Origin of the sequence: Janthinobacterium agaricidamnosum NBRC 102515 = DSM 9628 (assembly GCF_000723165.1) — a bacterium.
Taxonomy (GTDB): domain Bacteria; phylum Pseudomonadota; class Gammaproteobacteria; order Burkholderiales; family Burkholderiaceae_D; genus Janthinobacterium; species Janthinobacterium agaricidamnosum.
In genome coordinates, this window is record NZ_HG322949.1 from 4,458,472 (window position 1) to 4,515,635 (window position 57,164).

Consider the following 57,164-nt stretch of genomic DNA (forward strand, 5'->3'; position numbering starts at 1 on the left):
TTCGGCCTGGTTCAACAAGCCCTTGGCTTGCTGTTCCTTGCTGCCGACCAGTTTACCGGCTTCTTCCTGGATTTTGCCGCCGATGTCCTTGACTGCCCCTTTGACTTGATCTTGGTTCATTTTGCATTCCTCGCTTAATCGGTTAATACATCTGATACCGAACCAGTTTCGGCTCGCCTTGCGGACCACACGATGTTGTTCGTGTCGATGTAGTGAGATTAAAGGATCATGCTGGCAAGCTCTGTACGGTTCCTCACATAAACAAAAATCACGTCAATTCAATTACTTATGCTGGCCGGCCATGGCGGCGGCGCCCTGCCGCGCCGCCGCAACCGCTGGTCAATCCGTCAACACCTTACCAGACCCGCACGCGCTGTTCCGGCGCCAGGTACAACTGCTGCCCCGGCTGGACGCCGAAGGCCTGGTACCAGGCGTCGAGGTTGCGCACGGTGGCGCTGCGGTACGCCGCCGGCGCGTGACCGTCGGTCAGAATTTGCTGGCGCACAGCCGCCTCGCGCGCCTTGTTACGCCAGGTGTGCGCAAACCCGAGGAAAAATTGCCGGTCGGCGTCAGCCTGCACCGGCTTGCCTTGCTGCGACGCCTTGAACGCATCGTAGGACACCGCCAGCCCGGCCAGGTCGGCCAGGTTTTCGCTCAGCGTCAACTGGCCGTTGACAGCCAGGTCGGGGAACGGTTGGTAGGTCGAATACTGCGCCGCCAGCGTACCGGCGGCAGCCTTGAAATGCGCCAGGTCGGCTTCGCTCCACCAGTCGCGCCAGCGGCCCTGGGCGTCGAATTGCGCGCCCTGGTCGTCGAAGCTGTGGCTGATTTCATGGCCGATGGTGGCGCCGATGCCGCCATAGTTGGCCGCGTCCGATGCATTCGGATCGAAGAATGGCGCTTGCAAGATCGCCGCCGGGAAGTTCAGCGCATTTTGCAGCGGCAGGTTGACCGCGTTGACCAGTTGCGCCGGCATCGCCCATTCGCTGCGGTCGACCGGCTTGCCCAGCTTCGCCAATTCCTGGCGGTAGTGGAATTGCTCGGCGCGCAGCGCATTACCCAAGGCGTCGTGACGGCCGATCTTCAAGCCGTCATAACTTTTCCAGTGGTCCGGATACGCCACGCCGACGTACAGGGTTTTCAATTTTTCCTGCGCCTGCGCCTTGGTGGCAGGCGCCATCCAGTCGAGCCGGTCGATGCGGCGCGAGAACGCGGCGACGATATTGCTGACCATGTGCTGCACGCGCACTTTCGATTCAGGCGGAAAATACTGTTCGACGTACAGCTTGCCGACCGCGTCGCTCAGCGCCGCATTGGTCGAGGCCAGGCCGCGTTTCCAGCGCGCCGACTGTTGCGGCGTGCCGCTCAGCGCGCGGCCGTAAAAGGCGAAACGCTGCTCGGACACAGCTTTCGGCAAGGTCGTCGCAAAATGGTTGATCGTATGAAAGCTGAGGAAATCCTTCCAGGTCGACAGCGGCGTGGCCGCCACCAGCGCCGCGGTACCGGTGAAGGCGCCCGGATGCCAGACGATGAAATCGCGCTGGCCGGCCAGGCCGGCGCTGGCGAAAAAAGCGTTCCAGTCCAGGCCGGGCGCCTTGCTGGCGAAATCGCTGCTGCGCCACTGGTTGTTGCCCTTGGCGACATCGGCCGAATCTTCGCGGCTGGCGTGGACTTCGGCGATGTTGCGCTCCAGTTCGAACACGCGCGCGGCGCGGGCTTCGGCATCGGCATCACCGCCGGCCAGCTTCAGCATGCTGGCGATATAAGCTTGGTATTGCGTGCGCAGCCCGGCCATGCGCGGGCTGTCGGTCAGGTAATACGCGCGGTCCGGCATGCCCAGACCGCCTTGCAGCAGGTACGGCACATTGTGCGAGGTCTCGTTCAGGTTTTGGGCGATCCACAGGCCGAACAGGTTTTCAGTGAAAAATCTGGTATCGTTAAGCGGATCGACGTCGGCCCGCAAACTGGTGCCCAGCGCGTGCGCCAGGGCGGTCTTGTCGCGCAAGCCATCGATGCTCTTGAGCAACGGCTTTAATGGCGCCAAACCTTTGGCTTCGATCCCCGCCTCATCCATATAGGCTTGATAATAAGCGCTGACCTGCTTCGCCTCGGCCGAGGCGGTCCGGTTGGCCGGAATGGCGGCGATCAATTTGAGGAGGCGCTGGTTGCCGCTCTCGGACAGACTGGCGAACGAACCCCAGCTGCTGCGGTCGGCCGGAATCTCGGTCTCTTGCATCCAGCTACCGTTGGCGTAGTCATAAAAGTTATCGCCAGGCAAAACTACAGCGCTGGCCGCTTGCCCAGCCGCAGGGCTGGACTGGTCCGCCGCGAAGGTTGGCGCCAGGGTCAGCGAGGCGCCCCAGAATGCCATGGCGATGGCGATTTTCAGGGGAGTCCGGTGCAATGACGGGTTGCTAGATGGCATGGTGATCCTTTCCGCTTCATGTATGAAAATAATATCCCGCCAGAGCTTATCAGGGCTGCTTTAAGAGAACCTGAAATTTTTTGCGCGGCCTTGAAAATGAGCATATAGTTAATCGGCGGTAAAAACAGCCCACCATCTGGAGACCCCCATGAAACTTGAGGCGCTATTTCAACATTCGCAAGCTTTGCCGGCAGCACCCAAAGTGGTCGCCGAGTTGATCAATAGTTTCAACGATGCCGGGGTCTCGACGGAGGAAATCGCCGCCAAGGTGGCCGCCGATCCGGTGTTGAGCGCCAAATTGCTGCGCCTGGCCAATTCCGCCTACTACCACGTGTCGCGCAGCATCGGCACGGTCGACGATGCGGTGCTGATGCTGGGTTTCGTGACGGTACGCACGCTGGTCATCAGTTCCGGCCTGGTCAGCGGCTTTAAAAGCGTACCCGGCCTCGACTTGAAGCAATTCTGGCGCTACAGCCTGCACACCGCCGTCTCGGCCAAGTGGATCGCCAGGGAAGCCGGCGAAAATACCGATTTGGCGTTTACCATCGGCATGATGCACGCCATCGGCCAATTGGTGATCCATGCGGCGATGCCGGAACAAGCCATGCAACTGGACAAGATCGCCGGACCGCTCGATTCGCGCCGGCTGGATGCCGAACAAGTTTCGCTGGGTTACTGTTTTGCCGATGTCGGCGCCGAACTGGCCAGTCGCTGGAAATTCCCGGCCCCGTTCGGCGCGGCCATCGCCGCCTTCCCGGCCCCGCTGGCGGCCGCGCCGCTGAACCGGATGGCAGCCGTGGTGCATCTGGCGGCGTGGCGCGCGCGCATCGATGAAAGCCAGCTGACATCGGATGAAGCGAGCGCCTGCTATCCGACCGAAGTTGCCGCCGCGCTCGGCCTGAAAAGGGGCGTCTTGACCGACAATATGCCGTCGCCGGATGAATTAAGTGCCGGACTGGAAGAACTGGTCGCATGAAGCCGAGCGGCCAGACCCTGTAAACATGCGGCTTTCGGGCCGCTTTTACCCTCTTTAAAAATATTTTCAATTATTTTTCAAAAAACCCTAAAGTTCCCCCTGAGCCCGCCGTTAATCTAGACAAGCGGTAATCCATTACCATTCTAGACATAGGTGTGCTCATGACTTCCAACGATGTTCTCGCTGTATATGAAAATATTGCCGGACTGACCAATCAAATGGTCGTGGCGGCGCGCGGCAGCGACTGGGATGGCTTGAGCAAACTGGAAGGTCAGTGCGCTACCGAAGCCAGTGCGGTTGCCGGCGGCGCCGTACCGGCCCTGAGCGGCGCGCCGCGCATGCGCAAAATCGACTTGCTGCGCCAGATCCTGGCCAACGACCGCGAAATCCGCAACGTCACCGAACCGTGGATGGCGCAATTGGCCAAGGTAATGCCGGAAGCACGGCTGTAATAGCAACAGTCATCATCGAAAGCGCCCGCGGGCGCTTTTTTTACGCCTGGTCTGAGGGTGGTACGCCGGCGTGTTCGGTTTCCTACTCGACATAATCGAGATACATCCGGCGACTACAGTGCGGCATGGGCTCAAGGCTTGCTGTTGGATACCAACGGCAAGCATACGGCCCCCAGTTTGCCCACCCTTCTTTATTAGCCAGGAAATATCCATGATGAAATCGCTTCAGCTCGGCTTGCTCGCCGTCGCATTGGCGTCGTCCGCGTTCGCCGCCGCCCCGGCTACCGGGCCGGCCACTGTCCCCGCCGCGAATACCGCAAGCGCTTCGCCCATCTATGGCGTGACCATCCCCGATGGATACCGCAAGTGGGAAATGATCGCGCCAGCCCATGAGACCGATCCGCTCAACGAGTTGCGCGTAGTGCTAGGCAATCCGATCGCGATGAAGGCGATCGAGGCCAACTCGCTGCCCTTCCCGGACGGCACCATCCTCGCCAAGCTGGCCTGGAAGCATGTGCAATCGACCGAATCGCCACCCGCCTACGTTCCCGGTGCGGCCACCACCGTGCAATTCATGGTCAAGGACTCGAAAAAATACGCCAGCACCGGCGGCTGGGGATTTGGCCGCTTCATCAACGGCAAGGCCACCGATGAAGCGCAGCACCAGACCTGCTTCGCTTGCCATCAAGCATTGGTGAAGAATCACGATTTTGTGTTTACCCGCCTGGCGCCGTAATAAGCGGGAGCGGCACGAGAATTCTGGAGAGCGAGCACCAGGTATCTCCTGGTGTCGCCTCTTCGCCGGTTGCATCCGGCGTCCGCGAGCGCATTGCCGGCATCGCGGACCGCTTCCGGATCAGGACGTTTATGCAACGTGAACACCTGTGATCCGCGCCACGCCATCGGTGGTGACTGCGGCAGGTCCTGACCCGTTTTTTTGTAGTGCATGACCGTAGCCCATCACTACTGAATTAAGTATAAGCCAATATTTTAAATTTAGGCAACTGAATTGAAATACAGGAATATTTTTCTTTAAGTAATTTTCTGATTACTCCGGCCGCGGCGCTTCTTCCGTCAATTCTGGCGGCTCAGGCAATTCCGCAGGCGGCGGCGCCAGTTTTTTGCGTTGGAACGGCTTGCGCAGCAAGACCCAGTATCGATTGTCTTTCTTCCGGTTGCGGAACAAATGCACGCCCAGGCCGATCAATAGCAACAGCAAGACCGCGCCCAGCGCCAGCCAGGCCATCGGGCTGAACCAGCCGGCGGACGCCTTCTTTTCCACATGCGGCGGCTTTTTCAACGCTGGCGGCTTCAACGGCGCCGGCGGTTCGACCATGGCCACTGGCGGCGCCGCCAACGCATGCTGCAATACCTTGACCTTGCCTTCCAGCTCCGCCAGCTTGCTGGCCAGCGCGGCATTCCCGGCATCCAGCGCGGCGCATTGCGGGCCGCTATCGGCAGCCGCCTGCGGACCGCAAGTGGCCGGGGCGGGCTGGCGCGGAGGCGGCGCCGGCCTGGCCACCGGCGGCTTCGGTGCGGCAGCTTCAGCAGTCGGAGCAACAGCGGCAGCAGGCACGGTCCTGGCGGGCAAAGCAACGCGCGCCTTGGCGGCCGGCACGGCGGGATCGCGCGCCGGTGCCGCTGCGGCCACAGCAGGCGGCACGGGTAATGGCTGCGGTAGCGGCGGCGCTGGCGGCGCGGGATTGGCGCTCAAGCCGAGCGTGGCGATGCGCACCTTGCTGCGCCCGCCCGCGCTCAACTCCAGGAACACATGCAGATAGGTGGCATCGATGCGCTTGCGCGACGTCAGATGCAGAAATTGTTTTGCTCCGCGCTGGACGATGCTGATATCGACGCCGTCGAGCGCCGGATTCCTCGCGATATTGGCGCCGCGATACACATCCGGCGACGCCACGCGCACCCGCAAGCCATTGATGTCATCGGCGGCCAGCGCAGTCAGTTCGATGTCGGCGGTCAGCGGCTGGCCGATGTACGACAACACCGTGATATCGCCCAGCTCGGCCGCCTCGACCGCGCCGCCGGCCACGGCGCACAGCGACGCGGCCAACAGGATGGCGCCGGTGCGGCGTGTCAAACCGAAAAATATGCTGCGATGCATGGAGTAGCCGCTTATTGCAATAAGGAAAGTGTATCAGCTATAACGGCAGAAAATCGCTGAAGTATAGCCTTGAGGCATCTTCCGGCGCGTTTTTCCAGGGCGGAGTACACTCGTGAGTCTGATTCAAGACGAAAGGAACACTATGAGCAGCAGAATGGAGCGCGATAGTTTCGGCCCGATTGAAGTACCCGCGGATAAATTATGGGGGGCGCAAACCCAGCGCTCGCTGGAACATTTTCACATTTCCACCGAACGCATGCCGCCCGAACTGATCGCGGCGCTGGCCACCGTCAAGCGCGCGGCCGCCCACGTCAACCTGGGCCTGGGCTTGCTGGAAGGATCGAAGGCCGTCGGCATCACCCTGGCCGCCGATGAGGTACTGGCCGGCAAGCACGCCGGCGAATTCCCGCTGGCCGTGTGGCAAACCGGTTCCGGCACGCAGAGCAATATGAACATGAATGAAGTGCTGGCCAACCGCGGTTCCGAATTGATGGGCGGCGTGCGCGGCGGCGAACGCTTGCTGCACCCGAATGACGACGTCAACCTGGGCCAGTCGTCGAACGACATTTTCCCGACCGCAATCCACGTCGCCGCCGCGCTGGCGGTGGCCAATAGCGTGCTGCCGGCGCTGCGCCAGTTGCGCGCCACGCTGGACGCCAAGGCGACCGCCTTCGCCGGCATCGTCAAGATCGGCCGCACCCATTTGCAAGACGCCACGCCGCTGACGCTGGGCCAGGAATTTTCCGGCTATGTGGCGCAGCTCGATTTTGCCGAACACATCATCAATGCCGCCTTGCCGCCGCTGCTGCAACTGGCGGCCGGCGGCACCGCCGTCGGCACCGGCTTGAATGCGCACGTCGAATTCGCCGACAAGATCGCCGCCGAACTGGCGGCCCGCACGGCGTTGCCATTCGCCAGCGCCAGCAACAAATTCGCCGCCTTGGCCGCGCACGATGCGCTGGTCGCGGCGCACGGCGCGCTGAAAACGCTGGCCACCGCGCTGATGAAAATCGCCAACGACGTGCGCTGGATGGCGTCCGGCCCGCGCTCCGGTCTCGGCGAAATCACCATCCCGGAAAACGAACCGGGCAGCTCCATCATGCCGGGCAAGGTCAATCCAACCCAGTGCGAGGCGCTGACCATGCTGTGCTGCCAGGTGTTCGGCAACGATGTCGCCGTCACGCTCGGCGGCGCATCGGGCAACTTTGAATTGAATGTGTTCAAGCCACTGATCGCGCATAACTTCCTGCAAAGCGCGCGCCTGCTGGCTGACGGCATGCTCAGCTTCGACGAACATTGCGCGCACGGCATCGAGGCGAACCGCGAACGCATCGGCGAATTGATGGAGCGTTCCTTGATGCTAGTCACTGCGCTGGCGCCGCACATCGGCTACGACCGCGCCGCGCAAATCGCCAAGAAGGCGCAGCACGAAGGCACGACCTTGAAGGAAGCGGCGCTGGAACTGGGCTTTGTGACTGCGCAGCAGTTTGAACAGTGGATCGTACCGCTGGACATGACCCGGCCTGACGCTAAATAAATACGGCAGATTGAAGACCTGGCGACAGGTCTTCCAGTAGACTGTTGGCCCCGGCAATTTTTACCGCTTCGACAGCGCCTGCCAAAAGACCAGCGACATGTCGTCCAGGTGCTTAAAACACATTATTAGAATTGAGGATAGAATGCAAAAAGTAAGCTTTGACCTGACATCGGATTACGTCGAATTGAATCAGCTGTTGAAATTGAGCGGCCTGTGCGACAGCGGCGGCGCCGGCAAGGTACTGGTGGCCAGCGGTGTCGTATCGGTCGACGGCAAGAAGGAATTGCGTAAAACTTGCAAGATCCGCGCCGGCCAGACCGTCGGCATCGGCGATATCCGCATCAGCGTGGTAGCCGCCTGAGCCGGCTAACAACGCAGGCAATTTTGTATTTCAGATACCCTAGCTGTTCAAACCGGGCTGAGCGCGATCAAATCGACATTGATGAAGTTGTTTATATTGTAATGCAGGGTACCTGACAAAACGTTCAGGGCAAGGCGGTGCAACGCCGCCATGGGCGTTTTGTCAGGTGCTCTGGGTATATCAACCAGAACAGCTTGAAGAGGGGCGCCATGGACAACTCCGCGCAAAATATCGAAACCCAGCACCGCCTGATCGGCGACTTGCGCATGGTGATAGAAAACGCTGAAGCATTGCTGCGCAATACCGACAAATACAGCAGCGCAATACATCAAAACGCCCGCGCCAGGCTGGAACAGGCCTTGCTGTCAGCCACCGAAGAATTGGCCCGCTTTGAAGACGCCCAGCTCGACCGCATGATCGCCACCACCGCAGCGGCCAGCGAACGCTGCGACGACCGCAGCGGCGAAGCGCGTGTACTGCGCGCATTCGAGCGCTAGCCCCACGCTTTTACCGCAGAGCTTTCTTCCCCAGCAAGGCATCCAGCGACAAGCGTCCCGGACCGAAGGCAAACAAGGCCAGCAATAAAGCGCCCCAGTAAAAATGGTCGTTGATCGCCGCCGGACATTCGAATGAAAACAATTGTGGGTAAGAAATCACCGCCATCGCGTTGACGAAGAACAAGGCCAGTGCTGCCGGACGCGACAGCAAGCCGGCGAACAGCAATATCGGCAGGCACAGTTCACCCGTTGCGCCCAGCACCGCGGCCAGATCCGGCGGCAGTAGCGGTACCTGGTATTCATCGCGGAACAGCGCCAGTGTCGCGCCCCAGTCGCTGACCTTGATCATGCCGGCTTTAAAGAACTGCCAGCCGACATACCAGCGGATGAACAAGCTCATCAATGAGCCAGCCCAATCGCCGATGACGGCATCAAAACGGGTAGTGCCACGGTACAAGTCCAGTATGGTTTTCATGATTTTCTCGATAGGGTGGTAAACAGCCGGCCCAGGAACCGGATGGGGATAGAGTTAAGACAATTGTTCGAGCAGCTACGTTGCGTGGAGCATTCCGCAAATCAAACCATGTTCGACCCATGACTGCATATTCGCCGCGACGTCGAAGTTGTCATCGAGATCGAACGCGGCATCGAGCGCGGCGCCCATATTGCCGCCCTGCGCCAACACCGCCAGGGCCGCATGCGTCGCCCGGTCCAGCAGCAGTACTTGCGGCTTCCAGCACGGCCGGCCGACGATGGCGTAGCTGGCCGCATGCAACTCGGCCGGGAATGGCGCCGCCGCTGGCTGATGCGCTTGCCATAAAGGTGCGATGGCCCATGCCGATACCAGCAGCCAGGCCGCCGGATGCAAGACCAGCCGGACACTTTCCAGCTGATCGGGCGTCAGCGCGCCCAGTTCGGCAGCCGTGGTCGGCACGGCGTCGGGCGCATAATGGGCCCGGTGCAAAGCCCATTCCAGGCGCGCCATGTCCGCCAGGTAAGGCAGCTCGGCAACATGCGGAAAGTCCGCCAGGAATGCGGCAAACGATGCGCCGTAGCGGTTCAGGTCGGGATTATCGGATGGGTGCTCCATGCCGTAAGCCCGCGTCAAGCCGCCAAAAAACTCTGCGCCGACCAGCAAGCGCACTACCGGATAAGCGTTCGCCAGGGTTTTCTCCCACGTCACGGTCAAATTGCCGCGATACAAGGCCAGGCGGTGCGCCACATGCGGGTCGTCCTTGCAATGTTCCAGTATCAACGCCGTAGCGGCCGGCTCGAATAGCGCATCGGCAAAGTCTTGCTGCAGACTTGCCATGCCAGCGGCGACCAGCGCCGTGCCGCGGCCAGTGGCGGCATGCGTCGCGGCTGGCGCGGCGGCATAGGCAGCAGCAATCGCGTCCGCCTTGGCGGCCTCGCCCAGCAACACGTCGAGTGCAGGAATATCGCTATCCCATTCGATCAGCGTCGGCACCTTGCCAAAACGCTGCAAGGCAGCCTGGTACAAGGCCCATACCGGTTCAGCGACGGCCGCGCCATGATTGTCGATCAGCGCTTGCGGCGTCGCCAGGTGGCCGGCAAGGTGGATCTCGCCGACGCTGCCGACAGCAATCGCAGCGATCGCTTGCAGCGCATCCTCTTGATGGTTGCACTGGTTCACGTACAGGTTATTGATGTCCAGCAGCAAGCCGCAACCCGTGCGCGCGGCCAGCGCCGCCATGAATTGCGCCTCGCTCATGCTATCGTCGCGGAAACGCACATAGGTGGACACATTTTCCAGCAAGATCGACCGCTTCAATACCTCTTGCACCCGCTCGACCCGCTGGCACAGCAAATCCAGCATCGATACGTTCAAGACCAGCGGTAATAAATCGTTCAGTTGCCGGTCGAATACCGCGCCCCAGCATAAATGCTCGGATACCAGCGCCGGTTCGACTTGCTCGACCAGCGCACGCACCCGCTGCAGATGTTGTTCAGAAAATCCGCGCGCCGACCCCAGGCCCAGGCCGACGCCATGCAGGCTGAAGCGGTAATCGCGCCGCAATTGTTGCAGCACATGCCAGTCCCAGCCAGCCTGGTCCAGATAATTCTCGGTATGGACTTCCAGCCAGGCCGCTGGCGGCCGCTGTTCGACGAACTGGCGGTAATGCGGGGCCCGCAATCCCACTCCCGTGCCGCTGAAAACCAGAGTGTGCGACATGATAGCCGGGCCCCGTTATGCTAAAAAATGAAATTACTTCGCTGGCGTCAGGGAACCGCCGACTTTTTCGCAGGTGCCTTTGGCGACATATTTCCACTCTTTCGGCGACATGTCGACTTTCGACTGGCCGGCGCAGGAATGGCTGCCGTTGGCGGTGGCGCAATCGTTTTGGCCGGCCTTGGCCACACCGAAGCATTTGTCTTTGGCGCCAGTATCGGCGGCGCTGGCGGTACCTGCTGCGCACAGACCAGCAAGGGCGGCGGCGATCAAGGCTTGACGTTTGTTCATGGTATTTCTCCTGGATAAAATGGGGTAAAAAACGTACAACGGATTGAGCAGCTTAAAAACTTGAAACCGATGCTACATCGCTGCAACTGAACGGTAGTCGCGGCGGCATGCCGATTCCTTACACACTTTTTTTAAAAATTTCGACATGATCAATTTCCCTTAGGAAATGACAACTTGGATTCTACTGAATTCAACGGGAACATCAGTGGAATTTATTGAGGCACAGCGGCAAAGCAACAGCGTATGCCGGAATAAAAAAGCCCCGCGAGTGCTGCATCGGTGCACGCGGGGCTTTCCAGGCAAAAAAGTCTAAAAAAACAATAAAATCCTGCCCACGCCATCTGCATGGCGCTTTATTTCACTACCCGTCCGATAGGCAATTAACCGCAACAATCAGGCAGTGGTATTGATACGGCTACCGAGATGCGGGGGCAGGTTCGGTGTCGATTGCACTGGCGGCAAGGATTCGATCAGCGCGGTCGCGGTCGAACTCTGGATATCCTGTGCTTTTTTCAAAACGGCAATACCGACTGCTTGCTGTGTCCCGGTTTGGGCCATAGTTATTGATAATTGCGCAATTCCGCCGACGTCCATATCGTTCTCCATTAAGGGTCTAACAGTATTAACGGGTAGCCAGGGTAATACTTTAGCTTTATTTTGAGCATGGCGGCGCATGCCCGATACGCGCGAGCAGCCATGCCAGCACGTCTTGCTGCGCATTCAAGTCCAGCCAGCGCACGCCGGGACGCAGATTAGCGGGCGCGGCAGTATCGGACGCGACCGCGATGACATGCGGGTCTGAGGGGTACAGCGGCGACTGGCCCAGGTCGGGGCGGAAGATTTCCAGCTTGGCTATGGGATCGTTTTTAAACCCTTCCACCAGCGTCAGGTCGGCCGCTCCCATGCGCGCCAGTTGCTGGCTCAAGGTCGGTTCCGGCGCACCGCGCAATTCATGCACGATGGCAAAGCGGTACGGCGACGCGACCAATACCTCGGCAGCCCCGGCCAGGCGCAGCCGCGCACTATCCTTGCGCGGCGGCTCCAGTTCCAGGTCGTGATGGCTATGCTTGATCAAATTCACCCGCAAACCACGCGCAGATAGTTGCGCGACAAGGAATTCCAGCAAAGTCGTCTTGCCGCTGCCTGAACGGCCAATCACGCCCAGCACATTGCGCGCGGCGGCGTCCGCCGCCACGCCAGGGGGAATGGTAGTTTCTTGATGCATGAGCCAGCCTTCTGCCGTCGGTAAGAATGGCGCCCATTATACGCAGCCATGGGGAATGGGAAAAACAGTCCGCTCCTCCTGGGTGCGCCGGCGGCACAAGACTATGCCACGCCGCCATCGGCATCGGCATCGGCATCGGCATCGGCATTTTGCCAGCCGCCGTCATCCCCGTGGCGCAGGAGCATCCAGTTTGCCGCGCTTCCTGCGTCGCTTTCCAATCGCCAGCGGGATGGTGGCAGGCTTGTCGCCCGGCGGCTTTGTATGCCTGGCGACTTTGGCGATTTGTTTTTCGGCGGCGATCGCCCCCGCTTCCTCGGCCGACAACATCATCGTCATCGATTGCGCCGTCACGGCATGCATGCCGCTCTCCCACGCCGCCGAGGCAAGCAGCGCGGCTTCCGGCAGCGCCGGCAAGCTGCGCGGCTGCGCTTCCGACAGCAGCGGCCCCAGGTGCGCGGCCGCGCCCACTCTCGGCCCCATGTCCGGGATAGTCCCCTCCATCGAGCGGCAAAAGCGCAGCAGGATGGTTTTGATGATGGCACTGTGGTCCAGCACGCCATGGTGGACACTGCTTGCGGCCACCCATGGCGAAATGGCGAAGGCCGGCACGCGCACGCCGTATTGGCGGAAAGCCGGGTCGGCGTCGATCGCCGCGCCCGGCGCGACATGGTCGTAAAAGCCGCCATGTTCGTCGTAGCACAGGATCAGCAGGGTGTCGTTCCAGCCGGGTCCGTTCGACAGCGCTTGATACACTTGTGCGGCCAATGCCTGGCCGGCACGCACGTCGGCCGGCGGATGGTCGTCGTTTTCAAAGAAATGCGGATCGATCCATGATACGGCCGGCAAAGTGCCGGCCAGCGCGTCGCCGATAAAGCCGTAGCGGCGCTGGCTGGAACCGAAGGGCTCGTAATGTTCCGAAGTCCGGTAATGATCGTCGGTCAGCGCCAGGCTCCATGGCTTCCAGAAGGAATAAAATTTCCAGCTGACGCAGGCGCTGTCCAGGTGCCGCACAAAGGACTTGTTGGCGTACAAGGGAACCCGCTTGCTATCCTTGCTGCCGGCCGCCTTGCCGCTGATGGCGTACAGCCGGTTCGGCCAGGTTGCGCCGGGTACCGAACTGTACCAGCGGTCGCACACGCAAAATTGTTGCGCAAGAAAATCATAAACCGGCAAGTCGGCGGCATTGTAATACCCCATCACCAGCGGGAAATCGGCATCGCCCGGGTGCGTCAGCAGGTAGTCGTCGATAAAACCGCCATTACCATTAGACAATTGCCGCGCCACCGATGCGCCGCCATGGCCCGGATCCTGGTCCGGCCTGAACGCCGTCCGCGCCAGGTGATGTACCGGATAGTCGCGGCCCGCGTGGCTATTCATAAACCCCGCCTGCAAGCCATCGATATCGCCGCGCCCGCCCTCCAGGCTCAGATAACCGAGCATATGGTCGAAGGAACGGTTTTCCATCATCAGCACGACGATATGCTTGATCTTGTCGAGATTGGCGATAGCGGCAGCCAGCCCGATGGCGGCGCGCTGCGACAACTCGCCCGCGCCATCGGACGACTCTGAGGATACGGCGGTTCCGATATTCATACGCACTCCCTGGGCCGGCGTGGATCTGATGGCGACCTAGGTTCGACTCACTGTGCGTCTTATTGTTCAGCAGATTGCTGCTGGGTTTGATCTGTCACAAACAAGCACGGCATCAATACGGCACGCGGTAGCGGTAGCCTTTGAAACTGAAGATGGCCGACTTCGGTTGCAGCTTCTCCAGCACCAGGCCGGGCGCCACTTCCTCAGCTTCGTGGCGCAGCACCTTGTCGATCAACAACAGGCGCTCGGCCGGGTCTTTCGAATAGATATAACCGCCCAGCGCTACTGGCGGAATCTGGCGCTGTATCGGTTCCGGCAAGTCGCGCAACCCCGGCACCGCTTCATCGGCGGCCGCCACCGGCTGCGCCACGGCAGCCGCCGGGACCGGGACCGCAGCAGGCTTGGCAACGGCAGCCGGCGCTACCGTTGCCACTGGCGCCACAGGCTCCGGTTTGGGCGCCGGCGCCGCCATCGGGGCGGGAACGATCAGCAGCGGCGCGGCAGGCGGCGCGGCCGTTGGCGTGACCGCGGCGACAAGCGGCGCAAGTGGCGCCGTGCCGCTGTCCGCCTGCCATGGCTGGCGCCAGGCCAGCAATCCGCCGCCGGCCAGCAGCACGCCGGCGCCGAGGACCAGCCACAGCGGTTTGCGGCTGGCGGTCGCGGCACGTGCGGCGTCATGCAATTGCGGCGCGTGTATGGTTGGCAACTCGCCCAACTGGCGTTCTGCCTGGGCTTTCTTTAATGCTTCTAAAATATAGGACATATTATTTCCCGGCCACGGCAACGGTGAGCGGCGCCGCGCCGGACAGGCGCGGCTCCTTGCCGCCGCCCAACTGGATCAAGCGGATGAATGTTTTTGGTCCAGCCACGCCATCGGCCTTCAATTTTTGGCTCTGCTGGAATTCGCGCAGCAAATCTTGCATATGGGCGTCCAGCGGCTGCTTGCCGGCAGGCTTGGGCAAGCCGTGCAATTGCGCCAGCTGGCGCGCCAGCCAATCGACGTCCGGGCCTTTGTCGCCAGCCGTCACCTCATCGCGCCAGCTGCGCGGCGCGCGCCAGAAGGTCACGAAGGCGCCGTCGAAACGCGCCGCCAATTGGTCCGGGCTGACGGTTTGCGGCTTGCCGCCGATATTGAGCGTGGCGCTGCTGTCGCTGAGGCTGGTCAGCAACACGTAGGCCGGGGTGCCGGCGGCGTCGGACAAGGCCAGCATCGCCGGCCGGTCCAGCAGCCGTAATTCATCCAGGCCGCCCTTGCTGGCATGGCAGCGCAAATTCATTTTCAATGCGACCTGGCAAGGCTCGCCTTCCGGCAAGGCGTCGCCCCATAACGCGGCCAGCTGGCGCAAGGTATCCGCGCTGCTGCTGGCCGGCAAAATGATCGGCGCGACGATGGCAGCCGAAGCCGGCGCCGGAACCGCTGCGGCGGCCTTGGCCAGCGGCCGTGGCGGCGTGGCGGCGTGATGCGCAGACACTTGCCATGCGACCAGCGCGCTGATGGCGGCGCCGGCCACCACGCCCAGCGCCACTTGCTGCCAGCGTCCGTTCCGGACCACGGGCGCATCGCCTTGCCCGCCAAAGATTTCAGCGGCGGCGCGGGTCAAGATGGTGCGGTTGACCTGCTGCTGGTTTTCAACATACGCGCCCAATAGCGCCCGGTCGCACAAGGAATTGATACGGCGCGGCACGCCCCGGCTCAATTGATGCACTTGCGCCATCAGCCGCGCCGGGAATGGCACGGCCGACACCAGGCCCGCCACCGCCAGCCGGTGGCTGACGTAACTGGCGGTTTCATCGGCGGACAGCGAGCCCAGGTGGTAGCGCGCGATGACGCGCTGCGCCAGTTGCTCCAGTTCCGGCCGGGCCAGCATGGCGCGCAATTCCGGCTGGCCGATCAAGATGATTTGCAACAGCTTGCGTTCGCTGGTTTCCAGGTTGGTCAGCAAGCGCAGCTGTTCCAGCACGTCGGCCGACAGGTTTTGCGCCTCGTCAATGATCAACACATTGTTACGGCCTTGCGCATGGCTTTCCAGCAAATACAGATTGATCGCGTCGACATACGCCTTGACGCCCTCGGCCGTGGTGGCCGGCGTGATGCGGAATTCCTCGCAAATCGATTGCAGCAATTCCGTCACAGACAGTTTCGGATTAAAAATATAAGCGAGCGTGCAATTTTCCGGAATTTGTTCGATGAAACAACGCGCCACGGTGGTCTTGCCGGCGCCGATCTCGCCGGTCAGCAAGACAAAGCCGCCGCCGCCCTTGACGCCATACAGCAAGTGCGCCAGCGCCTCGCGGTGGCGTTCGCTCATGAACAGATAGCGAGGATCGGGGGCGATGGAAAACGGCGATTGTTTCAGGTTGAAAAATTGCGTGTACATGAAAACCCTGCAGATGGGGAAATACTCAGGCCGAAAGACGCACCAGGCGGGCGCTCACCGCGCACCCGGCGGCGGCAATGGTTTGTACCTGGCGCAAAAGACTTTCGCTTTATCGCGGAAATAAACGATTTTACTGCCCGGCAGCGATTCGCGGAGGGGAAAAGCGCTCGCATCCTGCTTAACGTAGTGCATGCCGGACACCGCGACAATCGCGTTGTCCAGTTTTTCCGGCGTGGTGTCGGCCACCAGCCCGACAAAGGTCAGCGGACTGCTGTCATCGCTGACGATCACGTCGTCGATAGTGGCGCCCCACAAGGTGGTGTCCGCCTTGAACCAGTAAGCGCCGCCTTCATGCTTGTAGGCCGGGCCGAACGAAGTCGTCAGGTAGGAATAAAAATACTTGTTATCGATCTGATCGATGCACAGCACCGCATTGCCGACCACGCTGCCAAAGGTCGACGGCGCAACCGCCCCGGCCATGCCGCTGGCCAGCAGCATGGCGGCCGCCAGTCCGGCGGCACGGATCGGATGGCGCCGCGGCGACATGATTAATGCTTGCGCTCTTCTTTCTTGGCCTTCTTGGCTTCTTTCTTCTCTTTCATGGTTTTGGCCGGTTCCTTCTTGCTTTCCTTTTTACTGTCTTGTGCCTTGCTCATACGAACTCCGTGACTGATTAAAAGAAGGGATATTGCACACCATGGCCGGATGCTGAGGCCGCCCAAGGCTCCAAGCCATTATGACATTGCCGGCTGAAATTGCCACATAATTCCCGGATACCTGCCCGGAGGCGGTCTTTTATTACCGGTATTTATTCAGTTGAAGAAATCTTTTACTGAACAGGAAACGGCCGCTGCGCGCCAGCAAGTCGGCCTTGCCGAACGACCAGAAGCCGGCCGGCCGCACTTCCAGCGACCAGCGCTCCGTGCTGTCGTAAAAACCGAAATCGAGACGGCATGACGTCACCGCCTGCGCCGGCAGCATGAAACCGAAGTGGTCGGGCGTGGTGACCACATCCTTCAGCCGTCCATGCTGGTCCAGCAAGTGAAACCAGCAATTGACGCCGTCAAAATAATCGTAGTGCGTGACCAGCAGGAAGAAGTTATCGCAGGCATATTGCGCGGCCAGCGTATCGCCCCACACCACGCAGGAGCTCGGCTGGCCGTCGAGCAGCAGCCGGCGCCGCGCGTGCGCGCCGGCTGGCGTGGGCGGTAATTCAAGCAGCGAAAACCTGTCAACGGATTTCATCAAGCGGCGTTTCCCCTATGCGCGGACCGGCCAAGGCCGACACCTGGCCGGCCGGCGAAGATTTACGCCAGCTTCAAACGCAGACGCGTCGCTTCGATCAGGGCGGTATCGTAGGGATACAGGTTTTCGATGAAAAACAATTCCGTTTCAGCCGGTTCTTCCAGGCACATGGTCAGCATGTGCGGGCCGTCGTCTTCGCGCCCCAGGAATTCTTTCGGCCAGCGGTTCTTGCGATGGGCGCGCAATACTTCCATGCCCAATGTCGCCAGCGGAGCGGCTACGCCGGCTTCCAGCGCCTCGCGCTGCCAGTCATCCCAATATGCGCTGTTTGCTGCCTTGTCATTCATTGTGTACTTCCAACTGATATGTAAAGGGCGGACTGTACTCTGGATGGCGCGCCATATCAAGCGCGGCCGGCCGGCGCCTCTTGCCCGATCGCGCCACAACTGGCATGCAACAAGGCCAATTTCAATACCATTGTCATTTTAAAAAAATACGATGCTAAACAAGTACTTGCAAGTTTTTATTAAGCAAAATAAAACAGACGGCCGGGCAATTTATTAATACCACTTAAATACCTGTTGACAAGGCGGTTGCCCGCCAATATAGTGCGCTCAGCCTTCCGGCCTTCGAAATCAAGCATTCCCAACCGGCGGGTGACACCAAACCAGTATCAAACCAGTTAGCGGACTTGATAAACACATGATCGAATATTTAATCGGGGTCGACGGAGGCGGAAGCGGAACCAGGGTGCGTCTTGCGCGCATCGACGGCACTGAACTGGCCCACGGCCAAAGCGGACCGTCCGGCTTGATGCACGGCATCGAGCGGGCCTGGATATCGGTAAATAACGCCGTCGCACTAGCCTTCGAGGCGGCCGGCCTGAACCAGCCGCCGCTGGAGCGCATCGCCATCGGCCTCGGCCTGGCCGGCGTGCACAACAAACAATGGGCGGCCGCCTTCACCGGCCACAATCCCGGCTATGCGGTGGTGGCGCTGGAATCGGATGCGCTGACCACGCTGCTCGGCGCGCACCAGGGCCAGCCCGGCGCGATCGTCGCGATCGGCACCGGCAGCGTCGGCGAAGTACTCGATGCGCAGGGCCGGCGGCGCGAGGTCGGCGGCTGGGGCTTCCCGGCCGGCGACGAAGCCGGCGGCGCCTGGATCGGCTTGCGCGCGATGGGCCATGTCCAGCAAGTGCTGGACGGCCGCGCCGAGGCCAACCCATTCGCCTCCGCCGTCATCGAAGCATGCGGCGGCAGCCGCGATGCGATCCAGGTGTGGCTGGCCGGCGCCAGCCAGACCACGTTTGCGCAACTGGCGCGGCTGGTACTGGAACACGCCACCAGCAACCCGGCCGCCCACGCGATCCTGTATGAAGCAGGCCAGCAAGTGGCGCTGATCGCCGAAGCGCTGGACGATACCCGGCTGCTGCCGATCGCCCTGTGCGGCGGCCTGGCCGGCCCGCTGTCGCCCTACCTGCCGCCAAGCCTGCTGAGCCGGGTGGTGCCGGCCCACGGCGATTCCGCCATGGGCGGGCTGCGCCTGATCCAGAACCGCCTGAAGGAGACCGAGACATGCTAGCCAAATTGTCCGCGTTCAAGCCGGATCCCGGCAGCGACACCCCTTTATATATGCAACTGGCGAACATGCTGTCGGACGGCATCGCCAGCGGCGACTGGCGCGCCAACCAGGCGTTGCCGTCGGAACGGGTGTTGTCCGACTTGCTTGAAATTTCGCGCGTCACGGCGCGCAAGGCGATCGACATGCTGTGCGAGCGCGGCATGCTGACCAGGAAGCGCGGTTCCGGCACCTACATCACGCCGAAACTGGAACAGCCGCTGTCGCGCCTGACCAGCTTTTCGGAAGAGCTGCGCCAGCGCGGCTTTACCGCCGGCTCGCGCTGGCTGCAGCGCGACATCGGCATCGCCGCGCCGCTGGAACTGCTGTCGCTGGGCCTGTCGCCGCACATGCCGGTGGCGCGCCTGAAACGGCTGCGCACCGCCGACGAAGTCGTGATGGCGATCGAAACCACCACCATCCCGGCGCTGTACATGCCGGACCCGCAGAAAGTCACGGATTCGCTGTACGGCTATCTGGAATCATGCGGCACCATTCCGATGCGCGCGCTACAGCATATACGCGCCGTCAACGCCAGCCCGGAACAAGCGCGGCTGGCCAATATCAAGGCGGGCGAAGCGATGCTGCACATCACCCGCGTCAGCTATCTCGACAACGGCGCAGCGGTGGAACTGACCCACTCGTATTGCCGCAGTGATTATTATGAATTTGTAGCGGAGTCGCGCAGATGAGCGATGTGACCAACATTAAAGGCAATATCCTGACACCGGGCGGCTGGATCCACGGCGCCATCGAATTCGATGAGCGCATCGCGGCGATCCACGGCAGCTCGGTCCACCCGTCGCTGAACGGCGACGATTACATCCTGCCCGGCTTCATCGACCTGCACGTGCATGGCGGCGCCGGCAAGGACATCATGGAAGGCGGCGACGCGGTCTACAGCATCGCCGCGATCCATGCGCGGCACGGCACCACCAGCCTGCTGGCCACCACCATGACGGCGCCGCCGGAAGACATCGACCTGGCGCTGCAAGCGATCGGCCGCGCCGCCAAACAGCGCAAGCCGGGCACCGCGCGGGTGCTGGGCGCGCACCTGGAAGGGCCGTACATCAATTCCGGCAAGCTGGGCGCGCAACCGAACTATGCGCGCGCCGCCAGCATGGCCGAGATCGAACGCCTGCAAACCTTCGCCGACCTGCGCGTGATCACGGTGGCGCCGGAAATCGCCGGCCACCTGGAACTGGTGCGCGCGCTGTCGAACGCCGGCATGCGGGTGCAGATCGGCCACACGCTCGGCTCGTACGAGGACGGCGTGGCGGCGATGGAGCACGGCGCCTCCGGTTTTACCCATCTGTTCAACGCCATGAGCGGCTTGCATCACCGCGAGCCGGGCATGGTCGGCGCCGCGCTGGCGCACGCCCAGTACGCCGAACTGATCCCGGATTTGCTGCACGTGCATCCGGGCGCGATCAAGACCGCGCTGCGCGCCATTCCGCAACTGTACTGCGTGACCGATTCGACCGCCGCCACCGGCATGCCGGACGGCGAATACATGCTGGGCCGCCACGCGGTGCAAAAATGCATGGGCGGCGTGCGCCTGCCCGACGGCACGCTGGCCGGCAGCACGCTGACGCTGGACCAGGCGCTGCGCAACCTGGTCGGCCTGGGCCTGGAACTGGCCGACGCCTCGCGCCGCGTGTCGACCAACGCCGCCGATTATCTGGGCCTGCAAGAACGCGGCCGGCTGGCCCCCGGCGCTTATGCTGATCTGGTAGTACTCGATCGTGACCTGAAACTCAAAGCTGTATATATCGAAGGAGAATTTTGTGACCTCAATGATGCTTAAAGAAGCCGTTTCCGCCGCCGAATGCGTCGCCCTGCAACTGGCCAGCGATACTGAACGCTACGCGGAACTGGGCCGTAAATTGAGGAGCACCTCGTTCTCCACCGCGCTGACCATCGCGCGCGGCAGTTCGGACCACGCCTCCAGCTACGTCGCCTACCTGATCATGGCGCGCCTGGGCCGCGTGGTGGCGTCGCTGCCGATGTCGCTGGTGACGCTGAACAAGTCGCCGCTGCAAACCCGCGACACGCTGGCGATCTCGATTTCGCAATCCGGCCAGAGCCCGGACGTGGTCGAACCGATCCGCTACTTCCGCGACGGCGGCGCGACCACCATCGCGCTGGTCAACGATATCGAATCGCCGCTGGCGCAAGCGGCCGAGTGGGCCATGCCGCTGCGCGCCGGCAAGGAGCAAAGCGTGGCCGCGACCAAGAGCTTCATCACCAGCCTGGTGGCCGGCGCGCGCCTGGTCGCGCAATGGCAAAACGATCCTGAATTGCAAGCCGGCCTGGAAGCCCTGCCGGCCGCGCTGCTGGAAGCCACCAAGGCCGACTGGTCGCTGGCGGTCGAAGTGCTGGCGCCAGCCAAGAAACTGATGGTGGTCGGACGCGGCATCAGCTTCCCGATCGCACTGGAAGCGGCGCTGAAATTCAAGGAAACCTCGGCGCTGCAAGCCGAAGCGTTCAGCGGCGCCGAAATCAAGCACGGCCCGATGGCGCTGATCGAAGAAGGCTATCCGCTGCTGATTTTCGCCACCCGCGGCCCGACCCAGGCCAGCCTGCTGCAACTGGCTGCCGAAATGCGCGACCGCGGCGCGCGCGTGCTGCTGGCGGCGCCGGCCGACGTCGCCGAACGCGACTTGACGCTGCCGGTGGCGGCCACGCCGGACCTCGACCCGATCGTGGCGATCCAGGCGTTTTACGTGATGGCGGCGCAATTGTCGGCCGCGCGCGGTCTCGATCCGGACACCCCGCGCCACCTCAGCAAGGTCACCAAAACGAACTAAGCACGACCTCAGCCTTAGCAGTAGTGGCATTGAAATACCGGCCAGGCCGGGCGCAAGCCCGGCCTGGGCATTGCATTCCCCGGTTCCAGGATAAAAATGATCATCAAGAGACTGTTGGCTGTCGGATTGACTGCATTTTCGGTGGCAAGCCTGACCGCCCCGGTGGCGCTGGCGGCGGAAAAAATCGAATTCTGGACCTTCAGCATGAAGCCCAAGTTCACGCCGTATTTCAACGCGGTGGTACAGCGCTACGAAGCGCAAAACCCTGGCATCAAGATCGAATGGATCGACTTCCCGTGGGACGTGATCCAGACCAAGCTGGTGACCCGCATCGTGGCCGGCACGCCGCCGGCGCTGGTCAACCTGAACGTGCCGTGGGCCGACGAATTCGCCCGCGACGGCCTGCTGACGCCGGTCGACGGCTTGCTGGCCGACGCCAAACAGAACTACATCCCCAGCGCACTGCAAGACTTGACGTTCAAGGGCCGCACCTACGGCTTCCCGATGTACAGCAATGTCGCGGTGATCGCCTATAACACCCGGATTTTCAGGCAGGCCGGCCTGACGCGCGGCCCGGCCAGCCTCGACGAACAACTGGCGTTTGCGCGCCAGATCGCGCAGCGCACCGGCAAGGCCGGCATCGCGCCGGCGCTGTCCAAGATCGACGGCCTGTTCATGCAGCAGGGCCTGGCCGTCATCGCCGATAACAAGGCGGTGTTCAATTCGCCGCAACACGTGGCGCTGGTGCAAAAGCTGGCTGATACCTATAAAGCCGGAGGCTTGCTCAAGGAAAGCCTGTTCGCCGAAGATAACTTCCCGGCCGTGATCGACGCTTACAAGGGCGGCCGGCTCGGCATGCTGCTGGCGCCGCCGACCGCGATGAAACGGATCCAGGGCGACGCGCAAGATATCTACGCCATCACCGACGTCGCGCCGGCGCCGCTGGGGCCGACCGGCATCGCCGACGGCGGCTGGCTGGTGCATTTCGCGGTGCCGAAAGGCGTGCCGGCCAAGCTGCTGCCGGCGGTCGGCAAGTTCGCCCGCTTCCTGACCAATGACGACAACCAGCTGGCGTTCGCCCGCCAGGCCAGCGTATTCCCGACCACCGTCAAGGCGGCGGCCGATCCGTTCTTCCTATCGCTGCCGAATAACGCCGGCGCGGCGGAAAAGGCGGTCGCCGCCGGCGCGCTGTCGATGGGCCACTCGCGCACGCTGTACGTGGCCGGCATCGACGACTACGATGAATTGCGACGCTCGCTGGTCAAGGCGGTCGAAGCGGGCGTCACCGGCAAGCAGGACGTCAAGCACGCGCTGGACCAGGCGGTGCTGATCTGGAACAAGAAGCTCGCCACGCTGCACAAGGCCGCCTCATGAAACACCATTGGCAAGCGTGGCTGTTCCTGGCGCCGGCGCTGGTGCTGCTGGCGGTGTTTTCGTTCTGGCCGGTCGGCTACGGCTCGGTGCTGGCGTTCACCGACTACAGCCTGATCCGCGAAACCAGCTTCGTCGGCCTCGACAATTTCCGCTACATTTTCAATAACGAGATGTTCGTCTCGGGCCTGAAGAATTCGCTGCTGTTCCTGCTGATGGTGCCGTTCGTGCAAATCGGCGCGATCGCGCTGGCGGTGCTGGTGAATAACCGCCTGCCCGGCATCCGCCTGTTCCGCGCCGCCTTTTATGTGCCGGTGGTGACCACCGTGTCGGTGGTCGGCATCATGTGGGGTTTCATGTTCCACGAACAGGGCGCGCTGAACTACCTGATGATGACGCTGAAGCTGGTCAACGCGCCGGTCGGCTGGCTGACCGACGACACGCTGGCGCTATTCGCCATCATGTTCGTCACGCTGTGGCGCGGCCTGGGCTGGTATATGGTGATGTACCTGGCCGCCTTGCAGGCTATCCCGTCGGACATGCAGGAAGCGGCGATGCTGGACGGCGCCAGCCGCTGGCAGCGTTTCTGGAAAATCACCGTGCCGATGCTGCGCCCGACCATCATGCTGTGCTCGATCCTGTCGGTGCTGGCGGCGTTGAAGGCGTACCAGGAAGTCGACGTGCTGACCCAGGGCGGGCCGATGAATTCGACCTTCACGGCGCTGTATTACGCCTACGACCAGGGCTTGAAGCACTTGAAGCTGCCGCGCGCGCTGGCCGCCAGCTTTGTCGTGTCGCTGTTCTGCATCGCCATCGCGCTGCTGTGCCTGCGCTATTTGAAACCGAAGCACCGATAAGGCACGGACCACATGAAAAAACCTGCGTTCAAACTCTGGCTCCCGCTCGCCGGACATTACCTGATCCTGTGCGTAATCGCGGTGATTTGCGTATTCCCGTTCTGGTGGACGCTGGTCACGGCGATTTCCACCGAGGGCAATATCTTCGCCTTCCCGCCGACCTTCTGGCCGCAAGCGCCGTCGCTGGACAATTTCATCGAAGTGTTCCGCGCGATCCCGATCCTGGCGTTCTTCAAGAACTCGGTGCTGATCGCGCTGTGCACGGTGTTCTGGAAATTGCTGCTGTGTTCGATGGCCGCCTACCCGCTGGCGCGGCTGCGATTTCGCGGCCGCAAACTGGTGTTCGGCCTGATCCTGGCGACGCTGGTGCTGCCGTCGGAAGTGAACTTCCTGGTCAACTTCATCACCGTCACCCAACTGAGCCTGGTCGACACCTACACCGGCGTGATCTTGCCGAACGTGGTGACGGCGGTCGCCATCCTGCTGCTGAAACAGGCGTTCGAGGAAGTGCCGCAAGACTTGATCGACGCGGCGCGGGTCGATGGCGCCTCCGAGTGGACCATCTTCAGCAAGATCATGCTGCCGCTGATCACGCCATGGCTGGCCACGGTCGGCATCCTGACGGCGGTGGAATCGTGGAATGAATACATCTGGCCGTCGATCGTGATGAGCAAGCCGGATGAATTCCCGCTGTCGGTCGGCGTGCTGTACTTGCGCGGCACCTTCGGCAGCAGCACCCGCGTGATCGCGGCCGGCACCCTGATCACCATCGTGCCGACGCTGCTCGCCTTCCTGTTCACGCAGCGCTTCTTCATGCGCGGCATGGATGGCGCCGTCAAATAATGCCGTCAAATAGCGCAGTCTATGAACCACTCTTACCAATAACACCCACTGCATGCACGGAGACCTTGAATGACTGATATGACTAAAAACGGCAACCGCGTCCGCAGCCCGATCGCCTGGGTGCCGACGCTGTACTTCGCGCAGGGCTTGCCGTTTTACGCGGTGGCGCTGGTGGCCGGCCTGATGTTCAAGAGCATGGGCGTGCCGAACGCCGACATCGCCCGCTGGACCGGCCTGATCGGTTTCGCCTGGGTCTTCAAGCCGCTGTGGAGCCCGTTCCTGGAACTGGCCGGCAGCAAGAAAACCATGATCGTGATTTTCCAGGTACTGGGCGGCCTGAGCCTGGGCGGCATCGCGCTGGCGCTGCATACGCCATTCTGGTTCGCCGCCTGCGTGGCGGCGCTGGCGATGGCCGCGCTGGCCTCGTCGACCCACGATATCGTCTGCGACGGCTTGTACATCGCCAGCCTGTCCGACAAGCAGCAAGCCGCGTACGCCGGCTGGCAAGGCGCGTTCTTCAACGCCGGCAAATTCATTTCGCTGGGCGGCCTGGTGATCCTGGCCGGCTACCTGGAAAAAAACATCGGCGTGGCCAGCGCCTGGTCGGTGATCTTCATGATCATCGGCGCGATGATGCTGTCGCTGGCGGCCTACCATACCTGGTCGCTGCCGCAAGTGCGCAACCGGCCGGTGGCCGACAAGAGCGTGGCCGGCATCAGCGGCACGCTGTGGGACGTGCTGGTCGACTTTTTCAGGAAGCCGGGCATCTGGATGTCGATCGCCTTCATCATCCTGTTCCGCGCCGGCGAGGCGCAGGTGCAAACCATCGGCCCGCTGTTCCTGCGCGAAGCGCGCGAACTGGGCGGCCTGGGCCTGAGCACCACCGAAGTGGGCGCGGTCTACGGCACCGCCGGCACCGTCGCGTTCTTGCTGGGCAGCATAGGCGGCGGTTATTTCACGTCGTGGCTGGGCTTGAAGCGCGCGATGTTTTTCCTGATCCTGGCGATGAACTTGCCGAACCTGGTGTTTTATTACCTGAGCCACAGCCTGCCGACCGACTTGAGCCTGATCACGATGGCGCTCAGCGCCGAAATGTTCGGCTACGGGTTCGGCTTCGTCGGCCTGATCCTGTTCATGATGCAGGTGGTCGCGGTCGGCAAATACCAGACCGCCCACTACGCGTTCGCCACCGGCGTGATGCAGCTCGGCTTCGTGCTGTTCAAGATGGTCAGCGGCGACATCCAGACCGCGCTCGGTTATAAAACGTTTTTCCTGTGGGTGCTGGTGTCGGCCCTGCCGGTATTGATCTTGTCGCGCTTCATGCCGATCCGTCCCCAGGAAAAAACCGATCCTGAAGACGCTCCGGCCGTTGCCACCGCTAGCTGAGGATACGCATGGCACAAATCGTCTTGAAAGATATCGTCAAGCTGTACGACGACAAGCACCCGGTGATCCACGGCATCGACCTGGACATCCGCGACGGCGAATTCGTCGTCTTCGTCGGCCCGTCCGGCTGCGGCAAGTCGACCTTGCTGCGCATGATCGCCGGCCTGGAAAGCATCACCGGCGGTCAGCTGTTCATCGGCGGCAAGCTGGCCAACGACATCGCCCCGGCCAGGCGCGGGCTGGCGATGGTGTTCCAGTCGTACGCGCTGTATCCGCACATGACGGTGTTCGACAATATGGCGTTCGCGCTGAAGCTGGCCGGACAAAAGACCGCCGAGGTCAGCGCGGCGGTCGAGCGCGCCGCCGATATCCTGCAAATCAAGCCGCTGCTGAAACGCAAACCAAAGGACTTGTCCGGCGGCCAGCGCCAGCGCGTCGCGATCGGCCGCGCCATCGTGCGCAAGCCGGAAGTGTTCTTGTTCGACGAACCGCTGTCGAACCTGGACGCCAGTCTGCGGGTGCAGATGCGGGTTGAGATCTCGCGTCTGCACCAGGAGCTGAAAACCACGATGATCTACGTGACCCACGACCAGGTCGAGGCGATGACGCTGGGCGAACGCATCGTCGTGTTCAACGGCGGCCGCATCGAACAGGTCGGCACTCCTTACGAGTTGTACAACAATCCGGGCAATCTGTTCGTGGCCGGTTTCCTCGGTTCGCCGAAGATGAATTTCATTCCATGCGTGGTCACCGCGGCCGGCGCGCAGCAGGTGAGCGTGCGGCTGCCGGGCGGCTGCCAGATCGACGTCGCCGCGTCCGGCGCCGCCACGCAAGTGGGGACCAGCCTGACGCTGGGCATCCGCGCCGAGCACATGAGCGTGCGCGAGAACGGCGACAGCCAGGCCAACCTGGTCGAAGCGGGCGTCGGCCATGTCGAATACCTGGGCGACTTGTCGATTGTGTACGCCAAGATGGAGGGCGCGCCGGACATGATCGCCCTGAAACAGCCGGTCGAGTCGGCGCCGCCGCCGGCCGGCGGCAAGGTGCGGATTCATTTGCCGCCGCAGCGCTGCCTGCTGTTCGACGCGGCGGGACAGGCATTGCCGCGCGATCGCGCGTAATGAAGAGCGAAGCCGGGGCACGTTTGCACTGCCGCAGCCGGCGGTTTATGTGACAATAGGCGTTTTGCCGGCTATTTTCGCCCTTTGCGGCCATCGCGATGAGTGGCAAAATGCCGGTTTTACCTAGTGCTTTATTGCAGCCAATACAGCCATGTCGATGCAAGCCTCTTAGCTCATATGCATCTTTTCGTCATTGATTGAAGGATTTACCATGTCCCAATTCCGTCTCGCTCGTCTCAGCCTGATCCTGGCCGCCCTCGGCCTGAACCTCGCCCCTGCCATGGTTGGCATGGTGTCCCACGCCCAGGCCGCTGAAGCAGCGCCGGCGGCGGCCGACGCGGCCAAGCAAGAAGCGGTGCGTCCTGAAGTGTTCAAATTGCTCGACCCGACCGCCGTCAAGGCGTTGATGGATGCCAAGAACTACCCGGAAGTGCAAAGCCGCATCGACCAGGCCGCCGCCGTGCCTAACCTGACCCCATACGAAACCTTCGTGCTGAACCGCCTGCGCGTGGCGCTCGGTTCGGTCACCGGCAACAGCGCGATGGCGATGGCCGCGCTGGAAGCGGTGATCGAATCGGGCCGCCTGGAAAAGGCCAGCCAGGGCGATTTCATCCAGGCACTGGCAAACTATTACTACAACGCCAAAGACTATCCAAAGGCGATCACCTGGTTCGAGCGTTATGGCAAGGACACCGGCGATACCGTCAAGATGCGTCCGTACATCCTGCGATCTTACTATTTCAGCAATGACTTCACCAAGGCCCGCGACGAACTGCTGGTCGATTTGCAGGCGTATCAAAAAGCCGGCAAGACGCCGGCCATCGAAGAATTGCAATTGCTGGCCAATACCGGCGCCAAGACCAAGGACAAGGGCACTTACCTGATCGCGCTGGAAAACCTGGTCAAGTACTACCCGACCGACGATTACTGGACCGACCTGCTGAGCCGCACCCAGGGTAAAGAGGGGTATTCGAACCGCTTCCAGCTGGATGTCTACCGCTTGCAAAACGCCGCCGTCAAAGCGATGGCGCCGGAAGAGTACACCGAGATGGCGGAACTGGCGCTGCTGGCCGGCTTCCCGACCGAAGCGAAAAAAGTCATGGACGCCGGTTTTGCCGCAGGCATCCTGGGCAGCGGCGCGAACGCCCCTAAACAAAAGAAAATCCGCGAGCAAGCCAGCAAGGGCGCCGCCGACGACCAGAAAAACATCGCCAGCGGCGAAGCATCGGCCGCCAAGTCGAAGGACGGCACCGGCCTGATCAACCTCGGCTACGCCTACGTGACGATGGACCAGTTCGACAAGGGCATCGACCTGATTCAAAAAGGGATCGCCAAGGGCGGCTTGAAGCGTCCGGAAGACGCCAAGCTGCGCCTCGGTTATTCCTACGCGATGGCCGGCCGCAAGGATGACGCGATCAAGACGCTGGAAACCATCCAGGGCAACGACGGCCTGGGCGACCTGGCGCGTTACTGGACGCTGTGGCTGAACCGTCCGGCAACGGCGGCCGCCGGCGGCGCCGCGCCGGCCGCGGCCAAGTAAGCATAGATAGCAAGCGCAAGGCGGGCCGCGATGCGGTTTGCCGCGCTTGTTGCAGTTGTGCTTGTTGTACCTTCTCTGCGCCATCAAGGGCGGTTCCGGCTTCGGCCAGGGCCGCCTTTTTTTGAGCCTTCACCGTCACTCTTACAGAACAGAAAGCCAGACCGATGCCCGTCCCCGCCGCTGCCCCCGTGACCACCGCCGCCACTCTTTCAGAACGCCTGATCAGCCTCGACGCCTTCCGCGGCTTCGTGATCCTGGCCATGATCTGGGTTAACTACATCGGCGAAATGCCCGGCATTCCGTACTGGCTGAAACACGCGGGCCACGGCGCCGACGGCATCACCCTGCCCGACCTGGTATTCCCCGGCTTCCTGTTCATCGTCGGCATCGCGATTCCGCTGGCGCTGCATAAGCAGCGCGGCCAGTTCAGCGCCGCGCTGCTGGGCAAGCTGTGCTGGCGCGCGGGCAGCCTGATGGTGGCCGGCCTGGTGCTGGTCAACGCCTACCGCTACGACGCCGACGCGGCGCTGCTGCCGCGTCCGTTGTACTTCTTGCTGTTCTACGTGGCGATGATACTGTTGTGGCGCCAAAGCGATCACAAGACGCCGTGGTTTTACCTCGGCGCGGCGCTGATGCTGTTCTTGCTGGCCACGTTCCGGGGCAAGCTGAACGAGGAATTCGACGCCGTCTGGCTGCAGCACAGCTGGTGGGGCATCCTCGGCATGATAGGCTGGACCTATCTGCTGTGCAGCCTGATCTACCTGGCCACCAAGGGCGACAATACCGCGCTGATGGCGGCGTTCGGCGGCTTGATCGTGCTGTACATGGGCGGCGAGGCGGGCCGGCTCGACTTCTTGCCTGAGCAACTGCGCAACTTCGTCAACCTGCCGCAATTGCTCGGTTCAACCGGCGCCAATGTACTGGCCGGCACGCTGGTCGGCAACCTGTTCCTGCGCGGCGCGGCCGGCGATACGGCCAGCCCGCACCGCCGCCGCATCAAGTTCATGGCATGGTACGCGCTCGGCCTGTTTTGCGCCGGCATGCTGCTGCGGCCCTACCATCACATCAACAAGATCATGGCCACCGAATCCTACACGCTGGTGTGCGCCGGCCTGATGCTGGCGCTGTTCCTGCTGTTTTACATCGTCATCGACGTCTTGAAATGGCGCGCCTGGACCGTGTGCCTGCTGCCGGCCGGCACCAATGCCTTGTTCGCTTATATCGCGCCGGACTTGTGGGAGCAATTGGCGGCGGTGCTGCATCTGCCGCGCTTCTGGTGGCCTTATCTGGAATCGGGCGGCGGCGCCGGCTTGATCAACGCCGCCGTCGTCACCGTCCTGATGATGCTGCTGACCGCGCTGGCCAGCAGGGCTGGCTTGCGCCTGAAGTTTTAAAGCTTGATATAGATCTTGCGGCGGTCCATCCAGTAGCCGATCAGCCAGCACAGCAGCGTGAAGCACAGCGCGAACAGCAGCGAAGCAAGGTACGGCTGGCCCAGGCCCTGGAAGCAGGTGCGGTACAGCCAGCCGTAGCCGTTTTCGGCCCCGATGCGGATGTTGAAGCTGATGATCACCAAGAGTTCCGACAGCAGGAAAATGAACAGCGTGTTCTTGCCGAAGACTTCAAAGAAATACGTCCAGCGCACGATTTTCTTGAACTCGATGAGGTAGATCAGCAGCGGCAAGATCAGCAAGTCGAGGCCGATGCTCAGCAAAACGTAAGGGCTGGTCCACAGCTTTTTATTGATCGGGAATACCGTGTTCCAGCACAGCGCGACCACGATGCAGATCAGGCCCGCCGCCACCAGCCGTATCAGCGTGGTCCGGGTATTGCCCGACTGGCGCAGGAAATTGCCGGCCAGATAACCGGCGATGACGTTGACGATGGCCGGCAAGGTGCCCAGCAACCCTTCCGGATCGAAGGGAATGCCTTCGCCGTGGTATAGATGGTTTTCGCCGAGCAGCAGCAAGTCGAATTTGACGGCCGCATTGCCGGCCAGCGTATAGTCGCCGAACTGGGCCAGGATCGCCCAGTAGCCCAGCAAGGCGACCCCGCTGAAAATCAGCGCGCCACGGGTTTTCCAGTAATGCAGCACCAGCGACGCCAGCAGATAACACAGCGCGATGCGCTGCAAGACGCCGGGTATGCGCGTGTGCGACAACGGCGCGAACGCGAAATTGCCGGCCGCATCCGCCTTGAAGAAGGGAAACCAGTACAGCAGGAAGCCCAGCAGGAACATCAGCAGGCTGCGCGTCAGCAGCTTGTGCAGCACCGCCCGGTCGCCCATGGTTTCATACTTGCCCAGCGCAAAACTCATCGCATTGCCGACCACGAACAGGAAGCTCGGAAACACCAGGTCGGTCAGCGTAAAACCATGCCATTCGGCGTGCAGCAAGGGCGCGTACACGGTGCCCCAGTCGCCCGGGGTATTGACCACGATCATCAACGCGAGTATCAGGCCGCGCAACACATCGAGCGCAAGATAACGCTGGCTCATCGGCGTTCCTCCGGCGCGAGCAAGTCGGCGGCCAGGGCCTGGCCCAGCCGGTGGCCGGCATCGTCGCCACTCAACTCCCAGAACATGCCGCCGCGTAGCCCCTTGGCCTTGATGTAGCGGTTTTTCTCGCGCAGCGATTGCGTATCGTCGTAGCTGATGAACACCTGGCTGGCCGGGTTGTACAGGTAGGGCACTTTGGCGGCGCTGTTCCAGTGGCGCGTAAAGCCGTTGCCGCCACGCTCGGGCTGGCCGTCCACGCCCGGCACCAGGTAACCTTGTTCGACCAGGTGGGCGTAGCTGAAGGTCGGCGTGTCGGCGTTGCCGGCAGCCGCACCGCCGCAGGCCTGGTACAGTCCGTCGCCGCGCGGACCGGCGGCGCAAGCGCTCCAGCCGTAGCCGTAAAACGGCATGCCCAGCACCAGCTTGGCGGGCGCCACGCCGGCAGCCAGGAAGCGCGACACGGTAGTGTCGGCATCAAAACCGGTGGCGGCCGCAGGGTCGGCCGGGTCGGCGTACAGCGGCGCGACGGCGCCATTGTTTTTATCCCACACGCCGTGGTAATCGTAGGTCATCAAGTTGATCCAGTCCAGGCTGCGCGCCAGTTCGACGATCCATTTTGTGCTGTCGGCGCCATCGCGGTCCTTGACAAAACCGCTATGCGCGCCGGCCGCGATGGTGATCAGGTAATGCTTGCCGTCGGCCTTGCCGGCCAGGTCGAACGCGCTGCGCAATTCGCGCGCCAGCGCGATGTAATTCTGCTTGTCGGCCGGCCGGTTGCAAACATGGCCGGCGCTGCACGGCACGCCGACCGCGGTCGGATGCTCCCAGTCGATATCCAGGCCGTCCAGTTGAAAACGACGCAGCATGGCCAGCGACGATGCGATGAACGCGCGGCGCGTGGCCGGCGTGTGCGCCATGTCGGAAAAACGGTTGGACCAGTCCCAGCCGCCGGCCGAGAGCAGCACCCGCAAGGCCGGGTTTTCCTTTTTCAGCGCGGCCAGCGCTTGCAGGTTGGCGGCGTCGGCTTGCGGCGCGGCCAGCAGCAGCGTGCCGTTGGCGGGGCTGGCCGGCCGGCCCTTTTCATCCAGGCAGGGCTTGACGCCGCCGGCGGCCGGATCGGGATTGCCATGCCGGCCATCCCAGCATATATCGGCAAACGCATACTGGATCACGCTGACATGATGCGGATTGATATTCTGCCGGGTGACCGGGAATGCCGCCGATTTCCAGCCCGGATAATAGGCCACGATTTCATGGGCCGGCGCGGCGCCGGACGACAGCAGCGGCAATAGCAGCGGTGCGCAGGCCAGCATCCGCAAACAGGAGTGTAAAAGGGTCATCTGCACCATCTCGTTCATCAAAAAAAACAGGAAAACCCCGGCCGGTGTGTCACCGGCCGGGTTCACGCTAAAAACGCCTTAGATCTTGGCGCGCAATCCGAAATAATACTGGCGGCCATTCGAATACAAGGCGGTCGGCTGGTCCTTGTTGGCGCCGTAATACTTCAGCACGGCGTTGTTCAGGTTCAGCACGTCGAAGGTCAGCGAATAGGTCTCGTTGATCTTGTAGTTCAGCGACGCCGCCAGGTTGCCGGTGCCGGCCACATACTGCGGCGAGCTGCTGAACAGGCCGGCCAGGAAACTCGAACGGTAGGTGTAGGCCAGGCGCGCGCTGAGATGCGCGTCCTCATAATACCCTTCCACATTGTAAGTGCCCTTGGAGCTGCCGACCACCGCCGCGCCGTCGGCCGCCTTGCCGTCGGTGTAGGTGTAATTGCCGACCACGCCGAAGCCGCCCCACAGTCCTTGCTGGTAGCTCAGTTCGACGCCCTTGTTCTTGGCGCCGATATTGGTCGGCGACTGGATCACATAGGTATTGAGCTTTTTAAAGGTGTTGTTGTAGTACGTGACCGGCGCGGTGCCGAAGGTCACGTAGGACGACATGTCCATGTAAAAAGCGCCGACCGACAGCATCGCCTTCGGCGCGAAATACCATTCCAGCGTGGCGTCGTAATTGGTCGAGCGGATCGGTTTCAAGTCCGGATTGCCGCCGGTGCCGGTCAACAATTGATCGTTCAGGTTGACCGCGCCGACCAGCGCGCTGTAATCGGCGCGCGCCATGGTCTTGGCCACGGCCGCGCGCGCCACCAGCTGCGGCGACAGGTCGAACTTGAAGTTCGCGCTCGGCAGCACGTCGGTATAGGTATGCTCGACCAGCGTCGGCGTGTACAGGCCGAACACATTGTTTTGGCCGATCGGGTTTTCGCCGCCCGGCACATTGGTGATCGTCGCCTGCTGGGTGCGCACCACGCGCACGCCGACATTGCCGCGCCATTTGTCGCCGGCCAGGTTGGCCATCGCATAGATCGCGCTGTTCTTTTCGCGGACATCCAGCTCGGCCGGCCAGTTTTGCGAATTCGGCCCGCCCGAGGTGTCGTATTTGTCGGCCCATGCCTGCAGCGCGGCCGGGTCGAGTTGCCAGTAGCGCCCTTTCGGACCGCCGCCGAGGCCGGAGCCGTAATTGCCCGGGTAGGTGCCGCCATTCCAGACCGGCAAAGGCGCGTTGGTGGTGCCGTCGCACAGCGCGCAGCTGCGGTTTTCCGGCCACGCCACATTGCGGTGATGTTCGTTGTAGCGCACGCCGAACTTGGCCGATTCGAAGATGCCGTTGCCGATGCTCAGTTCGCCATCGGCCTGCGCATATTTTTCAGTATCGAGGGTCTTCACCTGCGAACCCCAGGCCGACGCCGTCACGACGTTGCCGAACTTCGATATATCGAGGCCGGGGAAAGACATTTGCGCGGCCGACAAGCCATTCAATTTGTACGATACGCCGATGCCGGTGATGCCCGCCTCATAGCCCAGGTCGACCGGGGTTTCGCCGATGCCGCGCGTGTAGCCGGCGCTGCCGGACAGGCGCAAGCGATCGCTGGCGCGGTAGCTGGCATTGAAGTCCAGGTAGCCGGTCGACGAATTCGAGCCGGGCCGGTAAATCTGGTCCACCAGCGCCGGATACAGCTGGCCGTTGTAGCCGGTGGTCCCGTTCGCGGCCGGATATTGCGAGGCCGGGATATCGGCCGCCACCAGCGTATTGTTCTTGATGGTGTAGCTGCTCGGGATCACGCCGACATGGTTGCCGTTATTATCGACCGCGTTCAGGTTGGCGCCCGGCTGGTTGTAAAAACTGCGGTTGTAATTGGCCGCGTCGAGCTTGGAGGTAAAGCCGTTCAAGTCCAGCATCCAGTCGGCATTCGGTTTCAGCTGGATGTCGATGCTGCCGCCGGTGCGCTTGCGGACTTGCTCGAACAGCGCGGAATTGATGCCCAGCGGCGCCAGCACGCCGGCCAGTTCCGGATGGGCCTTGGCGGCCGGGCTGTTGGCGTCGATTTCACCGTAGCCGAAAAATTCCTGGCCATCGCGCCGCTCATGGCGTTTTTGCGAAAACACTTGCAGCATCACGCCGAGGTTTTTTTGCTCGTTGCGCCAGTTGAACAAGGCGCTGATTTGCGGGTCGGTCTTGTCCGGCAAGTCGGCGTGGATCGCTTGCAGCGACAGCTCGGCCGTGAACGGATTCTTGAACGACAGCGGCTTGCGGGTTTCGATATTGATCGAGCCGGCCACGCCGCCTTCGACCAGGTCGGCCTGGGCGCTTTTTTGCACCGTCACGCGGCTGACGATCTCGGCCGGCAGCAAGGCGAAGCTGACGCTGCGTCCGACAGTGCCGACCTGGTCGGTGACGAACCAGTCGCCGGTGCCGACCGCGTGGCCGTTGATCAGGGTCTGGGTCAGGCTCGGGCTGGTGCCGCGGATGCTGACCCGGTCATTCTCCGAAAAACCGCCCTCGCCGCCGGCCGACGATGAAATATTCACGCCCGGCACGCGCTGCACCGCGTCGGCCACATTCTTGTCGGGCAGCTTGCCGATGTCTTCGGCGGTGATCACATCGATCACCGAATCGCTGTTGCGCTTCTGGTTCAGCGATTGCTGCAGCGAGGCGCGGATGCCGGTGACGACGATTTCCTGCATATCCGGCGCAACCGGCGCGGTTTGCTGGGCTTGCGCCGCGATGCTGACGGCCAGCAGGGCCACCGCCGCCGCAACGGGTGTCAATACAGGTGCCAAACGACTGTTCATAAACTCTCCTCGATAGTGGTGATGCCCGCCGGCCGGGCCGGGCTGTTTTTTTATGGGGTACGGCTAGAACAACGACAAGCCAAACGAACGACAGCACTGTGCCGGCTGGCGCCGAAAAAAAAAGGCAAGCCTCTGAAAACGGAGACTTGCCTTGAGAGATACCGAGGACCGCCGCTGCCCACACCCCCGTGTGAACAGCGGCCGCTTTGATTACATCTTGCCTTGCAGCGCCAGGTAGATCTGGCGGCCGTTCTTGTAGAACGAGCCCGGGACATCGTCGATGCCTGGAGTCTTGATGACCGAACGTACCATCGGATTGTTCAAGTCCTTGCCATCGAGCGTGATCGCCAGGTTTTCCGTCAGCTGGTACGCGATCGACGCCGACAGCGTGCCGATCGAACCTTGATACGCGGCGCTGTTACGGCTGGTGCCGTTCAGGAAGCCGGAGCGGAAGTTATAGGTCAGGCGCGCGCTGAACTTGTCGTTTTCAAAGAAGCCGCCAACGTTATACGCATTACGCGAAGTACCGATCAGCGTGCAATCCGGGCTGATCGGATCGGCGCAAGGCGAGCCGAAGACATTGCCGGTTTCCTTGCCATTGGTATAGGTGTAATTGGCATTGACGCCAAAACCGGCCGGCAAGGCTTGCACATAAGCCAGTTCCAGGCCCTTGACTTCAGCCGTGGTATTGAATGGCGTGCCGATCTGATACACGGTGTTTTTCTTCTGCAACTGATTGTAGAAGGTGCCGGTGGTTTTGCCGTAAGTCACATAACCGTCGAGCGCCGAGAAAAACGCATTAGCCGATACCATCGATTTTGGCTCGAAGTACCATTCCACGCCGATATCAGCATTGTTGGCGCGGATAGGACGCAGGTTAGGATTGCCGACCACGCCGAACAGCTGCTGGTCGCGCAGGTCCAGGCCGGCCATCATGCCCAGCTCAGGACGCGCCATGGTGCGGCTGGCGCCAAAACGGACCACCACGTCTTTCGCGACATCCAGGCGGAAGTTAGCGCTAGGCAAGAAGTCGTTATACGTGTTGGTGTAGTTCAGCAGCTTGTACTCGCCAGCGGCATTGAGTTCGTAGCGGTTGACGTCTTCCTTGGTATGCACGATGCGCACGCCGAAGTTACCCGAGAAGCCTTCGGCGCCGAAATTTGCCATACCGTAGACCGACTGGGTCGGTTCCTTGATGGTGAACTCGTTTTGACGCAGGTGGCCCGAATAATTCGCATACTTGCTCAGCCAGTTATTCACGGCGTCTTTCGAGAAAGTCCAGTAACCGGCGCCGTTGGTGCCCAGATCCCTGAAGCCGCTTGGGAACGAGACCAGGCCGCCCAGCGGCAGATTGGCAGGGTTGCCCAATGCATTCGCATCGGTCGAGCCCTCGACATTCGAATTGATGCCGATGGCATCGAGCGTGCGCTTGTGCTCGGCGATCCGCGCACCGAATTGCAGCGACGAGACGACCGGCAAGTCAAGTTTCAACGTAGCGTCGACCTGGCCATAGTTTTCCTTGTCGATCGCTTTCACGTGGGAACCATAGGTGTACGGTTCGCCGCTGACGCCGCCGATCGAGAACTTGTCCGCGCCTGGAATCACGTAATTGATTGGATTCTTGGCGCCGTTCATGCTGTAACTACCGCCCTGGAACGGCATCCACACGCCCAGCGCGCCGCTGACGGTTTCGCCGACGCCGCGGGTGCTGCCCACTTTGGTGTTCAGGGTCAGGCGGTCATTGACGCGGAATTTACCGTCCAGGTTGATGAAGTCGGAATTGCTCTTTGCCACAGGTCGGCTGAATTCTTCCTGCACCGCGCCCGAAATACCGGCGCAGCTAGGGCAATTGGCCGGCAGGTTGGCGTTCAGGCTGGTCAGTACGCCGCCAGCCACGCTACCGCTGAGGTTACCAGCCGGGAAGCCCGGAGGCGAAGCCCAGGTCGTGCCGAACGCGCGGCCCAGCGATTGCATGAAGTTGTGATTGATGTTAGGCGCATCGAGCTGCGAGTGGAACAGCGTCAAATCCAGCATCACGTCCTTGTTTGGCTTGATCTGTACGTCAAGCAGGCCGCCGTCGCGGGTACGGGTCTGCTCAAACCATGCCGTGCCGCCCAGGTAGTTGGCCTTGGCGCCGCTGGCGCCAGGGATCTCGTTGGCAATTGGCGAACCTGCTTCGACCGGATCGTACCAGACGCCGTTTTCCTGGCCATAACGGCTCAAGGTGCGTTTTTGATGGAAGCCCTGCAACAATACCCCCAAGGTATTGCTATCGTTTTTCCACGCCAGCATGCCGCTGACTTGCGGATCGGTCTTGCCTGCGTTGGAGGAATACACCGCCCCCAGATTGACCTGGCCGGTAAACGATTTCTTGAAATCCAGCGGTTTGCGGGTTTCGATATCGACCACGCCTTCGGCGCCGCCTTCCAGCAGATCCGCTTGCGAACCCTTGTGCACGGTGACGCGGCCGATCAGCTCCGATGGAAACAGCGAGAAGCTGACGCTGCGGCCGCCGCCGATGATGTTGTCGGCGAACCAGTCGCCGCTGCCGACCGAGTGGCCGTTGAATGTGGTCAAGGTCAGGCCGAACGGTGTGCCGCGCAGTGCCACGCGGTCGTTTTCGCCGAAGCTGCCTTCGCCGCCGCCGGCTGCCGCGACGCTGACGCCTGGCAAACGTTGCAGGGAGTCGGCGATGTTTTTGTCCGGCATCTTACCCACGTCTTCCGCGGTAATGACTTCGACCAGAGTGTCGGAATTGCGTTTTTGGTTCAGCGATTGTTGCAAGGATGCACGAATACCGGTCACCACGATTTGCTGTTCTTCTTGCGGCGCGGCAGTTGTCTTGGCCGCGGCCGCATCAGCTTGCTGTGCCTGTGCAGAAAAACTGGCGCCCGCAATCAGGATCGCCACGGCGGCGGCGATCGGTTTCAAATGGGTGCGTGATGCATTACCAGGTGTCAAATTGCGTTTCATTTACTCCCCCTTGATGTCGGCTTCAGAGTGAAACCATTCATTTTTAATGTGGATCTTGTTTCCATTCAACCAGTTGAGCGGCATCCTGCAGATCCTTCGGCACAACCACTTACAAAACCAATTCAACGCCAATATACTACTAACCAATACCAGAACACTACCAGTTGAAATATTTTTTTCATATCGTTGTTTGGAACAGACAAACCACTTTTGAGCGACCTAGTCCTGCCCTATGGAGAACAGCTGCAGGACAGATAATAGTTACATGTTGATTATATTTAAGACAAGATAAATTGGTTTGACCCCGGTCTTTTTTTGGTATTATCCAGCGACCCAACCACACACAGAGCGCGCACGTTTTCCACCCCAAGCGCCGTAACGGAGATCCGCACCGTATGACAACCCTGGCTCATATCATGCATAGCCTGGGGCAGACCAGCAGCCTGCCCCTGTACCAGCAATTGCAGCGTGCATTGCGGGAGGCGATCGACAAGCGCATCCTGGGTCCCGACGAAGCCTTGCCGGCCGAACGCCAGCTGGCGACCGACCTGGCGGTGTCGCGCATCACGGTGCGCAAGGCGATCGACGGCCTGGTCAGCGAGGGGCTGCTGGTGCGGCGCCCTGGCTCGGGCAACTTCATCAATACCAGGATCGAAAAGAACTTCGCCAAGCTGACCTCGTTTTCCGAGGACATGCGGGCGCGCGGACGCACCCCGCGCAGCGTCTGGCTGAAGCGTTCCGAGGGCACGGTAACGCCGGAAGAAGCGCTGCGGCTGCGGCTCAGCCCGGGCGCGCCGGTATACCGCTTCAACCGCATCCGCTACGCCGACGAAGTACCGATGTGCCTCGAATACGCCACCATCGTGGCGGCTTGCCTGCCATCGCTGCAGGCGGTCGACATCTCGATGTACGATGCGCTGGAACAAGCCGGCAACCGCCCGGTGCGCGCCTTGCAGCGTCTCAGCGCGCTGTTGCTGAATGCCGAACAGGCCACCCTGCTGCAAGCGCAGGAAGGCGACGCCGGCCTGTCGGTCGAACGGCTGGGTTTCTTGCGCGACGGCCGCGCGGTGGAATTTTGCCGCTCCTACTTCCGTGGCGACATGTATGACTTCGTGGCCGAGTTAAGTACCAATTAAAGCCAGGCTAATACCATGGCCTGGCGGCGGCAGACCAGCCAGCGGACATAAAAAAAGCGCCAAGGCGCTTTTCTTATCGATGCGATTGACTTAACGCCTGCTCTTATCCCCGGCTGCCGCCGCAGTGGCTTTGCTCTGGTCGCCGGCGATGACGATGCTCAGTTTGGCCGGGTCGATCGCCTTGCGGAACGCCGCATTCACGTCGGCCACCGTCAACGCCTGCAGCTGGTCTTCGTATTGCTTGCTCCACGCGAAGGTACGGTCCAGGTACAGGAAGCCGGACCAGCCGCCGGCCAGCACATTGTCTTGCGCCCGGTTTTGCAAACGCTGCTGCAGGATGCCGGACTTGGCGCCAGCCACTTCGGCCGCCGTAAAACCGTCCTTCAACGCGCGCGCCAACTCCTCGCGCAGCGCCGTTTCCAGTTTTTTCAGGTTTTGCGGCGCGGCGATGGCGCTGATCGTGACATTGCCGGCGCGGTCGGTATCGCTGACGCTCAGGCTGGAACCGCCGCCATACGACAAGCCGTCTTTCTGGCGGATGCGGTCCATCAGACGCGACTTCAAGCCGCCGTCGCCGAAGATGTAATTGGCCAATTCCAGCGCCGGATAATCGGCGTCGTCGCTGCGCAGGTCCAGGTTCAGGCGCGCCATCAGCACGCCGTTTTCCTTGTCCGGCGTATCGATGTTCTTGTGCAGCGGCGCAACGTCAAAATTGCTGTTGTCGACCCGCGCGTAATGGGCCTTGCTATCCCAGCCGCCGAAGCTGTCGGCGATGGTCTTGCCCACCGCCGCCGGGTCGAAATCGCCGACGATCGCCAGTTCGCCTTGCGACGCGCCATAGAAATCGCGGTGGAAAGCCTTGACGTCGTCCAGCGTGGCCGCCTGCGCCTGCGCCACCTGTTCGTCATAGGTGGCGACGGCGCGCACGTCGCCTTTCGGGTAGCGGTTGAAATATTCATCCATCGCGCGCATGGCCACGTCTTGCGGGTCGTTGCGGTTCGCTTCCAGGCCGACGATCCATTGCTGGCGCAATTGCTCGAATTCGCCCGCCGGGAAGCTCGGCTCGCGCAGCACATGGGCCACCAGCCGCAGCGCCGCGTCCAGGTTGTCGCGGGTGGTCGTGAAGTGATACAGGCTGCCGGAAATCTTCAGCTTGTCGGAGGCATCCTGCAATTGCTCGCGGCTATATTTGCTGGTGCCGCGCGTCAGCATCGCATCGGTCAGCGACTGGATCGCATTCTTGCCGAACAGATTATGTTCGTCGCCCCAGTGCAAACGCAAATCGACCGATACTTCCTGCCCCCGGCTTTTCTTCGGCAGCAGCGCCACTTTCAAGCCGCCGATGGCGCTCACTTCGGTGCGCGCCAGGATGTTGGCCTGGCTGGGATCGAAATCCTCGCCGGCCAGCGTCGCCGCCTTGCCCTTGAAATCCTTCATTACGTCGGCCACGGCGGGCGCGGCCGGAATCTCGGCGCGCTGCGGCGCATCGTCCGGCAAGAAGATGCCGATGGTACGGTTATCGCGCCGGAAATAACGCGCGGCGGCCTGGCTGACTTGTTCCGAGCTGATGTTCGGCAATTCGTCGCGCCCCTGGAACAGCAAGCGCCAGTCGCCCAGCGCGATTTGCTCCGACAGCGCCACGCCGACGCTTTGCGGATTGTTGAGGGACTTGTCGATTTCATTGGCGTAATTCATGCGCACGCGCGCCATTTCCTCCGGCGTCGGCGGCGTCTTGTAGAAGTTCTCGACCGCATCGATCAGCGCGTCTTGCACCGGGGCCAGCGGATCACCCTTCTTGACCACCGCGCCGATGATCTGCAAACCGGGCGCATAACCGGCTTGCGAAAAACTGAACACGTCGACCGCCTTGCCGCTTTCGACCAGCGCCTTATGCAGCCGCGCGCTGGCGCCCGAGCCGAGGATTTCCGACATGAAACCGAGCCGGTCGCTGTCAGGATGCAGCGCGGCCGGCACCTTGTAAGCCAGCGCGACGACCTGGATGTCGCCCTGGCGCCGCACGGTAAAACCGCGCTCGCCATCCTGGGTCGGCTCGACGGTCCAGAACGGCGGCAAGACGCGTTTCGGTTTCGGAATCGCGCCGAAACCCTGGCTGATCCATTTCAGCGTCTGGGCCGGATCGAACTTGCCGGCCACCAGCAACACCGCATTATCGGGCTGGTAATACGTGCGGTAAAACGCGCGCAGGTTGTCGATCTTGACGTTTTCGATATCGCTGCGGTTGCCGATCGTCGCGCGGCCATAGCTGTGCCAGTCGTAGGCCACGCTTTGCATGCGTTTGAGCAAAACGCTGAACGGCGAATTCTCGCCGCTTTCATATTCATTGCGCACCACCGTCATTTCCGAATCGAGGTCTTTCTTGTCGATAAAGGAATGCACCATGCGGTCCGCTTCCATGTCGAGCGCCCATTTCAGGTTGTCGCCGCCCGCCTGGAACACTTCGTAATAATTGGTGCGGTCGTCGGTGGTGCTGCCGTTGAATTCCATGCCGCGGTTGGCGAATTGCTGCGGGATGCTGCGGTTCTTCGGGGCCCCCTTGAACATCATATGTTCCAGCAAATGGGCCATCCCCGTTTCGCCATAATTTTCATGCCGCGAGCCGACCAGGTACGTGACGTTGACCGTCACGCTGGGTTTCGACGCATCGGGAAATAACAGCACTGTCAAGCCGTTCGGCAAGCGGTATTCGGTAATGCCTTCAACCGATGGTCCTTTGACAATGCCGGCCGGCAAGGTTTGCCCGGCGGCGATGCCGGGTCCGACAAAAGTAAAGGCGCACAGCAACAGCCCGGCTTGTTTCCAGTAAAGTGATGTCATGTGATATTGGTAATGAAGGGATACGGCAGATTATGCGCACGAGACCATGCCTGCGGCAAGCGCGGATGTGCAGCGGCATGGCAGGAAGCGGCGATCAGGGTGGTCGGTATCAATGGTAGGTAACGATAAGGGTGGCCGGGGAACCATCCCCTGCCACCGCTATGCTACGCTTTTATTGGCGCGCCTGCTTTTCATGCGCCAGCTGGCCGGAACTGATGCGCGACAGTTCGCCCATTTCCTCGGCCAGGAATTCCAGCAAGTCATCGACGCTGACGATGCCGCTCAAGCCGCCCAGGCTATTGACGACCGGCAAGCGACGGATGCTCTTGAAACGCATGCGTTCGATGGTTTCATAGACATCGTCGTCCTCGGTGGCGGTCAGCAATTCCTCGCTCATGATATCGCCGACCAGCAGGCTGGCCGGATCGAGCCCCAGCGCAATGACGGAAATCACGATGTCGCGGTCGGTGATGATGCCGACCGGCACCCGCTCGCCATTCGGCTGCTCCACTACGACCAGGTCGCCGACATGCTGGTTGCGCATCATCAAGGCCGCTTCTTGCACGCTCATGTCGCGTTTGCAATGCACGGTTTGCACGGTACAGATATCGCCGATACGCATAATACGTTCTCCCAATGGTTGCCGCTAACAACACGGGCGCGCAAGAAATCCCTCGCGCAGCACAACGCTACGCCGCCAACCGGTGGCGGTGTTGATCTGGCTCAAACAGGAAATCAGGGGGAAGGAAGGGAAAACTGCCAGTGCCGCGCGCGGCGGCACCGGGTTCACGGTTTCTTGTCGTCTGGATAGGGCAAGAAGCAGGCATCGACCACTTGCAGGTCGTTATCTTTGGCGAATGCGACAACAAAATGGTAAGCCATCGGCTCCAGCGCTTTCAGCTTGTTGTTGACGACTACCGACTTGACGCCGTTGACGACGGTCGGCCGCACATAGGGCGAAAATTGCAGGTGCGAATTGCGCCCGCCTTCAGGGTTGAAACACGACATCACACCGCACAGGCGTTCCGCCCAATCGCTGGGACGGAATTGTTTGCCATTGCTGGTGACGCCAAGAATGAAGAACTCGTCTGAAAGTTCTATGGTGTTTTGAGCTAACTCGGCCATAGGCGGCTTGTGGGGACTGGAGTGCGTGAATGGCCCCGGCGGGAAATACCGGGCTGGCAAATCTACATCTTTTCGATTCTTCGGTATTATATCTTATAGAAGACCTGGACAGCTATTTCTTGTGTGGCGCAAGCGCAAAACAGGCCTCGGCAACGCGCCGGTCCACAGCCGCCATTGTATGCCTGTTTGGCCGTGAGGCCGCATTTTTCCTCATCTTTTCATCGATTCAGCTTGAAAATCAGCGGCTGCGGACAGTCTGGAAAAAGTCTGCCGCGACTGACTGCCGGCCCAGGTTGATCCGGGCCGATTTACATGACTTTAACGCAATGCCGAGGAATTTTCAGCCCAGCCAGACCGCGCCGGACAGCAGCAGCAACAGCAGCATCCACAACAGCAAGGCGCGCCAGACCAGGCCGACCGTGCTTTGCAAGGCGCGCATGCTCGGCTCTTCGCCGGGCATGCTTTCGACTTCGCCATCGGCGCCATCGACCGTGGCGGCATCGGCCAGCAACACCTTGGAGGCATTTTCCTGCGGCGTGCCGAGCCGCACGCCCATTGCGCCGCCGCCGGCCGACAGGATGATGCCGATCGCTTCATCCGACCAGCGGCCGGCGAAATTGCGCCACGCGTAGATCGCATCTTCAAAATTGCCGACCACGGCGAACGCCACGGCGGTCAGGCGCACCGGGATCCAGTCGATCCAGTAAAACGCCCGCGCGGCAAACTGGCCGAACGCTTCATTGCGCATGTGCTCCGGCTCATTCCAGGCGCGCGCCAGGTATTCGGACACGCGGTACATCACCGCGCAGGCCGGTCCGAGCGGCATCAGGAACCAGAAGAACACGCCGAATACATTGCGATGGGTGGTGATCAGCGATTTTTCGACGGCGATGCGCGAAATTTCGGACGGCTCCATGCCGATCGTGTCCTGCCTGGTCCATTCGGCCAGCAAGATGCGCGCGGTGGCGTCGTCGCCGGCATTCAAGGCCAGCTGGATCGACGTGAAATAATGGCTGTAATGGCGAAAGCCGAGGGTCAGGTAGACGATCAGGATATTCCAGGCGACGGCCACCAGCCGCAAGTCGTAATGGATCAGGATCCAGTAAATCGCGGCGGTCGGCACCATCAGCGCGCCTACCATCAAGAACCAGCCCATGCGGCCATGGCGCGCATGGCCGGCGTTGAACCAGGTTTCCATGCGCATCGCGAGACTCTTGATTTCGGCGTAGATGGGATTGTCCGCGCGCAAGGGCTTGAGTTGCTCAATCAGTAGCGCGCATAGAATGGAAAGAAATGTCATCAAACGTCCTTTTAATCAGCAGTGCCGTAATGCCCGCTACGATAACGCAGTGCAGAGCTGGAATCAAACTTATTACAAGAGAAAAGGAAATCTCCCGGAGCGGATGCCAGAACGCTGTTACGCACGCAAGAAATGAAACAGGTTGCGCAACATGCCCGCCGTGGCGCCCCAAATGTAAAAACGTTCATACGGCATCGCATAAAACGAACGCCGGCCGGCCGGCAATTCGGCCGACAGGCGCTGGTGGTGCGCGCCATTCATCAGGAAAGCCAGCGGCACTTCGAAAATTTCATCCACTTCGGACGGGTCGGCGGACAACTCGAACGGCGGCGCGACCAGGCCGACCACCGGCGTCACGCAAAAGCCGGTGCCGGTCAGGTAATCGGGCAAGCGGCCGATCACTTCGACGTGGCCACGCGCCAGGCCGACTTCCTCTTCCGTTTCACGCAGCGCAGTATCGCACGGCGAGCTGTCGAACGCTTCGCTGCGCCCGCCAGGAAAGCTGATCTGGCCGGCGTGGCTGCTCAAATGGGCGGTACGCCGGGTCAGCAACACCGTCAGGCCGCCGCTGCGCATCACCAGCGGCACCAGCACCGCGGCGCGGGTGGCTTGCCCGCGCTTCAACAGCGATTCCTCGGCCGCTTCCGGCGTCCAGGCAGGCATCGCGGCAAAACGCTGGCGCAGCCAGTCCGGCGCCAGGCGCTCGGACGGCACGGCGCTTTCGCCGGCGATGGAATCGATGGGCAACTGTTGCGGATCGAAAGAGAGTGAGGCCACGGCGATTGCCTTTCGGTCAGGCTGAAACAAAAAAGGGGTACCCACAGGCACCCCTCTTCCAAACGCAGACGCTAGAATTAAGCGCTTGCTTTCGCCGCAACGCGACGATTTGGCAATTTCTCTTTGATACGCGCCGATTTACCCGAACGCTCACGCAGATAGTACAGTTTAGCGCGACGAACGTCACCGCGGCGTTTCACTTCGATCGAAGCGATCAGCGGCGAGTACAGTTGGAACGTACGCTCTACGCCTTCGCCGGACGAGATCTTGCGAACGATGAAGTTCGAGTTCAAGCCGCGGTTACGACGGGAGATAACCACGCCTTCGTAAGCCTGGGCGCGCTTGCGGGTGCCTTCGACTACGTTGACGTTGACGATAACGGTATCGCCAGGTGCGAATTCAGGGATAGCTTTACCCAGGCGGGCAATCTCTTCCTGCTCTAATTGTTGAATCAGGTTCATTTTATAACTCCAAAAACCATCATGCCGGCGCACTGTGGATAAGGACTATCCGCCCGGTAGAGGATGGGTACGACATTATGGGCAACATGCCCGGACTACCCGTCCCTGCAAAACCGACTTACAGGTCCGTCAAAAACTTTTCATCGGCCTTGCTCAGCAAACCGGCGCTGCGCGCCTTGAGCAGCAAGTCCGGCCGCTTGCGCGCGGTGGCGCGCAGCATTTGCTGGCGGCGCCATTTTTCGATCTCGGCGTGGTTGCCGCCCATTAACACCGGCGGCACGCCCGCGCCTTCGTACGTTTCCGGCCGCGTGTAGTGCGGCGCATCGAGCAAGCCGTTGACAAAACTGTCTTCGACCGCCGACGCATCGGTATTCAATACGCCCGGCAATTGCCGGATCACGGCGTCCATCAAGGCCATCGCCGGCAACTCGCCGCCGGACAGCACAAAATCGCCGAGACTGATTTCTTCATCGACGCAACGCTCGATCAGGCGCTGGTCGACCGCTTCGTAGCGGCCGCACAGGATCACCAGACCCGCTTCCTGCTTCAGCTCCATCACGCGCTGGTGCGTCAATTGCCTGCCCTGCGGCGACATGAACAGCACACGCGGCGCAGCCAGGCCGCTATCGGTCTGGCGCTGCTTCGCGGCATTGATGGTCGCCTCCAGCGGCTTGGCCATCATCACCATGCCGGGGCCGCCGCCATATGGGCGGTCATCCACGGTGCGGTGATTATCGGTCGTGAAATCGCGCGGATTCCACAAGGACAGGCCACATTTTTGTTGTTCGAAGGCGCGCCGGGTAATGCCCGACTGTGTCAGTGCGGCAAACATTTCCGGAAACAGGGTAACGACATCAAATTGCATCACGCTCCCCGATCAAAAAACATCCAACGGCCCGGCCGGATACTGGCGGCTTATTAAACTTATTAATAATCCAGGCCCCAGTCGACCGTGATTGTCTTTGCGGCCTGGTCGACATTGATGACAAACTGGCCCACAAATGGAATCAGGCGCTCAGGCGCCGGTTCACTGTCAGTGACCAGGGGATCAACGACCGGAGCGATACGCAATATCGATTGCGGACCATTGCTCATCATGTCGGTAACCTGCCCGAGGCACTCACCTTGCAAATTCTGTACTGTCAGCCCGATCAGATCGGACCAATAAAACTCGTCAGCCGACAGCGCCGGGAACAGGCTGCGCGGAACCTGCACGGATGCGCCCTTCAGCGCTTCCGCGGCATCCCGCCCTACCACACCCACCAACTGGGCCACGACGTCGCCGCCGTGAAGTTTTACTTGCCGGACTTTAACGTCATGCAAGTTCGGCTTATCGAACCACCATGTCTTGACATTCAACAAAGCATCCGCTTCGTTCGAGAAAGGGGTAACCCGGATCCCGCCAGCGACACCGTAAGCACCGGACACATAGCCTACCTGTACCAGGTCGTCGGGGATTTGCACCCCGGATGCAGTCTTGACCGTCAAACCAGTGACTTAATTAAGCAGCAGTCTTGTTGCTTGCGACCAGGCGAGCAACGGTTGGCGACAATTGCGCGCCAACGCCTTGCCAGTAGGCCAGACGGTCTGCGGTGATACGCAGTGGCACTTCACCACCTTGCGCCATCGGGTTGTAAAAACCGATACGCTCAATGAAGCGACCATCGCGGCGATTGCGCGAATCAGTAGCGACGATGTTGAAGAACGGGCGCTTCTTGGCGCCTCCACGAGCTAAACGAATAACGACCATAATATTTCCAAAAAGTGTGCTGAGGCGGAAAAAGCCGCAAATTATAGCGCGCTTTACCGCCAGGCAGCAAGCGTTAATGATGACGGGCGTGTAATTTGGGCTAATCGAACATTATGACCAGTGATGGCCCGCGACGCAATAGCCGCGTGCTTGTATTGTATTCAATAGTGCTAGGCTGCAACAGCGTTTTGACCGATACTGGGGCTCTTGCCGCTTTCTTCTCCTATGACCATGGCCGTTCATGCTCCCGCTGCGCGCAGTGCGCACAGCAACAAGACTTTCGCCACGCTGTTGGCTTTTTTGCTCGGCGCCGTCGGCGCGCACCGTTTTTACTTGCGCGGCTTCAAGGATGGCTGGGGCTGGCTGCACTGCGCCGCGCTGCCGGCCAGCCTGCTGCTGTGGGCCGCGATGCCGGGCGCCGACTGGTTTTACCAGATCTTGCCGCTGACGGTATCGGGACTGGCCGGCTTCCTCGAAGCGCTGGTGCTGGGCCTGATGCCGGATGAAAAATGGGACGCCGCCTTTAATGCCGATTCCTGCAGGCAATCGGCATCCGACTGGCCGCTGGCGGTGTTGCTGGTCGCCACCTTGATGGTCGGCGCCGGCACGCTGATCGCCACCATTGCGCGCCTGTTCGACCTGCTGTACACCGGCGGCTCCTACGGCTGAGGTGGCTCGCGCTATCGTGGCGCGCCTCGGCGCAGCCAAGCCCTATACTGTCGCCCTCGGCCGCCAGACTGCCGCATGACGCGGCAACACGAGAATGCGGGCTTAATTTTTGGATAAGACATCATGAAACATCTCCCCTTGACGCTGGCCTTGACGCTGGCCAGCCTGTTCACCGCGCCCTGCGCCCAAGCCAGCATGTCGCCGGCACAACGCTACGACGCCGATAAAAAAATCTGCGCCAGGGAAAATTCGTCGACCGCGCGCATGCAATGCCTGCGCGACGCCAGCGCCGAATACGACCGCAACTTGCTCATCAATAAAAATCGGCCCTACGCCAGCAGCCCGATCAAGAATATCTGCGCCGTGTGCGCCAAGGTGGTGTCGGTACGCGTGGTGGAACGGCAAGGCAAGGGCAGCGGACTGGGCGTCATCGGCGGCGGCGTGGCCGGCGCCTTGCTGGGCAACCAGGTCGGCGGCGGCCATGGACGCCAGCTGGCCACCGTGGCCGGGGCCGCCGGCGGCGCCTATGCCGGCAATCAGGTGGAAAAAAATATGCGCGCGACCAAGGTCTGGATCGTCTCGGCGCAATATGAAAACGGCAGCAAACGCCAATTCGAGTTTGCCAGCGATCCTCACTTTTCGAACGGTCAACTGGTGCGCAATCACGGCAACAGCATCGTCCGGCGTTAAGCGGGACACTTTCGCGACAGTAGCAAGCGCACGGCCCGCGCCACGGCGGGGCGTGCACGATAGACGGCAATGTTGATAGCCGGTTACAAAATTCCCCTATACTGTCGTCATACGCCGCCCCACACCCTGCGCGGCGCGCCCTGCATCAGCAAGCGAGCAAGACAGCGCCAAACCCAAGCGCCGCCCCGGCACCATCAATATGCAGTGAGGCCATTGCACGCGCCTGCCGTGTCAGCAGAACAGAATAATTCATCTAACCACTATTGGAGAACGCCATGATCCGTCGCCCACTGATGATCGCCCTGATCGCCGCCGGCCTGCTGTCCAGCCCGGCATTTGCACAAAGCACCCTGTCGCCAAAAGCGCAATACGCCTACGATACCAAACAGGCCAATACGCGCTACGCAGACGACAAGAAGCTGTGCACCGAAGAAACCAGCTCCAGTGCGCGCATGCAATGCCTGCGCGACGCCAAGAGCGAATACGACAACGCCATCGCCAAGGCCAAGGCCAGCCAACGGGCCGGCAACAGCCCGGCTCCCGTGCCGCAACAAGCCGCCATCTGCAATGACTGCGGCAAGGTGGTGGCGGTCAACGTGACCGACAAGGCGGGCCAGGGCAGCGCGCTGGGCCTGATCGGCGGCGGCGTGGCGGGTGCCTTGCTGGGCCATCAGGTTGGCGGCGGCCGCGGCAAGGACCTGGCCACGCTGGCCGGCGCGGCGGGCGGCGCTTACGCCGGCAATGTGGTCGAAGGCAAGATGAAAGCGTCGAAAGTGTGGACCGTCACCGTCGAATATGAAAACGGCAACCGCGCCGACTTCAATTTCGAACAAGACCCTGGCCTGGCCGCCGGCGACCGCGTCAAGAATTCCGGCAACGGCATCGCCCGCCGTTAAGATCGGCAAGACAGCGCCCTGCCTTATCCTGGGCAGTGGCGCGACAAACCGGACGAAACAACTCCGACCACCACCGTCGCCAGCATCGGCAATCGCGTTGCGGCGGCGACGGTCGGCGCCAGCGCGATCAGCTCGGCTGGCCGCCTGGAAACGACATGCGGTGCGATCACCGAGATCGGCACCTAGCCTGGCGCCGCTTGCATCACAGCCTTGGCCCGCGGGCTCAAGGTTCTGTTGCGCAAGGCAAAATAACCGCCTATCCAGGTCAGATAAGTAACCAGGCCCATCAAGCCAAAAGTCAACAAGTGCATCATATTCATCATTCCGGTTTAGCCCAAAAATAAACCGCAACGCTGCCGCAGAGCGTCCCGCTGACGACATACCATGGCCCCGCCACCAGGCTAAACAGCCAGCGCCGCGCGGCCCGATAACCGCGCCAGATTCCCGATAAAGGGACCGATGGCTGCACCCAGCGCCGTTGACAATATCCAGAGTACATACATGCTGGAACAACATCCGGCGTAATAAGGCAGGCTGAACGGCGACCGCATGCCTGGCCGCGCCGGGGCGGCGCCGCTGCATCATCCATCCATCAGAACTGGTCGGCCTCCAGCGCCAGCACGCCGGCGCTGCCGTCGATGATGGCACTGCGCAAGCCCGACGCCTGCGACAGGATATGGTCGGCAAAGAACCGCGCGGTGGCGATCTTGGCCTTGTAGAACGCCGCGTCGCCGCTGCCCTCGCCCAGCCGCTGCTGCGCGACGATCGCCGCGCGCGCCATTTGCCAGCCGCCCAGCACGATGCCGGCCAGTTTGACATACAGCACGCTGCCGGCGAACACCGCCTTGACATCGGTCCTGGCATTGGCGACCACATAATCGACCACCGCTTCCAGCGCGGTGCCGCCGGTACTCAACTGGCGGGCAATCGCCTGGAAGTCGGCGCCCGACAACGCGGCCAGCTGCGCTTCGGTGGTGCGTACCTGGGCCAGGATGATTTTCGCCACCGCGCCGCCGTCGCGCACGGTCTTGCGTCCAACCAGGTCATTCGCCTGGATCGCGGTGGTGCCTTCGTAAATGGTCAGGATCTTGGCGTCGCGGTAATGCTGGGCGGCACCGGTTTCTTCAATAAAACCCATGCCGCCATGCACTTGCACGCCGTCGCGCGCCACGTCTTGCGACATTTCGGTCGACCAGCCCTTGATCACCGGCACCAGGTATTCATACACAGCGAGGCTTTCGGCGCGGATCGCCGCATCCGGATGGTGATGGGCGACATCGCTGATGGCCGCGCCGACATAGGCCAGCGCGCGCGCCGCCTCGGTTTGCGAGCGCATCGCCATCAGCATGCGGCGCACGTCCGGGTGGTGGATGATCGCCACCGGACCGGCCGAACCGGCCAGGTCGCGCGATTGCACGCGCTCCCTGGCGAAAGTGACCGCTTGCTGATAAGCCCGCTCAGCCAGGCCGATGCCTTGCAGGCCGACGCCGAAACGGGCCGCGTTCATCATGATGAACATATATTCGAGGCCGCGATTTTCCTCACCGACCAGCGTGCCGACGGCGCCGCCATGGTCGCCGAATTGCAGCACGGCGGTCGGGCTGGCCTTGATGCCCAGCTTGTGCTCGATCGATACGCAATGCGCATCGTTGCGCTCGCCGAGGCTGCCGTCGGCATTGACCAGGAACTTCGGCACGATGAACAGCGAAATGCCCTTGACGCCGGCCGGGGCGTCCGGCGTGCGCGCCAGCACCAGGTGGACGATATTCTCGGCCAGGTCGTGTTCGCCGTAAGTGATGAAAATCTTGGTGCCGAACACTTTATAAGTGCCGTCGCCTTGCGGCACGGCGCGCGTGCGCACCGCCGCCAGGTCGGAACCGGCTTGCGGTTCGGTCAGGTTCATGGTGCCGGTCCACTTGCCGGACACCAGGTTTTCCAGGTAAGTCGCTTTTTGCTGCTCGCTGCCGGCCGTCAACAGCGCTTCGATGGCGCCGTCCGACAGCAGCGCCACCAGCGCGAACGAGATGCTGGCCGAATTGAGCATTTCGATGCAGGGCGTGGCCAGCAATTTAGGCAAGCCCTGGCCGCCGAATGCGGTCGGATGCTGCACGCCCTGCCAGCCCGCTTCGCCATAAGCCTTGAACGCTTCCTTGAAGCCGGCCGACGTGGTGACCTGGCCATCGTGCCAAAAACTCGGCTCCTTGTCGCTGGGCCAATTCAACGGCGCCACCACCCCACTGCAAAACTTGGCATTTTCTTCCAGCACCGCTTCGGCGGTATCCGGGGTCGCATCTTCACAGCCCGGCAAGGCGTGCACTTCGGACAGGCCGGCCAGCTCGTTCATGACGAACAATATATCTTTCAGTGGGGCTTGATAGCTCATCTTTGTCTCCAAGAAAAAGGCCACGCCGGATCACCCTGCGTGGCCTGTTATGCAATGCGCTTGCTGCGCAGTATTAACCCAGTTCTTTGACCAGTTCCGGCACGATGTCGAACAGGTCGCCGACGATGCCGTAATCGGCCACGGCGAAGATCGGCGCTTCCGGATCTTTATTGATCGCGACGATGGTCTTGGAATCTTTCATGCCGGCCAGATGCTGGATCGCGCCGGAAATACCGACCGCGATGTACAGCGACGGCGCAACGATCTTGCCGGTCTGGCCCACTTGCCAGTCGTTCGGCACGAAACCGGCGTCGACCGCCGCGCGCGACGCGCCCATGGCCGCGTTCAGCTTGTCGGCCAGCGGTTCCAGGACCTTGAAGTTTTCCGCTGAACCGATGCCGCGGCCGCCCGACACGATGATTTTCGCGGCGGTCAGTTCAGGGCGGTCCGATTTGGCCACTTCGCGGCCGATGAACGACGATTTGCCGGAGTCGGCCACGGCGCTGACGCTTTCGGTGCTGGCCGAACCGCCCGTCGCGGCGGCGGCGTCGAAACCGGTCGAACGCACGGTGATGACCTTGACCTTGTCGCCCGATTGCACGGTGGCGATCGCATTGCCGGCGTAGATCGGACGCTCGAAGGTGTCAGGCGCATCGACCTTGGTGATTTCCGAGATTTGCGCAACGTCCAGCTTGGCGGCCACGCGCGGCAAGATGTTCTTGCCGTAGGCGGTGGCCGGCGCCAGGATGTGGCTGTAGCTGCCGGCGATCGCCAGGATTTGTTCGGCGACGTTTTCAGCCAGGCCTTCGGCGAAGGCCGGCGCGTCTGCGACCAGCACTTTCGACACGCCGGCGATTTGCGCGGCGGCGGCGGCAGCGGCGCCGGCGTTCGAACCCGCCACCAGGATGTGCACCTCGCCGCCGCATTGCACGGCGGCGGTGACGGTGTGGTGGGTGCTGCCTTTTAAGCTAGCGTTGTCGTGTTCAGCAATAACTAATGCGACCATGGTGTATTCCTGTAATGTTCTGCAAAGCGGCGGCCAGCGCGGCAGGCGCGCGCCACCGGTTTGAATGTGTTGGAGAGGCGCTTAGATAACCTTGGCTTCGGTGCGCAGCTTGGCAACCAGCGTCGCCACATCCGGCACCTTGATGCCGGCCGAGCGCTTGGCCGGCTCGACGACTTTCAAGGTTTTCAGGCGCGGCGCGCAATCGACGCCCAGCTCTTCCGGCTTGACGGTTTCCAGCGGCTTTTTCTTGGCTTTCATGATGTTCGGCAAAGTCACATAGCGTGGCTCGTTCAGGCGCAAGTCGGTGGTGATGATTGCTGGCAAGGTCAACGCCAGCGTTTCCAGGCCGCCATCGACTTCGCGGGTGACGGTGACTTTACCGTCTTCCAGCACGACTTTCGACGCGAACGTGGCTTGCGGCCAGCCCAGCAGCGCCGCCAGCATCTGGCCGGTCTGGTTGCTGTCGTCGTCGATTGCCTGTTTGCCCAGGATAATCAGTTGCGGTTGTTCTTTGTCCGCCAGCGCCTTGACCAGCTTGGCGACCGCCAGCGGTTCCAGGTCGGGCGTGGTTTCCACCAGGATGCCGCGGTCGGCGCCGATCGCCATCGCGGTGCGCAAGGTTTCCTGCGACTGGGTCACGCCGCACGATACGGCGACGACTTCGGTAACTTTGCCTGCTTCCTTGAGACGCATCGCTTCTTCCAGCGCGATCTCATCGAATGGGTTCATCGACATTTTGACGTTGGCGGTATCCACGCCAGTGCCGTCACTTTTGACGCGGACCTTGACGTTATAGTCGACCACGCGTTTGACGGGTACCAAGACTTTCATAGCTATGCCTTTGGGAAATTATAAAAATGACGGACTAAGTTGTGCGCTAGATTATAAGAGAAAATTGAAATACAAACCGAATTTAAGCACGATCGTGCGATTTTTTGCTAGAGGTAATCTTCTAAACATCCGCCGGGCAGTCATGTTCAGCGTACTTAAATGTGAAATCGGAGAAACGCTGCAGGGCAGCAAAAGCGCGTTGCCGAGGTCAGCAGAGGCTGCCCCGGCGCGACTGGATCACTTGCGCTGCATCAAGAAGACGAATTCACGGCCGGTCTGCACATGCGACAGCAAGGCATTGCCGGTCTGCTTGGCAAACGCCTGGAAATCGCGCACGGAACCCGGATCGGTTGCCATGATGCGCAGTACTTCGCCGCTTTGCAACTCTGACAGGGCTTTTTTTGCCTTCAAGATCGGCAAAGGGCAATTCAAGCCGCGTGCATCGAGTTCCTTATGGAATTCCATAATCTCGGTATCTAGTAGTGTTTCGCTCATCAATATCCCGCTTGGTTTGTTGTACTGATTTTCGACATACTACTCCAAATCGGGGCCGATGACGCGCTGCACCAAAATAGTTCACTTTCTGTTGCGAGGTCACAACGACGCTGCAAAAAAAGAACAGCCCGCGAATAAAGCTTGCGGGCTGTCTTTTTATGTGTTTTTCCGTACGCCTCCTATGAGACCGGGTATTAAACGCGTTCGGTCACCCACGCTGGAACCGCTGCCAGGGCCTGGGCCAAACCGCCAGGATCGGTGCCGCCGGCTTGCGCCATATCGGGGCGTCCACCGCCTTTTCCGCCCACTTGTTGTGCAACGAAGTTGACCAGCTCGCCCGCCTTGACCCTGGAAGTTGCATCGGCGGTAACGCCGGCGATCAGGCTGACCTTGCCGTCATTGACGCTGGCCAGCACGATCGCGGCGGTCTTCAGCTTGTCTTTCAGCTTGTCCATGGTTTCGCGCAAACGGGCCACGTCGGCGCCGTCCAGCGTGGCCGCCAGCACCTTGATGCCGTTGACATCGACCGCCTGGGTCAGCAGTTCATCGCCCTGGCCGGCCGCCAGTTTCGATTTCAGCGCGGCCAATTCCTTTTCCAGCGCCTTGACATGGTCTTGCACCTGGCCGATACGGGCGGTCAACTCTTCCGGATTGGCTTTCAGCGCGGCCGCCGCTTCCAGCAAGCGGCGGTTCAGCGATTGCACCAGCGCCAGCGCGCCTTCGCCGGTGACGGCTTCGACCCGGCGGATGCCGGCCGCGACGCCGCCTTCGGCGATGATCTTGAACAAGCCGATGTCGCCGGTGCGCTGCACGTGCACGCCGCCGCACAGCTCTTTCGAGGTGCCGATGTCGAGCACCCGCACTTCATCGCCGTATTTCTCGCCGAACAAGGCCATCGCGCCATGCTTCACCGCATCGTCGAACGACATATGCTGCGCCCTGGTCGCGTGGTTTGCCAGGATTTCCTGATTGACGATCGCTTCGACGGCGGCGATTTGCTCGGCCGTCAGCGGCGCATTGTGGCTGAAGTCGAAACGGGTCTTGTCCGGATCGACCAGCGAACCTTTTTGCGCCACATGGCCGCCCAGCACTTCGCGCAAGGCCTTGTGCATCAAGTGGGTCGCCGAATGGTTGCGGATGGTGCGGCCGCGCTTGACCTGGTCGACTTCGGCCGACACGCTGTCGCCCACTTTCAGCGAGCCGGCGCTCAGCAGACCGTGCTGGCCGAATACGTCGGCCTGGATTTTCAGCGTGTCTTCGACGTCGAACTGGCCGCCGGCCGCCTTGATCAGACCCTGGTCGCCGACCTGGCCGCCCGATTCCGCGTAGAACGGAGTGGTGTCGAGCACCACGATGCCCGCCTCGCCGGCCTTCAATTCCTGCACCGGCGCGCCATTCGCGTACAGCGCGATGACCTTGCTGTTGAATAGCAAGTTGTCATAACCGACGAAGGTCGTCTTGGCGCCGCTGTATTCGACGCCGGCCGCCATCTTGAACTTGCCTGCCGCGCGCGCGGTTTTCTTTTGCTGCTCCATCGCGGCCGTGAAACCGGCTTCGTCCAGCGTGATATCGCGTTCGCGGCAAATATCGGCGGTCAAGTCCAGCGGGAAACCGTAGGTGTCGTACAGCGTGAACGCGGTCGCGCCGTCGAGGTTCTTGCCATCCTTGGCCAGTTGCGTTTCCAGGATCTTCATGCCGTTTTCCAGCGTTTCGCCGAACCGTTCTTCTTCCTGTTTCAACACCTGGGCCACGCGCCCGGCGGCTTCGGTCAATTCAGGATAGGCGGCGCCCATTTCACCGTCCAGGTCGGCGACCAGCTTGTAGAAGAATGGCTTGGTCTGGCCCAGCTTGTGACCGTGACGCAAGGCGCGGCGGATAATCCGGCGCAGCACGTAGCCGTGGCCTTCGGAACCCGGAATGATGCCGTCGACGATCAGGAACGACGCGGCGCGGATGTGATCGGCGATCACGCGCAGCGACTTGCTTTCCAGGTCGGTGGCGCCGGTTTCGCGCGCGGCGGCCTTGATCAGTTGTTGGAACAGGTCGATTTCATAGTTGCTGTGTACGTGCTGCAATACCGCCGCCAGGCGCTCCAGGCCCATGCCGGTATCGACGCAAGGCTTCGGCAAGCGCGGCATATTGCCCGCTTCGTCGCGGTTGAACTGCATGAACACCAGGTTCCAGATTTCGATGAAACGGTCGCCGTCTTCTTCCGGGCTGCCCGGAGGACCGCCCCAGATCTCCGGACCGTGGTCGTAGAAAATCTCGGTGCACGGACCGCAAGGGCCGGTGTCGGCCATTTGCCAGAAATTGTCCGACGCGTAGCGCGCGCCCTTGTTGTCGCCGATGCGGATGATGCGCTCGACCGG

53 protein-coding genes and 1 pseudogene (2 of these 54 only partly in view) are annotated in these 57,164 nt (G+C 61.5%); 21 read left to right on the top strand and 33 right to left on the bottom strand.

Features of this window, described 5'->3' with window-relative positions; all coding sequences use genetic code 11:
- Together GJA_RS19145 and GJA_RS19150 are read right to left on the bottom strand one after the other, a co-directional pair.
- On the bottom strand, positions 1-120 hold the 5' portion of the coding sequence (locus GJA_RS19145; RefSeq protein ID WP_038495398.1) for a CsbD family protein. It extends 63 nt beyond the left edge of the window; 120 of the gene's 183 nt are visible here — the first part of the coding sequence; the start codon lies at positions 118-120; its stop codon lies off the left edge, out of view.
- Between the two features lie 235 nt (positions 121-355).
- Positions 356-2,425, bottom strand: coding sequence for a M13 family metallopeptidase (locus GJA_RS19150; protein ID WP_038495401.1), 2,070 nt, complete (start codon positions 2,423-2,425; stop codon positions 356-358).
- Between the two features lie 148 nt (positions 2,426-2,573).
- On the opposite strand from GJA_RS19150, the gene GJA_RS19155 reads away from it, so the two are divergent.
- From GJA_RS19155 to GJA_RS19165, 3 genes are all read left to right on the top strand, one after another.
- Entirely contained in the window at positions 2,574-3,401 is an 828-nt protein-coding gene (locus GJA_RS19155; protein ID WP_038495404.1) for an HDOD domain-containing protein, read from the top strand.
- A 161-nt stretch (positions 3,402-3,562) separates the two neighbouring features.
- Complete coding sequence (locus GJA_RS19160) at positions 3,563-3,853, top strand: flagellar protein FliT (RefSeq protein ID WP_038495407.1); 291 nt, start codon at positions 3,563-3,565, stop codon at positions 3,851-3,853.
- A 211-nt stretch (positions 3,854-4,064) separates the two neighbouring features.
- On the top strand, positions 4,065-4,589 hold the full coding sequence (locus GJA_RS19165) for a cytochrome P460 family protein (RefSeq protein ID WP_422567917.1): 525 nt from the start codon (positions 4,065-4,067) through the stop codon (positions 4,587-4,589).
- Between the two features lie 312 nt (positions 4,590-4,901).
- Here GJA_RS19165 and GJA_RS19170 read toward each other — a convergent pair whose 3' ends face one another.
- Positions 4,902-5,972, bottom strand: a complete 1,071-nt coding sequence (locus GJA_RS19170; RefSeq protein WP_038495409.1) for a type IV pilus assembly protein FimV — start codon at positions 5,970-5,972, stop codon at positions 4,902-4,904.
- A 142-nt stretch (positions 5,973-6,114) separates the two neighbouring features.
- On the opposite strand from GJA_RS19170, the gene fumC reads away from it, so the two are divergent.
- The 3 genes from fumC (at position 6,115) to GJA_RS19185 (ending at position 8,367) form a co-directional block, all read left to right on the top strand.
- Positions 6,115-7,509, top strand: coding sequence for a class II fumarate hydratase (gene fumC / locus GJA_RS19175; RefSeq protein WP_038495412.1), 1,395 nt, complete (start codon positions 6,115-6,117; stop codon positions 7,507-7,509).
- 142 nt (positions 7,510-7,651) lie between these two features.
- Positions 7,652-7,870 (top strand): RNA-binding S4 domain-containing protein, encoded by a 219-nt coding sequence (locus GJA_RS19180; protein ID WP_038495414.1) that lies wholly within the window; start codon positions 7,652-7,654, stop codon positions 7,868-7,870.
- A 209-nt stretch (positions 7,871-8,079) separates the two neighbouring features.
- Entirely contained in the window at positions 8,080-8,367 is a 288-nt protein-coding gene (locus GJA_RS19185; protein WP_038495417.1) for a DUF883 family protein, read from the top strand.
- 10 nt (positions 8,368-8,377) lie between these two features.
- Here the strand turns inward: GJA_RS19185 and GJA_RS19190 are convergent, their stop codons facing one another.
- From GJA_RS19190 to GJA_RS19240, 11 genes are all read right to left on the bottom strand, one after another.
- A complete protein-coding gene (locus GJA_RS19190) occupies positions 8,378-8,842 on the bottom strand; it encodes a DoxX family protein (protein ID WP_038495420.1) in 465 nt (154 codons plus the stop codon).
- A gap of 75 nt (positions 8,843-8,917) precedes the next feature.
- Complete coding sequence (bufB, locus tag GJA_RS19195; RefSeq protein WP_038495423.1) at positions 8,918-10,561, bottom strand: MNIO family bufferin maturase; 1,644 nt, start codon at positions 10,559-10,561, stop codon at positions 8,918-8,920.
- Between the two features lie 33 nt (positions 10,562-10,594).
- Positions 10,595-10,849 carry a BufA1 family periplasmic bufferin-type metallophore gene (locus GJA_RS19200; RefSeq protein ID WP_038495425.1) on the bottom strand — a complete coding sequence of 85 codons (255 nt, stop codon included), beginning with the start codon at positions 10,847-10,849 and terminating at the stop codon, positions 10,595-10,597.
- A gap of 393 nt (positions 10,850-11,242) precedes the next feature.
- On the bottom strand, positions 11,243-11,443 hold the full coding sequence (locus tag GJA_RS19205) for a YjfB family protein (RefSeq protein ID WP_038495426.1): 201 nt from the start codon (positions 11,441-11,443) through the stop codon (positions 11,243-11,245).
- Positions 11,444-11,501: 58 nt separating this feature from the next.
- A complete protein-coding gene (gene mobB / locus GJA_RS19210; protein WP_051781127.1) occupies positions 11,502-12,074 on the bottom strand; it encodes a molybdopterin-guanine dinucleotide biosynthesis protein B in 573 nt (190 codons plus the stop codon).
- Between the two features lie 162 nt (positions 12,075-12,236).
- Entirely contained in the window at positions 12,237-13,667 is a 1,431-nt protein-coding gene (locus tag GJA_RS19215) for an alkaline phosphatase family protein (RefSeq protein WP_051781128.1), read from the bottom strand.
- A 112-nt stretch (positions 13,668-13,779) separates the two neighbouring features.
- Positions 13,780-14,430 (bottom strand): general secretion pathway protein GspB, encoded by a 651-nt coding sequence (locus GJA_RS19220; RefSeq protein ID WP_038495430.1) that lies wholly within the window; start codon positions 14,428-14,430, stop codon positions 13,780-13,782.
- A 1-nt stretch (position 14,431) separates the two neighbouring features.
- The gene (locus GJA_RS19225) at positions 14,432-16,045 is read right to left on the bottom strand and encodes an ExeA family protein (protein ID WP_038495433.1); all 1,614 of its coding nucleotides are present in this window, start codon (positions 16,043-16,045) and stop codon (positions 14,432-14,434) included.
- Between the two features lie 54 nt (positions 16,046-16,099).
- Positions 16,100-16,591, bottom strand: coding sequence for a hypothetical protein (locus GJA_RS19230; protein ID WP_038495436.1), 492 nt, complete (start codon positions 16,589-16,591; stop codon positions 16,100-16,102).
- A 252-nt stretch (positions 16,592-16,843) separates the two neighbouring features.
- A complete protein-coding gene (locus GJA_RS19235) occupies positions 16,844-17,293 on the bottom strand; it encodes a hypothetical protein (RefSeq protein ID WP_144241596.1) in 450 nt (149 codons plus the stop codon).
- Positions 17,294-17,352: 59 nt separating this feature from the next.
- Positions 17,353-17,637: a hypothetical protein gene (locus GJA_RS19240; RefSeq protein WP_038495442.1), complete on the bottom strand. Its 285-nt coding sequence runs from the start codon at positions 17,635-17,637 to the stop codon at positions 17,353-17,355.
- A 355-nt stretch (positions 17,638-17,992) separates the two neighbouring features.
- On the opposite strand from GJA_RS19240, the gene GJA_RS19245 reads away from it, so the two are divergent.
- The 11 genes from GJA_RS19245 to GJA_RS19295 all read left to right on the top strand — a co-directional run bounded on the left by GJA_RS19245 (position 17,993) and on the right by GJA_RS19295 (position 30,232).
- A complete protein-coding gene (locus tag GJA_RS19245) occupies positions 17,993-18,874 on the top strand; it encodes a glucosamine kinase nucleotide-binding domain-containing protein (RefSeq protein ID WP_038495445.1) in 882 nt (293 codons plus the stop codon).
- On the top strand, positions 18,868-19,602 hold the full coding sequence (locus GJA_RS19250) for a GntR family transcriptional regulator (protein ID WP_051781130.1): 735 nt from the start codon (positions 18,868-18,870) through the stop codon (positions 19,600-19,602). The genes GJA_RS19245 and GJA_RS19250 overlap by 7 nt, the downstream gene beginning before the upstream one ends.
- Entirely contained in the window at positions 19,599-20,717 is a 1,119-nt protein-coding gene (nagA, locus tag GJA_RS19255; protein WP_038495448.1) for an N-acetylglucosamine-6-phosphate deacetylase, read from the top strand. Before GJA_RS19250 ends, nagA begins: the two co-directional genes overlap by 4 nt.
- Positions 20,707-21,720 carry an SIS domain-containing protein gene (locus GJA_RS19260; protein ID WP_038495451.1) on the top strand — a complete coding sequence of 338 codons (1,014 nt, stop codon included), beginning with the start codon at positions 20,707-20,709 and terminating at the stop codon, positions 21,718-21,720. The genes nagA and GJA_RS19260 overlap by 11 nt, the downstream gene beginning before the upstream one ends.
- Positions 21,721-21,816: 96 nt before the next feature.
- Positions 21,817-23,094, top strand: coding sequence for an ABC transporter substrate-binding protein (locus GJA_RS19265; protein ID WP_038495454.1), 1,278 nt, complete (start codon positions 21,817-21,819; stop codon positions 23,092-23,094).
- Positions 23,091-23,948, top strand: a complete 858-nt coding sequence (locus GJA_RS19270; protein WP_038495457.1) for a carbohydrate ABC transporter permease — start codon at positions 23,091-23,093, stop codon at positions 23,946-23,948. The genes GJA_RS19265 and GJA_RS19270 overlap by 4 nt, the downstream gene beginning before the upstream one ends.
- A gap of 12 nt (positions 23,949-23,960) precedes the next feature.
- Positions 23,961-24,791, top strand: a complete 831-nt coding sequence (locus GJA_RS19275; RefSeq protein WP_051781132.1) for a carbohydrate ABC transporter permease — start codon at positions 23,961-23,963, stop codon at positions 24,789-24,791.
- 78 nt (positions 24,792-24,869) lie between these two features.
- A complete protein-coding gene (locus GJA_RS19280; protein WP_038495460.1) occupies positions 24,870-26,177 on the top strand; it encodes an MFS transporter in 1,308 nt (435 codons plus the stop codon).
- An 8-nt stretch (positions 26,178-26,185) separates the two neighbouring features.
- Positions 26,186-27,298: an ABC transporter ATP-binding protein gene (locus GJA_RS19285; protein ID WP_038495463.1), complete on the top strand. Its 1,113-nt coding sequence runs from the start codon at positions 26,186-26,188 to the stop codon at positions 27,296-27,298.
- A 211-nt stretch (positions 27,299-27,509) separates the two neighbouring features.
- Positions 27,510-28,838: a tetratricopeptide repeat protein gene (locus GJA_RS19290; RefSeq protein WP_038495466.1), complete on the top strand. Its 1,329-nt coding sequence runs from the start codon at positions 27,510-27,512 to the stop codon at positions 28,836-28,838.
- 164 nt (positions 28,839-29,002) lie between these two features.
- Positions 29,003-30,232, top strand: coding sequence for a DUF5009 domain-containing protein (locus GJA_RS19295; protein ID WP_081905494.1), 1,230 nt, complete (start codon positions 29,003-29,005; stop codon positions 30,230-30,232).
- On the opposite strand, the gene GJA_RS19300 is transcribed toward GJA_RS19295, so the two are convergent.
- The 4 genes from GJA_RS19300 to GJA_RS19315 form a co-directional block, all read right to left on the bottom strand.
- Positions 30,229-31,335: an acyltransferase family protein gene (locus GJA_RS19300; protein ID WP_038495473.1), complete on the bottom strand. Its 1,107-nt coding sequence runs from the start codon at positions 31,333-31,335 to the stop codon at positions 30,229-30,231. The genes GJA_RS19295 and GJA_RS19300 overlap by 4 nt on opposite strands.
- Entirely contained in the window at positions 31,332-32,675 is a 1,344-nt protein-coding gene (locus tag GJA_RS19305; protein WP_051781463.1) for a glycoside hydrolase family 18 protein, read from the bottom strand. The genes GJA_RS19300 and GJA_RS19305 overlap by 4 nt, the downstream gene beginning before the upstream one ends.
- A 78-nt stretch (positions 32,676-32,753) precedes the next feature.
- Positions 32,754-35,468, bottom strand: coding sequence for a TonB-dependent receptor (locus tag GJA_RS19310; RefSeq protein ID WP_038495475.1), 2,715 nt, complete (start codon positions 35,466-35,468; stop codon positions 32,754-32,756).
- A gap of 210 nt (positions 35,469-35,678) precedes the next feature.
- Positions 35,679-38,441, bottom strand: coding sequence for a TonB-dependent receptor (locus tag GJA_RS19315; RefSeq protein WP_038495477.1), 2,763 nt, complete (start codon positions 38,439-38,441; stop codon positions 35,679-35,681).
- Between the two features lie 395 nt (positions 38,442-38,836).
- Between GJA_RS19315 and GJA_RS19320 the strand changes: the two genes are divergently transcribed.
- On the top strand, positions 38,837-39,577 hold the full coding sequence (locus GJA_RS19320) for a GntR family transcriptional regulator (RefSeq protein ID WP_038495480.1): 741 nt from the start codon (positions 38,837-38,839) through the stop codon (positions 39,575-39,577).
- Positions 39,578-39,667: 90 nt separating this feature from the next.
- Here GJA_RS19320 and GJA_RS19325 read toward each other — a convergent pair whose 3' ends face one another.
- The 9 genes from GJA_RS19325 to rpsP form a co-directional block, all read right to left on the bottom strand.
- Complete coding sequence (locus tag GJA_RS19325) at positions 39,668-42,412, bottom strand: M16 family metallopeptidase (RefSeq protein ID WP_038495483.1); 2,745 nt, start codon at positions 42,410-42,412, stop codon at positions 39,668-39,670.
- A gap of 172 nt (positions 42,413-42,584) precedes the next feature.
- Positions 42,585-43,034, bottom strand: coding sequence for a CBS domain-containing protein (locus tag GJA_RS19330; RefSeq protein ID WP_038495485.1), 450 nt, complete (start codon positions 43,032-43,034; stop codon positions 42,585-42,587).
- A gap of 164 nt (positions 43,035-43,198) precedes the next feature.
- Complete coding sequence (locus tag GJA_RS19335) at positions 43,199-43,537, bottom strand: DUF3579 domain-containing protein (RefSeq protein ID WP_038495487.1); 339 nt, start codon at positions 43,535-43,537, stop codon at positions 43,199-43,201.
- Positions 43,538-43,877: 340 nt separating this feature from the next.
- The gene (locus GJA_RS19340) at positions 43,878-44,837 is read right to left on the bottom strand and encodes a CobD/CbiB family protein (protein WP_038495492.1); all 960 of its coding nucleotides are present in this window, start codon (positions 44,835-44,837) and stop codon (positions 43,878-43,880) included.
- A 117-nt stretch (positions 44,838-44,954) separates the two neighbouring features.
- Positions 44,955-45,614: a CoA pyrophosphatase gene (locus GJA_RS19345; RefSeq protein WP_038495494.1), complete on the bottom strand. Its 660-nt coding sequence runs from the start codon at positions 45,612-45,614 to the stop codon at positions 44,955-44,957.
- A 77-nt stretch (positions 45,615-45,691) separates the two neighbouring features.
- The gene (gene rplS, locus GJA_RS26870) at positions 45,692-46,075 is read right to left on the bottom strand and encodes a 50S ribosomal protein L19 (RefSeq protein ID WP_081905495.1); all 384 of its coding nucleotides are present in this window, start codon (positions 46,073-46,075) and stop codon (positions 45,692-45,694) included.
- A gap of 118 nt (positions 46,076-46,193) precedes the next feature.
- The gene (gene trmD, locus GJA_RS19355) at positions 46,194-46,940 is read right to left on the bottom strand and encodes a tRNA (guanosine(37)-N1)-methyltransferase TrmD (RefSeq protein WP_038495500.1); all 747 of its coding nucleotides are present in this window, start codon (positions 46,938-46,940) and stop codon (positions 46,194-46,196) included.
- Between the two features lie 62 nt (positions 46,941-47,002).
- The gene (gene rimM / locus GJA_RS19360; protein ID WP_174525964.1) at positions 47,003-47,539 is read right to left on the bottom strand and encodes a ribosome maturation factor RimM; all 537 of its coding nucleotides are present in this window, start codon (positions 47,537-47,539) and stop codon (positions 47,003-47,005) included.
- A gap of 37 nt (positions 47,540-47,576) precedes the next feature.
- Positions 47,577-47,825: a 30S ribosomal protein S16 gene (gene rpsP, locus GJA_RS19365; protein WP_038495505.1), complete on the bottom strand. Its 249-nt coding sequence runs from the start codon at positions 47,823-47,825 to the stop codon at positions 47,577-47,579.
- Positions 47,826-48,050: 225 nt separating this feature from the next.
- On the opposite strand from rpsP, the gene GJA_RS19370 reads away from it, so the two are divergent.
- The 3 genes from GJA_RS19370 (at position 48,051) to GJA_RS19380 (ending at position 50,080) form a co-directional block, all read left to right on the top strand.
- Positions 48,051-48,494, top strand: a complete 444-nt coding sequence (locus GJA_RS19370) for an NINE protein (protein ID WP_038495508.1) — start codon at positions 48,051-48,053, stop codon at positions 48,492-48,494.
- A 123-nt stretch (positions 48,495-48,617) separates the two neighbouring features.
- Complete coding sequence (locus GJA_RS19375) at positions 48,618-49,184, top strand: glycine zipper 2TM domain-containing protein (protein WP_038495511.1); 567 nt, start codon at positions 48,618-48,620, stop codon at positions 49,182-49,184.
- A gap of 275 nt (positions 49,185-49,459) precedes the next feature.
- Positions 49,460-50,080 (top strand): glycine zipper 2TM domain-containing protein, encoded by a 621-nt coding sequence (locus GJA_RS19380; RefSeq protein ID WP_038495514.1) that lies wholly within the window; start codon positions 49,460-49,462, stop codon positions 50,078-50,080.
- Between the two features lie 23 nt (positions 50,081-50,103).
- Here GJA_RS19380 and GJA_RS19385 read toward each other — a convergent pair.
- From GJA_RS19385 to alaS, 6 genes and pseudogenes are all read right to left on the bottom strand, one after another.
- Positions 50,104-50,403: pseudogene (locus GJA_RS19385) on the bottom strand (AzlD family protein).
- Between the two features lie 269 nt (positions 50,404-50,672).
- Positions 50,673-52,463 (bottom strand): acyl-CoA dehydrogenase, encoded by a 1,791-nt coding sequence (locus GJA_RS19390; RefSeq protein ID WP_038495517.1) that lies wholly within the window; start codon positions 52,461-52,463, stop codon positions 50,673-50,675.
- A 73-nt stretch (positions 52,464-52,536) separates the two neighbouring features.
- The gene (locus tag GJA_RS19395) at positions 52,537-53,469 is read right to left on the bottom strand and encodes an electron transfer flavoprotein subunit alpha/FixB family protein (RefSeq protein ID WP_038495520.1); all 933 of its coding nucleotides are present in this window, start codon (positions 53,467-53,469) and stop codon (positions 52,537-52,539) included.
- A gap of 81 nt (positions 53,470-53,550) precedes the next feature.
- On the bottom strand, positions 53,551-54,300 hold the full coding sequence (locus GJA_RS19400; RefSeq protein ID WP_038495523.1) for an electron transfer flavoprotein subunit beta/FixA family protein: 750 nt from the start codon (positions 54,298-54,300) through the stop codon (positions 53,551-53,553).
- Positions 54,301-54,537: 237 nt separating this feature from the next.
- Positions 54,538-54,795, bottom strand: coding sequence for a sulfurtransferase TusA family protein (locus GJA_RS19405; RefSeq protein WP_422567918.1), 258 nt, complete (start codon positions 54,793-54,795; stop codon positions 54,538-54,540).
- A gap of 194 nt (positions 54,796-54,989) precedes the next feature.
- Positions 54,990-57,164, bottom strand: the 3' portion of a protein-coding gene (gene alaS, locus GJA_RS19410) for an alanine--tRNA ligase (RefSeq protein ID WP_038495527.1). Its footprint extends 435 nt past the window's final position; the window shows 2,175 of its 2,610 coding nt (coding positions 436-2,610); its start codon lies beyond the right edge, outside the window; the stop codon is at positions 54,990-54,992.

Coding starts and splice junctions, on each gene's coding strand:
- GJA_RS19150 (WP_038495401.1), bottom strand. CDS start 2,425: ATGCCATCTAGCAACCCGTCATTGCACCGGACTCCCCTGAAAATCGCC.
- GJA_RS19155 (WP_038495404.1), top strand. CDS start 2,574: ATGAAACTTGAGGCGCTATTTCAACATTCGCAAGCTTTGCCGGCAGCA.
- GJA_RS19160 (WP_038495407.1), top strand. CDS start 3,563: ATGACTTCCAACGATGTTCTCGCTGTATATGAAAATATTGCCGGACTG.
- GJA_RS19165 (WP_422567917.1), top strand. CDS start 4,065: ATGATGAAATCGCTTCAGCTCGGCTTGCTCGCCGTCGCATTGGCGTCG.
- GJA_RS19170 (WP_038495409.1), bottom strand. CDS start 5,972: ATGCATCGCAGCATATTTTTCGGTTTGACACGCCGCACCGGCGCCATC.
- fumC (WP_038495412.1), top strand. CDS start 6,115: ATGAGCAGCAGAATGGAGCGCGATAGTTTCGGCCCGATTGAAGTACCC.
- GJA_RS19180 (WP_038495414.1), top strand. CDS start 7,652: ATGCAAAAAGTAAGCTTTGACCTGACATCGGATTACGTCGAATTGAAT.
- GJA_RS19185 (WP_038495417.1), top strand. CDS start 8,080: ATGGACAACTCCGCGCAAAATATCGAAACCCAGCACCGCCTGATCGGC.
- GJA_RS19190 (WP_038495420.1), bottom strand. CDS start 8,842: ATGAAAACCATACTGGACTTGTACCGTGGCACTACCCGTTTTGATGCC.
- bufB (WP_038495423.1), bottom strand. CDS start 10,561: ATGTCGCACACTCTGGTTTTCAGCGGCACGGGAGTGGGATTGCGGGCC.
- GJA_RS19200 (WP_038495425.1), bottom strand. CDS start 10,849: ATGAACAAACGTCAAGCCTTGATCGCCGCCGCCCTTGCTGGTCTGTGC.
- GJA_RS19205 (WP_038495426.1), bottom strand. CDS start 11,443: ATGGACGTCGGCGGAATTGCGCAATTATCAATAACTATGGCCCAAACC.
- mobB (WP_051781127.1), bottom strand. CDS start 12,074: ATGCATCAAGAAACTACCATTCCCCCTGGCGTGGCGGCGGACGCCGCC.
- GJA_RS19215 (WP_051781128.1), bottom strand. CDS start 13,667: ATGAATATCGGAACCGCCGTATCCTCAGAGTCGTCCGATGGCGCGGGC.
- GJA_RS19220 (WP_038495430.1), bottom strand. CDS start 14,430: ATGTCCTATATTTTAGAAGCATTAAAGAAAGCCCAGGCAGAACGCCAG.
- GJA_RS19225 (WP_038495433.1), bottom strand. CDS start 16,045: ATGTACACGCAATTTTTCAACCTGAAACAATCGCCGTTTTCCATCGCC.
- GJA_RS19230 (WP_038495436.1), bottom strand. CDS start 16,591: ATGTCGCCGCGGCGCCATCCGATCCGTGCCGCCGGACTGGCGGCCGCC.
- GJA_RS19240 (WP_038495442.1), bottom strand. CDS start 17,637: ATGAATGACAAGGCAGCAAACAGCGCATATTGGGATGACTGGCAGCGC.
- GJA_RS19245 (WP_038495445.1), top strand. CDS start 17,993: ATGATCGAATATTTAATCGGGGTCGACGGAGGCGGAAGCGGAACCAGG.
- GJA_RS19250 (WP_051781130.1), top strand. CDS start 18,868: ATGCTAGCCAAATTGTCCGCGTTCAAGCCGGATCCCGGCAGCGACACC.
- nagA (WP_038495448.1), top strand. CDS start 19,599: ATGAGCGATGTGACCAACATTAAAGGCAATATCCTGACACCGGGCGGC.
- GJA_RS19260 (WP_038495451.1), top strand. CDS start 20,707: ATGATGCTTAAAGAAGCCGTTTCCGCCGCCGAATGCGTCGCCCTGCAA.
- GJA_RS19265 (WP_038495454.1), top strand. CDS start 21,817: ATGATCATCAAGAGACTGTTGGCTGTCGGATTGACTGCATTTTCGGTG.
- GJA_RS19270 (WP_038495457.1), top strand. CDS start 23,091: ATGAAACACCATTGGCAAGCGTGGCTGTTCCTGGCGCCGGCGCTGGTG.
- GJA_RS19275 (WP_051781132.1), top strand. CDS start 23,961: ATGAAAAAACCTGCGTTCAAACTCTGGCTCCCGCTCGCCGGACATTAC.
- GJA_RS19280 (WP_038495460.1), top strand. CDS start 24,870: ATGACTAAAAACGGCAACCGCGTCCGCAGCCCGATCGCCTGGGTGCCG.
- GJA_RS19285 (WP_038495463.1), top strand. CDS start 26,186: ATGGCACAAATCGTCTTGAAAGATATCGTCAAGCTGTACGACGACAAG.
- GJA_RS19290 (WP_038495466.1), top strand. CDS start 27,510: ATGTCCCAATTCCGTCTCGCTCGTCTCAGCCTGATCCTGGCCGCCCTC.
- GJA_RS19295 (WP_081905494.1), top strand. CDS start 29,003: ATGCCCGTCCCCGCCGCTGCCCCCGTGACCACCGCCGCCACTCTTTCA.
- GJA_RS19300 (WP_038495473.1), bottom strand. CDS start 31,335: ATGAGCCAGCGTTATCTTGCGCTCGATGTGTTGCGCGGCCTGATACTC.
- GJA_RS19305 (WP_051781463.1), bottom strand. CDS start 32,675: ATGACCCTTTTACACTCCTGTTTGCGGATGCTGGCCTGCGCACCGCTG.
- GJA_RS19310 (WP_038495475.1), bottom strand. CDS start 35,468: ATGAACAGTCGTTTGGCACCTGTATTGACACCCGTTGCGGCGGCGGTG.
- GJA_RS19315 (WP_038495477.1), bottom strand. CDS start 38,441: ATGAAACGCAATTTGACACCTGGTAATGCATCACGCACCCATTTGAAA.
- GJA_RS19320 (WP_038495480.1), top strand. CDS start 38,837: ATGACAACCCTGGCTCATATCATGCATAGCCTGGGGCAGACCAGCAGC.
- GJA_RS19325 (WP_038495483.1), bottom strand. CDS start 42,412: ATGACATCACTTTACTGGAAACAAGCCGGGCTGTTGCTGTGCGCCTTT.
- GJA_RS19330 (WP_038495485.1), bottom strand. CDS start 43,034: ATGCGTATCGGCGATATCTGTACCGTGCAAACCGTGCATTGCAAACGC.
- GJA_RS19335 (WP_038495487.1), bottom strand. CDS start 43,537: ATGGCCGAGTTAGCTCAAAACACCATAGAACTTTCAGACGAGTTCTTC.
- GJA_RS19340 (WP_038495492.1), bottom strand. CDS start 44,837: ATGACATTTCTTTCCATTCTATGCGCGCTACTGATTGAGCAACTCAAG.
- rplS (WP_081905495.1), bottom strand. CDS start 46,075: ATGAACCTGATTCAACAATTAGAGCAGGAAGAGATTGCCCGCCTGGGT.
- trmD (WP_038495500.1), bottom strand. CDS start 46,940: ATGCAATTTGATGTCGTTACCCTGTTTCCGGAAATGTTTGCCGCACTG.
- rpsP (WP_038495505.1), bottom strand. CDS start 47,825: ATGGTCGTTATTCGTTTAGCTCGTGGAGGCGCCAAGAAGCGCCCGTTC.
- GJA_RS19370 (WP_038495508.1), top strand. CDS start 48,051: ATGACCATGGCCGTTCATGCTCCCGCTGCGCGCAGTGCGCACAGCAAC.
- GJA_RS19375 (WP_038495511.1), top strand. CDS start 48,618: ATGAAACATCTCCCCTTGACGCTGGCCTTGACGCTGGCCAGCCTGTTC.
- GJA_RS19380 (WP_038495514.1), top strand. CDS start 49,460: ATGATCCGTCGCCCACTGATGATCGCCCTGATCGCCGCCGGCCTGCTG.
- GJA_RS19390 (WP_038495517.1), bottom strand. CDS start 52,463: ATGAGCTATCAAGCCCCACTGAAAGATATATTGTTCGTCATGAACGAG.
- GJA_RS19395 (WP_038495520.1), bottom strand. CDS start 53,469: ATGGTCGCATTAGTTATTGCTGAACACGACAACGCTAGCTTAAAAGGC.
- GJA_RS19400 (WP_038495523.1), bottom strand. CDS start 54,300: ATGAAAGTCTTGGTACCCGTCAAACGCGTGGTCGACTATAACGTCAAG.
- GJA_RS19405 (WP_422567918.1), bottom strand. CDS start 54,795: ATGAGCGAAACACTACTAGATACCGAGATTATGGAATTCCATAAGGAA.